Raw genomic sequence first — 48,563 nt, 5'->3', positions numbered from 1 at the left:
GGGTCCGGGGGCAGCGCCCCCGGATTCGCCGCCTCAGAGCCGGTCGCGAAGCGAGAACCACAGCATCGCCAGCACCAGCAGCGGCCAGCGCAGCGCCATCCCGCCCGGGAAGGGATGGGTCGGGACCGATGCCATCACGTCGAAGCGTTCCGCCTGACCCGCGATGGCCTCGGCCGCGAGCTTGCCCCCGAGCGTCGCCATCGCGACGCCGTGGCCGGAATAACCCGAAGCCGAAAGGATGTTCCCGGCGAGCCGTTCGAAATGCGGCATCCGGTTCATGGTGATGCCGAGCGTGCCGCCCCAGGCATGCGTGATCTTTATGTCCTTGAGCTGGGGATAGATCTCCAGCATCGGCTTGCGCACCAGCGCCGCGATATCGGGGAAGCGGTAGCCGTAGCTCTCGGCGCCGCCGAAGAGGAGGCGGTGGTCGTCCGAGAAGCGGAAGTAGTTGATCACGAACTTGGTGTCGGCGACGGCGTGGTTGCCACGGATCAGGCTTTCCTGGCTCTCAGGCGTCATCGGCTCGGTCGCGACGATGAAGTTGTTGATCGGCATGACGCGGGTGGCGACGCGCTTGTTGAGGTCGCCCAGATAGCCGTTGCAGGCAAGGACGACATGGCCCGCGGTGATGGTCGCCTTCTCCGTCGCAACCGTGGCGGGGGCGGTCTCGGTGATCGCCGTGACCTTCGAGCGTTCGAAGATCCGCACGCCTTTCGCCTGCCCCGCACGCGCGAGGCCGAAGGCGTAGCGCAGGGGATGCAGGTGGCCGCCGCCCATGTCGATGTCGCCGCCGTGATAGGCGGGCGAGCCCACCATGTGGCGCATCTCCTCGCGGTCGAGCGGTCGGATCAGGTCGTAGCCATAGTCGCGTGCCATCTTCTCGGCATACTCGCGGGCATGCGGGACGTAGCGCGCCTTGTGGCAGGCATGGATGATGCCCGGCGCGAAGCCGGCATCCGGAGCGTGCTCGTCGGCGAGTGCCTTCGTCAGCGCGACCGATTCCTGCGCGAGGTCCCAAAGCGCACGTGCATGGTCGAGCCCGACCATCTTTTCCAGCGCCTCCTGGTCGAGCCGCTGGCCGGTCCCCACCTGGCCACCGTTGCGGCCCGACGCGCCCCAGCCGACGCGGTGCGCGTCGAGAAGGATCACGTCGAAGCCGCGCCCGGCGAGGTGAAGTGCCGCCGAGAGACCGGTGAACCCCGCGCCGACGACGCAGACGTCGCAGGTCAGATCGCCCGTGGCCTCGGGGTAGGGGCCCGGAGCCTCGGCGCTGTCGGCGTACCAGGACCGGGGATATTCCCCGGCCCTGTCATTAGCGTAAAGGATGTCCATGAGACCCCGCTCAGGCCGCCTTCAGCAGGCCGTCCGCCTTGAGGCCCGCATAGGTCTCGTCGAGCGACTTCGTCGCGCGGGCGATGAAGACGTCGATTTCCGCAGGCTTGATGACGAGGGGCGGCGAGATGATCATGCGGTCGCCGACATGGCGCATCACGAGGTTGTTGGCAAAGCAGTGCTCGCGGCAGCGATAGCCAACGGTGCCGGCTTCGGAGGCGAAGGCCGCCCGGGTTTCCTTGTTCGGCGTCAGCGCGATCGAGCCCATGAGGCCGATGAGCCGCGCCTCGCCCACCAGCGGATGGTCGGCCAGCGCTTCCCATCTCTCGGCGAGATAGGGATGGGCCACGTTGCTGACATGGTCGAGGATGTTCTCCTCCTCCATGATCTCGAGGTTCCTGAGTGCCACGGCGGCGGCAACCGGATGGCCGCAATAGGTGTAGCCGTGGTTGAAATCCTCGCCGGAATTCGCGACCGTGTGGTAGACCTCGTCGCAGATGATCGAGCCGCCGATCGGGGCGTAGCCAGACGACAGGCCCTTGGCGATGGTCATGATATGCGGCTTGATGCCCATGGTCTCGGAGCCGAACCACTTTCCGGTGCGGCCGAAACCGGTGATGACCTCGTCGGCGATCAGGAGGATGCCGTACTTGTCGCAGATGCGCTGGATCTCGGGCCAGTAGGTCGCGGGCGGAATGATCACGCCGCCAGCGCCCTGGATCGGCTCTCCGATGAAGGCGGCGACCCGGTCGACGCCCAGTTCGTTGATCTTGTCTTCAAGTTCGCGGGCGCGCATCAGGCCGAATTCCTCGGGCGTCATGTCGCCGCCCTCGGCGTACCAGTGCGGCTGGCCGATATGGGTGATGTTCGGAATTGGCAGGCCGCCCTGGGCGTGGATGCCGGCCATGCCGCCCAGAGAGCCGCCACCCATGGTCGAGCCGTGGTAGCCGTTATGCCGCGCGATGATGATGTTCTTCTCGGGCTTGCCCTTCACCTCCCAGTAGCGGCGGACGAGGCGGATGTTGGTGTCATTCGCCTCCGAGCCCGACCCGGCGTAGAAGACGTGGTTCAGATCGCCCGGCGCCAGCTCGGCGATCTTCGCCGCGAGCGCGATGGCGGGGACGTGGCTCGTCTGGAAGAAGGTGTTGTAATAGCAGAGTTCTTCCATCTGCCGCGCCGCCACCTCGGCGAGGTCCTTGCGGCCGTAGCCGAGGTTCACGCACCAGAGCCCGGCCATGCCGTCGAGGATCTCGTGGCCGTCGCTGTCGGTCAGATAGACGCCCTTGCCGCGGGTGATGATGCGCGCGCCCTTCTTCGCCAGCGCGGCATCCTCGGTGAAGGGATGCATGTGATGCGCCGCGTCGAGCGCCTGGAGTTCCTTCGTGGGCATGTGATTGGTGATCTTGGTCATCGCGGAACCTGTCGTGTTCGGGCCTGTGGGGCGGGTGTCGCAGTTCGGTCGGCGCCACGTCGGGCGGGCGTCGACCAGTCTGCCAGTCACGCACAGGATATGATCAAAACCGGCGATGTCAATAGAATTTGATCAAATTTTGGAGGAGGGCAGTGAAAGCCGTACCTGCTCGATTCCCTGGGCGATGTCGCCCTCGAGCGCCGCAGCGAGCTGAGTGGCGTCTCCGGCCCGCATTGCGGCCAGTGCCTCGCCGTGGCGGTCGGGCAGGTTGGCGGTGCCGTAGCGGCCGCAGACCACCCGGAGCGACGGACCAAAACGGAGCCAGAGCATTTGCGCGATCGACAGCAGAATCGGCGCGCCGGCGCGTTCATAGAGCGCGAAATGGAATTGGAAGTTACCGCGCAGGTAGCGCTGGACATCGCCCGCAGCGATGGCCTGGTCGATCTCGGCGTCGATCCGCGCCAAGGCTCCGATATCATTTGCCCGCAGATGGTTGGTGGCCATCTGCGCCAGTTTCGGTTCGATCGTCAGCCGGGCGAAGGCGATCTCGTCGAGCTGCGAGACGGTGAGCTCGGGCACCGACACGCGGCGGTTCCCCTGAAGTTCGAGCGCGCCTTCGGCGGTGAGCTTGCGGATCGCCTCGCGCACCGGAGTCATGCCGGCTTCGAGCGTCGCGGTCAGGCCCTGGATCGTCACCGGCTGGCCGGGCGCGAGCTGGCCGAAGAGAATCATGTCGCGCAGCCGGCAGTAGGTGATCTCGTGCGACGGCACCTTTCTGGGTGATTCGCTGGGGTCGACGTACTTTTTCATTCGCTCTCCTCGACGGGGGCTGTGCGATATTTTGTTTCTGCCATAATAGATTGCGCTTCACGAAAATGCCATGTTGATTTGAGTCGAAAAATTTGATCAAAATAGCGCAACAAGAGGCGAAGACCCTGCGGATGGTCCTTGTGGCCGTCCACTCCAACAGACCTTAGGAGGTACTATGAAGCTTACGGGGATGACGATGGCGGCCGCGATCGCGGTGGCCGGCGCGGCGGGGGCCGAGGAGGTCCATGTCTACAACTGGTCGGATTATATCGACGAAGCGCTCCTGGCGAAGTTCAAGGAAGAAACCGGGATCGACCTGATCTACGACGTGTTCGATTCGAACGAGATCCTTGAGACCAAGCTGCTCGCGGGCGGCTCTGGCTACGATGTCGTGGTGCCCTCGGGCACGTTCCTTTCGCGGCAGATCCAGGCCGGCGCCTTCCAGAAGCTCGACAAGTCGAAGCTCTCGAACATTGGCAACGTCTGGGACGCGATCGCCGAGCGGACCGAAAAGTACGATCCGGGCAACGAATACTCGATCAACTACATGTGGGGATCGACCGGGATCGGCATCAACGTCCAGAAGGTCAAGGAAGTGCTCGGCGAGGATGCGCCGGTCAATTCGCTGGCGCTGGTCTTCGATCCCGCGAATGCGGAAAAGCTCGCCTCCTGCGGCATCCACATGCTTGACGCGCCGGTCGAGATCATCCCGGCGGCGCTGAAGTATCTCGGCGAAGACCCGGATGCGCAGGATTTCGAGACGATCTCCAAGGCCGAGCCGGTGTTGACCGCGATCGCGCCCTTCGTGCAGAAGTTCCACTCGTCCGAATACATCAACGCGCTCGCCAACGGCGAGATCTGCGTGGCGTTCGGCTGGTCGGGCGACGTCTTCCAGGCCCAGGCCCGCGCCATCGAGGCCGACAACGGGGTCGAGATCGAGTATCACATCCCGAAGGAAGGCGCGCTGATGTGGTTCGACCAGCTGGCGATCCCGGTCGACGCGCCGAACCCGGACGCGGCGCACAAGTTCATCGACTTCATCCTCGATGCGAACAATGCGGCCGCTGCTTCGAACTATGTCTACTATCCGAATGGCAACAAGGCGTCGCAGGAGTTCCTTGACCCGGAGGTGATCGGCGATCCGGCCATCTACCCGGACGAGGAGACGATGAACAACCTCTACACCACGACGACCTGGGATCCGAAGGTGAACCGCGACGTGACGCGGCTCTGGACCAAGGTCAAGTCGGGCACCTGAGCGCGCCTGTCAATCCTGCCCCGCGCCCTTCCGGCGCGGGGCTTCGTATATCACACGAGGACATAATGGATCAGCAGCCCGCCAACCGCCCGGTCTTCGCACCCTGGAACGATCCGAACGAGAAGCCGTTGATCCGGTTCCAGAACGTGACGAAGAAATTCGGCGAGTTCACCGCGATCGACGATCTGACGCTGGACATCTACCGGCGCGAGTTCTTCGCGCTGCTCGGGCCGTCGGGGTGCGGCAAGACCACGCTGATGCGGATGCTCGCGGGCTTCGAGAAACCGACGATGGGCACGATCCTGCTCGACGGGCAGGACATCGCCCCGATCCCGCCGAACCGGCGCGCGACGAACATGATGTTCCAGAGCTACGCGCTGTTCCCGCACCTGTCGGTCTGGGACAACATCGCCTTCGGGCTGAAGCGGTCCGACATGCCGAAGGACAAGATCGGCGCGCGGGTCGAGGAAATGCTGCGCCTCGTCCGGCTGGAGAAGTTCGCCAAGCGCAAGCCGCACCAGATCTCGGGTGGCCAGCGCCAGCGGGTGGCGCTCGCCCGCTCGCTCGCCAAGGCGCCGAAGCTCCTGCTTCTGGACGAGCCCCTCGGCGCGCTGGACAAGAAGCTGCGCCAGGACACCCAGTTCGAGCTGATGGACATCCAGGAAAAGACTGGAACCACCTTCGTGATCGTGACCCACGACCAGGAAGAGGCGATGACCGTAGCCAGCCGCGTCGCGGTCATGGACCACGGGCGGATGATCCAGGTCGACACGCCGGACCGGATCTACGAGACGCCGAACTCGGTCTATGTCGCCGACTTCATCGGTGACGTGAACCTCATAGAGGGCACCGCTGCGCCGAAGGGTGACGGCAAGGTCGCCATCGCCTGGGCCGAGGGTCAGCCGGAGATCGCGGCCACCCCGGCGGGGCAGGTCGCCAAGGGGGCACGGGTGCATTTCGCGATCCGGCCCGAAAAGGTGGCGATCACCACCGAGAAACCCGAGGGCCGCGCCAATGCGATCGAGGGGGCCGTCCACGACATTGCCTATCTCGGCAACATCTCGACCTACAAGGTCGAGGTTGCGGGCGGGCGGATGATCAAGGCGCAGGTCGCCAACGACCGCCGCATCTCGCGCCGCGACATCAGCTGGGACGACCGGGTGTGGCTGTCCTTCACGGACACCGCCGGTGTCGTGCTGTTGAGCTGAGGGGGGCGTCATGAATATCCGTCGGCTGTTCCTGATCCTCGCGCCCTATGCGTGGCTTCTGGTCTTCTTCCTCATCCCGTTCGCGATCGTTCTGAAGATCGCGCTTTCGGACTACGCGATCTCGATCCCGCCCTATACGCCGGTGCTCGATCTTTCGGCCGGCTGGGAGGGGTTCAAGTCCTTCCTGAGCGCGCTCGATTTCGAGAACTTCACCTTCCTCGCCGAGGACGCGCTTTACTACACCGCGTATCTCTCGAGCCTGAAGATCGCCTTCATCTCGACCTTCCTGACGCTGCTCGTGGGCTATCCGATCGCCTACGGCATGGCGCAGGCGCCCGACGAATGGCGTCCGACGCTGATGATGCTGGTGATCCTGCCGTTCTGGACCTCGTTCCTGATCCGCGTCTATTCCTGGATGTCGATCCTGTCGAACGAGGGCTTCCTCAACCAGTTCCTGATCTGGACCGGGCTGACCGACAGTTCCATCCAAATCCTCAACACCAACACGGCCGTGTATATCGGCATCGTCTATACGTATCTGCCCTTCATGGTGCTGCCGATCTACTCGGCGCTGGAAAAGCTCGACGGATCGCTGATCGAGGCGGCCGAGGATCTCGGCTGCTCGCGGTTCCAGGCCTTCTGGCTCGTGACCTTCCCGCTGTCGCGCCCCGGCGTCATCGCCGGCTGCTTCCTCGTCTTCATTCCGGCGCTCGGCGAGTTCGTCATTCCCTCGCTTCTCGGCGGATCCTCGACACTGATGATCGGCAAGGTCCTTTTCGAGGAATTCTTCAATAACCGCGACTGGCCGGTCGCCTCGGCCGTGGCCGTCGTGCTGCTCCTGATCCTGATCATCCCGATCGTGCTCTTCCAGCGCAACGAGCAGAAGCAGAGGGAGGCTGACCAATGAACCGCCGTTTCTCCTGGTTCAACGCGACCTCGATCACGCTCGGCTTCGCGTTCCTCTACCTGCCGATGATCATTCTCGTGACCTTCTCGTTCAACGAGTCGAAGCTGGTCACGGTCTGGGCTGGCTTCTCCACCAAGTGGTATGGCGAGCTCTTCCGGGATCAGGCCTTCCTGAGCGCGGCCTGGGTCACGCTGAAGGTCGCCGTCATCTCCTCGACGGTGGCGACGATCCTCGGCACGATGGCAGCCTATGTGATCGTCCGGGCCGGGCGGTTTACCGGGCGCACGCTGTTTTCCGGCATGATCTACGCGCCGCTCGTCATGCCCGAGGTCATCACCGGCCTCGCGATGCTTCTGCTCTTCATCACCATCGGGCTCGACCGCGGGGTCTTCACCATCATCCTCGCGCACATCACCTTCACGATGTGCTTCGTGTCGGTCGTCGTTTCCTCGCGCCTTGCGACCTTCGACCGGTCGCTCGAGGAGGCCGCGCTCGATCTCGGCTGCACGCCGTTCGACGCGTTCAAGTCGGTCACCCTGCCGATCATCGCGCCGGCGGTGATCTCCGGCTGGCTTCTGGCCTTCACGCTCTCGCTTGATGACCTCGTCATCTCGCAGTTCGTGGCGGGCCCGTCGGCGACGACGCTGCCGATGAAGATCTTTTCCTCGGTGCGGCTTGGCGTGAATCCGCAGATCAACGCGCTCTCGACGATCCTGATCTCGATCGTGACGGTTGGGGTTATCAGCGCCTCGCTGATCTCCAAGCGGTCGATCGCCCGGCAGCGGGCCGAGGAACAGGCGGCGGTGCGGGCCTGAGCGGCAACTTGGCGATGCGGCGCATCTACGAGGATCACGGCTACGGCAGCGGTCCGGTCGCGCGCTGCTACTGGGACACGACGGTCGCGCGGCCGGCCCCGGGCCCGGCGCTCGCCGGCGTCGAACGGGCCGAGATCGCGGTCATCGGCGGCGGCTACACCGGGTTGTCGGCGGCCCTGCACCTGGCCCGCGACGCAGGGGCCGACGTCGCGGTTCTGGAGGCGGAGGCGATCGGCTGGGGGGCCTCGGGGCGCAACGGCGGCTTCGCCTGCATCGGCGGCACCAAGGCCAGCGACGCGACGCTTCTGCGCCGTTTCGGCGCGCAGGGTCTTGCCGAATGGCATGGCGCGCAGAAGGCGTCGGTGGCGCTCGTCGCAGATATCCTCGACCGGCACGGAATCGCGGCCGACGTCCACTCTCAGGGCGGAGAGGTCGTGCTCGCGCATCGGCCGCGCGATCTGTCCGCGCTGCGGGCCGAGGCGCCGGGGCTGGAGCGGGCCTACGGGGTCCGTCCCGAACTCATCGGGCCGGGCGAACTGGCGGGCGAAGGGCTCTCGGGGCCGGGCTTTCACGGCGCGCTGCGCCTGCCCCTCGGCTTCGCGCTCAACCCGCTGAAATATGTGCTCGGCCTCGCCCGCGCCGCGCGCGAGGCCGGCGCGCGGCTTTACGAAAACGCGCCGGTCACGCGGATCGAGCCCGCGGGGGGCGGTTTCCGGCTTCACACGGCGGGCGGCGTTCTCGAGGCAAAGAAGCTGATCCTCGCCACGAACGGCTATTCGAGCGACGACCTGCCGGGCTGGATGGCCGGGCGCTACCTGCCGACGCAATCGGCGGCGCTGGTAACGCGCGCCCTCACGCCGGAGGAGATTGCAGGGCAGGGCTGGTCGAGCGATCTCATGGCCTATGACACGCGACGGCTCCTGCACTATTTCCGGCTGATGCCGGACCGGCGTTTCCTGTTCGGGATGCGCGGCGGCATCCGTGCCGATGCCGCGGCGCAGGAGGCGATGCACCGCAAGATCCGGGCCGATTTCGAGGCGATGTTCCCCGCCTGGGCCGGTATCGAGACGCCGCATTACTGGTCGGGTTTCGTCTGCCTGAGCTGGCATCTGACCCCCTATGCCGGCCCGATCGGCGACTGGGCGAATGCCTGGGCCGGTTTCGCCTATCACGGCAACGGCGTGTCGATGGGCACTTATACAGGAAGGCTTCTCGCGGGACTCGCGACCGGGACAGGCGCCGCGCCGGCATTGATGGCGAGACCTCCCGCGCGCTTTCCCTTCGGCCGTTTCCGCCGGGCGCTTCTGGCGCCGGCCTATGCCTGGTACGGTCTGCGCGACCGGGTATGACACTGCCCGGACCTTGCGGGCAGCGGCGATTTGGCAGAGGATCGCCGGCGCCCCGCGCCACTCCCTCCGCTTGGCGCCAAGAAGAACCCCAGGGAGCCCTTCCATGCCCGTCAAGAACCGTTTCGCAGAGCTTCTGCCGGAAATCACCGGCTGGAGGCGCGACTTTCACGAACACCCCGAGCTTCTGTTCGACACCCACCGCACCGCCCAGCGGGTCGCCGAGCTTCTCAAGGGGTTTGGCTGCGACGAGGTGGTCGAGGGGATCGGCCGGACCGGCGTCGTCGGCGTGATCAAGGGCCGGACCGACACGCAGGGCAAAGTGATCGGTCTTCGCGCCGACATGGACGCGCTGCCGATCATCGAGGCGACGGGGCTGCCCTATGCCTCCAAGACCAAGGGCAAGATGCATGCCTGCGGCCATGACGGCCATACCGCGATGCTGCTTGGTGCCGCCAAGTACCTTGCCGAGACCCGCAATTTCGACGGCACCGCCATCGTCATCTTCCAGCCCGCCGAAGAGGGCGGCGGCGGCGGCCGCGAGATGTGCGAGGACGGGATGATGGAACGGTTCCGCATCCAGGAGGTCTACGGCATGCACAACTGGCCGGGCCAGCCGGTCGGCTCCTTCGCGATCCGCCCCGGCGCCTTCTTCGCCGCCACCGACCAGTTCGAGATCGTCGTCGAAGGGAAGGGCGGCCATGCCGCCAAGCCGCACGAGACGATCGACACGACCGTGGTGGCGAGCCAGATCGTCATTGCATTCCAGACCATCGCGAGCCGCAACGTCGATCCGGTCAGCCAGATCGTCGTCTCGGTCACGAGCTTCGAGACGGAATCCAAGGCTTTCAACGTGATCCCGCAGAAGGTGACGCTGAAGGGCACCGTGCGGACGCTTGACAAGGCGGTGCGCAAGCTCGCCGAGACCAGGCTCGTCAAGATCGCCGAGGCCACGGCGGATGCCTATGGCGCCAAGGCGCATGTGAACTACATGCGCGGCTATCCGGTGATGGTGAACTCCGAGGAACAGACCGGCTTCGCCGCGCAGGTGGCCTCGAAGATCTCGGGAAGCTGCGGCAAGGCCCCACTGATCATGGGCGGCGAGGATTTCGCCTTCATGCTCGAGGAACGGCCGGGTGCCTACATCCTCGTCGGCAACGGCGATACCGCGATGGTCCACCACCCGCAATACAACTTCAACGACGAGGCGATCCCCGCCGGATGCTCCTGGTGGGCGGGCATCATCGAGGAGCGGATGCCGGCGGCATGACGGCGAAACCGTTCCTCGTCCTGCAACTCCGCCCCGAGACCGAGGCCGCCGACGACGAGTTCGCCGCGTTCCTGCGCAAGGGTGGACTCGCGGAGGAGGAGACGCACCGGATCCGTCTCGATCTCGAGCCCTTGCCCAAGGGGCTCGATCTTTCCGCCTATTCCGGCGTGATCGTTGGCGGCGGCCCAGGCTGCGTCTCCGACGCGCCGGAGGAGAAGTCCGCGGTCGAGGCGCGCATCGAGGCGGCGGTTCTCGGCCTCATGCCCGCGATCACGGCGCGGGACGTTCCATTCCTCGGCTGCTGCTACGGCATCGGCGTGCTCGGCCACCACCTTGGCGGCCGGGTCAGCAAGGAGCGTTACGGCGAGCCGGTCGGGGCCTCCTTGTGCCGGGTCACGCCCGAGGGCGAGGCCGACCCGCTCCTCGCCGGGCTTCCGGAGCGGTTCCTCGCCTTCGTCGGCCACAAGGAGGCGCTGCAGGACCTGCCCGAGGGCGCCGTGCATCTGCTGGCCTCGGACCCGTGCCCCTATCAGATGATCCGTTACGGGCGGAACGTTTACGCCACCCAGTTCCACCCCGAGGCCGACAGCGCCGGGTTCGAGCTTCGGATCCGGATCTACCGCAACAAAGGCTATTTTCCACCCGAGGATGCCGACCGGCTGGTCGAGATGTGCCGGCAAAGCGACGTGCATATGCCCGAGATCATCCTGCGCCGCTTCGTCGAGACCTACCGGCGTGGCGCTGATTCCGCGTAAGCGGCGAACGCGTCTTAGTCGCCCGCCAGCGCCTCAAGGGTGCGCCTGCAGGGCTGGCCTCCGTGGAAGCGGTCGAGAAGGCTTTGCATCAGGACCGCCGTCTCCCCCGTCGCGGCTTCACGAAAGAGCGTGGCGGACGAGCGCAGTTTCAAAGCGTCGATCGGACCGAGGATCGCCTCTGCTGGGCGGTCGTCGTGACGCAGGAGCGCTTCGGCGCAGGCCGTGAGGCGGGACGCGAGCACCGGGTCGTCGAGATAGGCCCGCGCCTCGGCGAGATCGTCGAGGCCGAAATACTGGGCCGTGGGCGACCGGCCGAGACCCCTCAGCTGGGGGAAGATGAACCACATCCAGTGGCTTTGCTTGGCGCCGGCGCGAAGCTCGGCCAGGGCGTTGTCGTAGGCTTCGCCTTGGGCTTCGTGAAAACGGCTCAGATCGGGCATTCCGGTTCCTCCTGCCCGGCCATTCAAGGGACGGGTTCCTGAGAAAGATAGCGAAGGCTCGGGAAGATGGGAACGCCGGGCGCCCAGATCAGGCGCTTACGGCGCGCATCTTCTTCGGCGTCACGTCATAGGCGGCGCGGAAGTTCTTGGTGAAATGCGAGGTCGACTTGTAGCCGCAGGCGACCGCGATCTCGGTGACCGAAAGCTCGGTCTGCAAGAGCAGCGAATGCGCCTTCTCAAGCCGCATCTGCATGTAGAAGTTCATCGGCGTGGTGTTGAGGTAGCGCGCGAAGAGCCGCTCGGTCTGGCGCACCGACATCGCGGCGATGTCGGCGATCTCCTGCGCGGTGAGCGGCGTTTCGAGGTTCTCCTCCATGCAGTTCAGCACCTTGACGAGGCGCGGGTTGCGCATCCCGTAGCGCGACTGGACCGAGACCTTCTGCTGCGATTTCGGGCTGCGCACGCCGTTGCAGACCATCTGGTCGGCGATCCGCGTAGCAAGCTCGGTGCCATGCGCCTCGGCGATCAGGTGCATCATCATGTCGGCCGCCACCGCGCCGCCCGGCGCCGTGGGCCGGCGACCGAGCAGGAAGGCGTTGCGGCTGATCCGGACCTCCGGAAATTCCTCGCCGAAGCCCTCGATCGCGTCCCAGTGGACCGCGCATTCCTCGCCGTCCAGAAGCCCCGCGCGGGCCAGCGCATAGACGCCCATGCAGAGCGATCCGATCTTGACACCATGCGCCGCTTCGCGCCGGAGTTGCGCACTAAGTCGTGCATCGTTCTGGCGCCGCGTATCGGGGCCACCGACGACGATCAGCGTCTCGCCGCGCGCGAGCTGGGCGAAGCCGCCATCGACGAGGACCGTCATGCCGTTCGAACAGTTGGCCGGAGCGCCTGTGAGCGACACCAGCCGCCAGGAATAGGCGTCGCGGCCGAGGATGTCGCGGGCCAGCCGCAAGGGCTCGATCGCGGAGGCGAGGGCGATGTGGGTGAAGCCGTCCAGCAGCAGGAAGACAAAGCTGGATTTTGCCTGGTTCGGCACGGTCGCCGTGGCCGGAACCTTGTGGAGCGCGCGGATTGCAGACTGGTGGGACATGGCGGACCTCCTCGGCAGGAATACGCCCGGTACCGGGCCAGTGTCGCAAAGTGGATGGTATGTTGTCGATTTCGTCGCGTTTTAGTTGGATGAATGCGGCAAGTAGTCATCATCTTTGCGTCATCCTTCCGTGAAAGGCATCAACAGATGTCCTCTGCCGCCCTTCATCCCGCGCCGCGCCTGCGAGTCGGCATCATTCCGACCCGTCGTTTCACTCTCGCCGCGCTGGCGAACTTCATCGACGTGCTGCGCCTCGCGGCCGACGAGGGCGACCGCTCGCGGCCGATTCTGTGCAGCTGGCGGGTGGTCGCGCCGGCGCTGGAGCCGGTCGGCAGCAGCTGCGGGCTCGCGGTGCAGCCCGACGAGAAGCTCGGCGATCCGGCGCGGTTCGACTATATCGCCGTCGTCGGCGGGCTGATCGGCGAGGCGCAGCGGCTTCATCCCGACGTCATTGCCTACCTGCAGCGCGCGGCGGCGGCGAAGGTGCCGCTGATCGGGCTTTGCACCGGGGCGTTCGTGCTGCACCGGGCGGGACTGATGCAGGGCTACCGCTGCTGCGTGAACTGGTTTCACCGCGATGATTTTCTTGAGGAGTTCGAAGGGCTTATTCCGGTGACCGACCAGATCTTCGTCGTCGATCGGGACCGGCTGACCTGCTCGGGCGGGTCAGCGACCGCGCATCTCGCGGCCTTCCTCGTCGACCGCCATATCGGCCGCGCGGCGGCGCGCAAGAGCCTGTCGATCATGATCGTTGACGAGGCGCTTGCCGCCGAGCGACCGCAGCCCGGCCTGCCGATGGAGCTGAACGCCTCCGATCCGCTGGTGAAGCGGGCGCTCCTGTGGATGCAGCAGATGCCCGAGACGCCGCTGCCGGTTTCGCGGCTCGCCGATCAGCTCGGCGTGAGCCGCCGCAAGCTCGAACGCCGTTTCGGCGCGGCGCTCGGGCTGACGCCGGCCGAGGCGGGGCGGCGGATCCGGCTCGCGCAGGTGCGCGCGCTGCTCGAACGGGGCGAGAAATCGGTCACCGAGATCGCCGCCGAAACCGGGTTCTGCGATGTCTCGCACCTGATCCGCGTCTTCCGCGAGGCCGAGGGCGTGACGCCCGACGCCTGGCGGCGCGAACGGATGGGATGACGCAAGCACGCGTTCGCACCTGGAACGCGGCCGGCAAGCGGCGTTGATCCTGCGCAGAGCCGCTGGCGGATCTGCTTCTATGCTAGGCTGCGGATCTCATGCGGAATTTCTCGGGAGGAAATCATGCGAAACCTCGCCAGCGCCATGATCGTGCTATCTCTGACCGCCGCTCCGGGAAGCGCGCAGGAGAACGCGCAGATCTTCGACTTCGGAGGCGACAGCTTCCGGACGGGGGCTACCGTGGTCCTCGACACGGCCGGCACCGACGATCTCTTCATGGCCGGCGAGACGGTGCGCGGCGAGGCCGATATCTCCGGCTCGGCGCATCTGGCCGGGCGAAGGGTGACGATGACGGGCGCGGTCGGCGGAGACGCCTACATGGCCGGGATGGACGTGGTGCTGGACGGCCCGGTCGCGGGCGATGCGACACTGGCCGGTTACGACGTTCGCGTCGGCGATGTCGGCGGCGATCTGAGGATCTCCGGCGCCAAGCTGGCGGTCGGTGGGCCGGTGGCGGGCTACGCGCTGATCGGAGGCGACGAGGTGCGGATCGGCGCGGTCATCACGGGCGATGTCAGCCTCACCGCGCGCAACGTGGAGTTCGCGGACGGGGCGCGGATCGACGGGAAACTCACGCTCTACGAGGAAAAGCCCGGCGCCATGGAGATCCCCGCGAGGGTTGCGTCCGAGGATCGGATCGAGCGCCGCGACATCTCGGAATGGGAGGCGGCGACCCGGTCCGTGACGGGCTGGAGCTGGACGCGCGCGGTGGGGCGGTTCCTGACCGGTGTGGTCATGGTCGCGGCCCTTGCGGCGCTGATCGCGGCGGTCATGCCCGGGACGCTGGCTGAAATGCGGCGCGGCATCCTTGAGCGGCCGCTGCGGAACCTCTGGATCGGGTTCCTCGCGCAGTCGGCGGTGATCGGCTCGGCGGTGATCTTCGCGATGACGCTGATCGGGGCCCTGCTGGTTCCGGCGGTGGTTTTCGTCGCGCTGGCGGGCGGTTTCGCGGGCTACATCCTCGCGGTCTACGCCTTCGGCGTGGCGCTCGTTCAGGCGGTGGGCCGCCCCGAGCCGCAAAGCGTCGGCGAGCGGGCGCTTTGCGGGGGGATCGGCGCGCTCGCGACCGGGATCATTGCGCTCGTTCCGCTTCTGGGCTGGCTCTTCGTGCTGGCGCTCACGCTGACCGGCCTTGGCGCGGTCGTGCAGCGCCTGTTCCGGCCGCGGTTCCTGGCGCCCGCCTGACCGGCTCAGCCGCCGGTATGGCTCATGTGGCGCGAGACCTGGCCCTTCACCTTCTGGCGCGAATAGTCGAAGTCATGGCCCTTGGGCTTGCGCGCGATCGCCGCGCGGATCGCGGTTTCGAGCGGCAGGTCGTCGGAACTCGCGCGCAGGGGCGCGCGGAGGTCGGCGTTGTCCTCCTGCCCGAGGCACATGAACAGCTCTCCGGTGCAGGTCACGCGGACGCGGTTGCAGCTTTCGCAGAAATTGTGCGTCAGCGGCGTGATGAAGCCGATCTTCTGGCCCGTCTCCTCGATCCGCACGTAGCGCGCGGGGCCGCCGGTGCGTTCGGCGAGGTCGGTGAGCGTGAAGCGCTCGGCGAGGCGTGCGCGCAGGTCCTTCAGCGGCCAGTACTGGTCGAGCCGCATCTCCTCGCCCATCTCGCCCATCGGCATCACCTCGATGAAGGTGAGGTCGTGGCCCTCGTTCGCGCACCAGTCGAGGAGCGGGAAAAGCTCGTCCTCGTTGAAACCCTTGAGCGCCACGGTGTTGATCTTGACCCGGAGCCCGGCGGCGGTCGCGGCGCGGATCCCGTCGAGGACCTGCGGCAGGCGGCCCCAGCGCGTGATCGCCTGGAACTTCGCCGGGTCGAGCGTGTCGAGCGAGACATTGACCCGGCGCATCCCGAGCGCGGCGAGATCGGCGGCGAAGCGGCCAAGCTGCGAGCCGTTCGTGGTCAGCGTCAGCTCCTTCAGGGCGCCGGTCTCCAGATGCCGGGAGATCGACTTGAAGAAGGTCATGATGTCGCGGCGCACCAGGGGCTCGCCGCCGGTGATGCGCAGCTTCTCCACCCCAAGGTGGATGAAGGTGGTGCAGAGCCGGTCAAGCTCCTCCAGCGTCAGGAGGTCCTTCTTCGGCAAGAACTGCATGTGCTCGGCCATGCAATAGGTGCAGCGGAAGTCGCAGCGGTCCGTCACCGAGACGCGCAGGTAGGAGATCGGACGGGCGAAGGGGTCTATGAGCGAGGTCATTGGTCGAATCTACTGCCGGGCCGGAGGCGGTACAAGCGCGACTTGACAGGGCGGGATGATGCGCCTCCTCTCGGGGCGTGCAAGTGCGAGGATGGGGCAGGGCCGGGATGGACCGCAGGATGCTCGGCGAAGGCCGGGACTGGCAGGCGCTGAGGCAGGGGTTTCGCTGGCGGGTGCCGGAGCGGTTCTCGATTGCCGAGGCCTGTTGCGACAGCTGGGCGCGGGCGGAGCCGGAGCGGCTTGCGCTGATCGAGCTGGGCGAGGCCGGCGCGGTTCGGCGCTGGTCCTATGGCGAGCTGAAGCGGGCCTCGGACCGGCTCGCCAATGCCTTCGCCGCGCGCGGGTTGAGGCGCGGTGAGCGGGTGGCGGTGCTTTTGCCGCAGGGGCCGGCGGTCCTGATCGCGCATTTCGCGGCGATGAAGCTCGGTGCGGTGGTGCTCCCGCTGTTCACGCTCTTCGGGCCTGATGCGCTGCAGTACCGGTTGGCCGATGCGCGGGCTCGGGTCGTGGTGACGGACCGGGCCAGTCTCGGCCGGCTCGACCCCATTCGCGCGGTACTTCCCGACCTGCGCGAGGTCTATTGCACCGAGCCCTCGGCAGAGCGGGATTTCTGGGCCGAGATCGTGGCGGGATCGGAGCGCCTGACGCCGCTGCCGGTCGCGGCGGAGGATCCCGCGGTGCTGATCTACACGTCGGGCACGACCGGCGCGCCGAAGGGCGTTGTGCATGCCCATCGCTTCCTGCTCGGCCATCTGCCGAATGTCGAGCTGAGCCAGGGCTTCTTCCCCCGGCCCGGCGCGGTCGGCTGGACGCCGGCGGACTGGGCCTGGATCGGCGGGCTCATGGACATGGCGATGCCCTGTCTTTACTACGGCGTGCCGCTCGTCAGCCGGCGGATGCGCAGGTTCGACCCCGACGAGGCCTTCGCGATCATGCGCGACCATGCCGTGACGAACCTCTTCCTGCCGCCGACGGCGCTGAAGCTGATGCGGGGCGCGTCCGTGCCGGAGGGACTCTGCGTGCGGGCGGTGTCGTCGGGCGGCGAGAGCCTTGGCGCCGAGATGCTCGACTGGGGCCGTTCGGCGCTGGGGGCGCCGATCAACGAGATCTATGGCCAGACCGAGTGCAACCTCGTCGTCTGCTCGGCGGACGGCGTGTTTCCGACCAAGCCGGGCGCGATGGGCCGCGCGGCGCCGGGTGCCGAGGTCGCGGTGATCGACGGCGAGGGGCGGGCGGTGCCGGATGGCGAGACCGGCGAGATCGCTGTCCGGCGCGGCCATCCGGTGATGTTCCTCGAATATCTTGGCAAACCCGAGGCGACGGCGGCGAAGTACGCGGGCGACTGGCTCAGGACCGGCGATCTCGGAACCCGCGACGGGGAGGGCTACTTTGCCTTCGTGGCGCGCGACGACGACATCATCTCGTCAGCCGGCTACCGGATCGGGCCGTCGGAGATCGAGAACTGCCTGACCGGGCATCCCGATGTGGTGATGGCGGCCTGCGTGGGCGTGCCCGACCCGGTCCGGGGCGAGGTGGTGAAGGCTTACGTCGTGCTGCGCGACGGGGCGGCCTGGGCCGGGCTTCCTGAGGCGCTGATCGCGAGGGTGCGGGACCGCGTGAGCCCGCATGTCGCGCCCCGCTACGTCGAGCGGCGCGAGGATCTGCCGATGACGGCCACCGGCAAGATCATGCGGCGGGCGCTCCGCGGGGGGTGAGACCCGGGGCGCTGCCCCGGACCCCGGGGTATTTTAACAATGCAGATGATCAGAGATGCTTCCCGGCTTCCTTGCGGGCGAAGGGTTTGAGCCGGTCGCCGTGGGTGGCGAGAAAGGCGCGGGCGCGGTCGGGGTCGTGTTTCGAGAGGTCGCGCAGCCACCAGGCGACGGCCTTCTGGATGAACCATTCCCGGTCATCGGCGTAGGCGGCGGCCCAGCCGAGCACGCGGTCGCGGATCGCGAGGTCCGCTTCGTTCGGATGGTTCTGCTTGGTCCAGGGCAGGGTGATGACAAGTGCGGCCCTGCGGGTCCACATATGCTCGGAGCGGGTCCAGCTCTCGACCTCGTCGATGCGGGAGGGATCGGCGACAAGGCGGCGCGCGCCGGCGTCGCAGGCATGGTCGGCGATCGCCCAGCCGTCGAAATCGGGCACCCAGGAGGCGATGAGGCGCCAGGTATCCGCGTCCGGACGCATCCGCGCCTGCGCGAGCAGTTTCGCGGCCGCGATGCGGGCCTCGAAGATGTCGGTCCGCCAGAGCCGGTCGGCGAGCGCGACGCGGTCCGCGACGGAAAGGGCCTGCCGCCAGGTTTTCGCGAGGTCGTTCAGAACCGGGTTCGGGATGCCGAGAACGTCGCGGGTCTGCTTGTGATAGGCCGCCATCTGCGCCGCCCGGCCGGGTTCGATCCCGGCCCGGAGCTCGGCCAAGGCCTCGTCGAGCGTCATTCCACGGTCACGGACTTGGCGAGGTTCCGCGGCTGGTCGACGTCGGTGCCCTTCGCGACGGCTGCGTGATAGGCCAGAAGCTGGGCGGGCAGGGCGTAGAGGATCGGCGCGAGGAGCGCGGGAAGCTCGGGCAGTGTGAGCGTCTTCCAGGTGCCGTAGCTCGCTTCGTCGGCGCCCTTCGCGTCGGTGATGAGAACCACCTTGCCGTGCCGCGCCATCACCTCTTGCATGTTCGACACGGTCTTGTCGAAGAGCGCGTCGCGCGGGGCGAGGACGATGACCGGCACCGTCTTGTCGATCAAGGCGATCGGGCCGTGCTTGAGTTCGCCCGAGGCATAGCCCTCGGCATGGATGTAGCTGATTTCCTTGAGCTTCAGCGCACCCTCGAGCGCCAGCGGGAACATCGCGCCGCGGCCGAGGAAGAGGACGTCCTGCGCCTCGGCGATGGCGGCGGCGGTCGCGGCGATTGTCGGCTCGCGGGTCAGCGTCTGGTTCATCAGGCCGGGCAGGGAGGCGAGCGCCTTGAGATGCTCGGCCAGCGCCGCGTCGTCGATCCGGCCTCGCTGGCGGCCGGCTTCGAGCGCCAGGAGCAGGAGCACCGCGAGCTGGCAGGTGAAGGCCTTGGTCGAGGCGACCCCGACCTCGACCCCGGCGAGGATCGGCAGCGCGATGTCGCTTTCCCGCGCGATTGACGAGGTCGCGACGTTCACCACCGAGACGATTTTCGCGACCTTGTCGCGGGCGTAGCGGAGGGCGGCGAGCGTGTCGGCGGTCTCGCCCGACTGGCTGACGAAGATGGCGAAGGAATTCTGCGGCAGGGGTGGTTCGCGGTAGCGGAATTCCGAGGCGATATCGACCTCGCAATTCAGTCCTGCCAGGCTTTCGAACCAGTATTTCGCCGTCATGCAGGCATAGGAGGCGGTGCCGCAGGCCACCAGCGTCAGTCGGTCCAGTGTGGTGAAGTCAAGCTCCTCGGGCAGGTTGATCTTTCCGCCCCGGCAATAGTGCTTGATCGCGTCGGCCAGCACGATCGGCTGTTCGGCGATCTCCTTGGCCATGAAGTGCTTGTAGCCCGCCTTTTCGATCCGGGTCGCATCGAGCTGGATCTTCTGCACGTCGCGGTTGGCGCGGCGGCCTGCCGCGTCGAAGATCTCGACGCCCGCACGGGTGACGAAGGCGTAGTCGCCCTCCTCCAGGTAGGTGATGCGGTCGGTCATCGGCGCCAGCGCGATCGCGTCGGAGCCGACGAACATCTCGCCCTGGCCGTGGCCAATTGCCAGCGGCGAACCCTTGCGGGCGGCGATCATCAGGTCGTCCTCGCCATCGAAGAGGAAAAGGAGCGCGAAGGCGCCGTCGAGCTGCTTCAGGGTCTCGCGCGCGGCGTCGCGGGGGGAGAGGCCCTGATCCATGTGGTGGCGGACGAGGAGCGCCACGGTCTCGGTGTCGGTCTCGGTCTCGCAGGCGAGGCCCTTGTCGGCAAGCTCGGCGCGCAGCTCACGGAAGTTCTCGATGATGCCGTTGTGGACCACGGCGACCGGGCCGGAGCGGTGCGGATGGGCGTTGATCACGGTGGCGGCACCGTGGGTCGCCCAGCGGGTATGACCGATCCCGGCCTTGCCCGCGAGCGGTTCGTGCACGAGGAGGTCGGAGAGGTTGACGAGTTTGCCCACGGCCCGGCGACGGTCAAGGCGTCCCCGGTTCACTGTCGCGATTCCGGCCGAATCGTAGCCGCGATATTCCAGGCGTTTCAGGGCTTCGACGAGAATTGGCGCCACTTCATTGTGGCCTAGCACCCCTACAATTCCACACATTATTAAATCTCTTTCTGCCGCTTCGCCTTCGCGGCTTTCATTTTATCAAACAATTTGCGGGCGAGGCCGGATTTCGTGACCTGCCGGCTGCGCGCCACGGCCAGCGCGTCGTCGGGAACGTCCTCGGTGATGACCGAACCCGTCGCGGTCAGGGCGCCCGCGCCGACCTTGACCGGCGCGACCAGCATCGTGTCGGAGCCGATGAAGGCATGCGCGCCGATCTCGGTCCGGTGCTTGGAGACGCCGTCGTAATTGCAGGTCACGGTGCCCGCACCGATATTCGTGTGCTCGCCGACATGGGCGTCGCCCAGATAGCTGAGATGGCCGACCTTCACGCCCTCGTCGAGGATCGCGTTCTTGATCTCGACGAAGTTGCCGACATGGACATCCTCGGCAAGCTCGGCGCCGGGCCGCAGCCGCGCGAAGGGGCCGACACGGGCACCGCGCGAGATGTGGCAGCCTTCGAGATGGCAGAAGGGCAGGATCTCGGCACCCGATTCCACGGTAACGCCGGGGCCGAAGACGACGTTGGGGCCGATCACCGTGTCGCGGCCGACCACGGTGTCGAAGGCGAAAAACACGGTCTCGGGGGCGGTCAGCGTCACGCCGTTGTCCTGCGCCTCGACGCGGGCGCGGGCCTGGAAGGCGGCCTCGGCCTGGGCGAGCTGGGTGCGGGTGTCGACGCCGAGCGTCTCGGCCTCGTCGCAGATCACGATATCGGCGGTGATGCCGCGTTTGCGGGCGGCGGCGACGATGTCGGTCAGGTAGTATTCGCCGGCGGCATTGTCGTTCGAAAGGCCCGCGACGAGCTCGTTCAGAAGCGCGGACTCGACGGCCACGACGCCGCTGTTGCAGAGCCGCACCGCGCGCTCGGCCTCGGTCGCGCCCTTGTACTCGACAATCCGTTCGAGCCGGTCGCCGGCCACGATCAGCCGTCCGTAGCGGCGGGGGTCCGACGCGGTGAAACCGAGCACGGTGATGCCGGCCGGGCTCTTGGCGAGCGCGTCGAGCGTCTCCGGCCGGATCAGCGGCGTGTCGCCATAAAGCACGATGACCTTGCCGGTGAACCCCTTGAGCGCCGGCAGGGCCTGGGCCACGGCGTGGCCGGTGCCGAGCTGCTCGGCCTGGATCACCACCTCGGCGGTATCGTCATGGGCCTTGGCCGCCCTGGTCACCGCTTCGGCCTCGTGGCCGGCGACGATCACGGTGCGCTCGGGCTCAAGGCTCGCGCCCGTGGTCATCGCGTGGACGAGGACCGGCGCGCCGGCGAGCCGGTGCAGGACCTTCGGCAGGTCGGAATTCATCCTGGTGCCCTGTCCGGCGGCGAGAATGATGAGAGCTGTGGCCATGAATGGTGCTTTCCTTCGGGTGCCGTCCGTTTTAACCAAGGCCCCAAGGGTCGCAAGGGGGGCTGGGCATCACAACTCCTTTCTGCGCGTTACAGAGGCGGAATGCAGCCATGCGCACGGTCATCTTCGATCTTGACGGAACGCTCGCGGATACGTCCGCCGATCTGATCGCCGCCGCGAATGCCTGTTTTCGCGGGCTCGGCGCGGGCGATCTTCTCGATCCGGCCGCCGATGCGCTGACCGCGTTCCACGGTGGCCGGGCGATGCTCAGGCTCGGCTTTTCGCGGCTCGGCACCGGGTCAGAGGCGGAAGTCGACACCCAATACCCCAAACTTCTCGCCGCCTACGAGGAGGGGATCGACCGCGCGACCCGGCTCTATCCCGGCGCGGCCGAGGCGGTCGAGGCGCTGCGGTCGGCCGGTTACGCGACCGGCATCTGCACCAACAAGCCCGAGCGGCTGGCAGAGCTCCTGATGACGCGTCTCGGGGTCCGCGGGCTTTTCGGCTCGCTCGTCGGGGCGGACACGCTGCCGGTCCGCAAGCCCGACCCGGCGCCCTATTTCCTCTCGGTCGACCGCGCCGGCGGCGAGGTCGGCCGCTCGCTCCTTATCGGCGACACCGAGACCGACCGGCGCACCGGTACGGCCGCCGGGGTGCCGGTCGCGCTCGTGACCTTCGGCCCGGCCGGACGCGGCGTCGAGGCGCTCGCCCCCGAGGCGCTCGTCGACGATTTCAGCGCGCTGCCGGGGATCGTCCACGCGCTGATCGGCTGAGAGCGGCGGTTTCGCGCGCCCGAACCGCCGATTTCGCGAAACCGAAACCCCGCGCGCCGGATTGACGCCGCGCGCCGGGCGAAGGACAACCCTCGCATGGCCCCGCCGACGAGGATGCGATGAGCGAGCGTTTTACCGGAAGCTTCACCCAACAGGAGCCGATCCCCGAGGCAGGGATCGAGGCGGCGCTGAAGGTCCTGCGCCACGGGCGGCTGCACCGCTACAACACCGCGCCCGACGAGATCGCCGAAACCGCGCTCCTCGAGGAGGAATTCGCGGCCTTCACCGGCGCGAAATACTGCCTCGCGGTGGCCTCGGGTGGCTATGCGATCGGCTGCGCCCTGCGGGCGATCGGCACGGGGCCGGGTGACCGGGTCCTGACCAACGCCTTCACGCTGGCGCCGGTGCCGGGCGCGATTGCCGCCGTCGGCGCGGCGCCGGCCTTCGTCGAGACGACCGAGGACCTCACGATCGATCTCGGTGACCTTGCGGCCAAGCTGGCGGGTGCGAAGGCGCTGGTCCTCAGCCACATGCGCGGCCATATCTGCGACATGGACCGGCTGATGGCGCTTTGCGACGCGGCCGGCGTCCCGGTCATCGAGGATTGCGCCCACACGATGGGGGCGGCCTGGCGGCAGACGCCGTCGGGCCGGCACGGGATCGCCGGCTGCTACTCGACCCAGACCTACAAGCACATGAACTCGGGCGAGGGCGGGCTCCTCGTCTCGGACGATCCCGACCTGATGGCCCGCGCGACCATCCTCTCGGGCAGCTACATGCTCTACACCCGTCACCGCGCCGCGCCCGGACCCGAGGCCTTCGAAAAGGTGAAATACGTCACCCCCAATGTCTCGGGCCGGATGGACAACCTACGCGCGGCAATCCTCAGGCCGCAGCTCGCCGACCTGCCGGCCCAATGCGCCCGCTGGAACGCGCTCTACCGGGTGCTGGAGGCGGGGCTGGCCGACACCCCCGGCCTCCGGCTCATCCCGCGCCCCGCCGAGGAGCATTACGTCGCCTCCTCCTTCCAGTTCCTGCTGCCGGGCTGGTCCGGGGACAGGGTCCGCACCCTCATCGCCCGCGCCGCCGCCCGCGGGGTCGAGCTGAAATGGTTCGGCCATGCCGAGCCGACCGGCTTCACATCGCGCCACGACAGCTGGCGCTACGCGAAAGCCCAGTCGCTGCCGAACACCGACCGCATCCTCGCGGGCCTCATAGACATGCGCCTGCCGCTGACCTTCTCAACGGACGACGCAGCCCTCATCGTACGGATCATCCGCGCCGAGGTCCTTACCGTGCATGGGGGCGCGGCCGGGCCGGTCGAATCCGTTCCGGCGGCGGATTGACCCTGCTCACGCGCGGTTACGGCTCGGTGGTCGCTTCATCCTGAAGTGGACGGTTCCGGGCCGCCGGACGGTCACCGCACGGCACCGGTGCGAATAGCCGTCCGCCACGCGGGGCTTCGCATCAAGGTCCGTGGCTGACCGTGTCATCGCGCGACGAGCAGGTATCCCCGCGAGCGGTCGTCGTTGTCGGAATCGGGCGTGTTCATCGCATCGAACAGCGCCGCGGCATCGACCCATACAGGCGGGTACTTGTAGCGGGTCACGTCGAGTATGAGAAATCTGTCGGTCTCCGCGTCATAGGCTCCGAGCGGCGAAATGTGCCCGCCACGTTCCTGTCCGAGACTGGAGCGGAGATAGTTGACCAGAACGAAGCTCTCAGCGTCCCCGATGCTGTCGATCGCGGTGCGCCGGAACTCTTCGAGCGAGGAGTCGGCGGCATGATGCACGCTCGCCGCCACGGAATGGGCTTCGAACATCCCGCCGAGCTCGTCGAGCGTCAGCCCGGCCCTCTCGATTCGGGCCCGGGGCTTCACGGCCTCCGTGGCAGGCGTGAAGACATTCTCCTGATCGAACATACCGAGCCCGAGCGTCATGTCAGACGCCGGTCGCGGGACGTCGAGCGCATTGAGAACCATCGCGATTGAGGCCGGACCGCAAAAGGCCGGATGCACCTGATTGGTGAAATGGATGGCGAGGTCGAAGTAGTCGGTCCGGGCCTCAGCCTCGATCAGCAACGCCTGGCCGTTGTCGCTGTTCAGGGCGATCAGGCTTTCCGGGAGCGGGAGGGTCTCGGCGCTCGCATGGCCGCAGAGACAAAGGCACAGAAGGCCGAAGAGTGTCTGTCGCATTCGGTCCCCCGATGCTGATCCGAAGGGATTTAGCATGCCATGAAGTTCCATGCGGACCAATGGCAGGAGGGATCCAGCGGTTCGCTCGGCTTTCTTGCCTTCGCTGCGGTTGAACATTCCTGTCTTGCCAACCGCAGAAGTTCAGCGGTTCATCGAGATCTTTGACCCAGGATGCAGAGCGGAGCCGGTTCCCGACGCCGCTGCGCGTTCCTTGCCGCAGCGAACCCATTGACCCGACTCACCCTTTCGATCTATGAATTGAACGTACGTTCATTTACTCGGGGGCGCCGATGTTCACCGCATCCATGAAGTTCCACCTTGGCGAGGAGATCGAGGCGCTCCGCGACATGGTCCACCGCTGGGCGCAAGAGCGCGTCAAGCCGATGGCGGCGGAGATCGACCGCTCGAACGAGTTCCCAGCCGAACTCTGGCGCGAGATGGGCGAGCTTGGCCTTCTCGGCATCACGGTGCCTGAGGAATACGGCGGCGCCGGGATGGGCTATCTCGCCCATTGCGTCGCGGTCGAGGAGATCGCGCGCGCCTCGGCCTCTGTGTCGCTCTCCTACGGCGCGCATTCCAACCTCTGCGTCAACCAGATCAAGCTCAACGGCACCGACGCGCAGAAGCGCAGATACCTGCCGCGCCTGATTTCCGGCGAGCATGTCGGCGCGCTCGCGATGTCGGAGGCCGGGGCCGGCTCCGACGTCGTCTCGATGAAGCTCCGCGCCGAGAAGAAGAACGACCGCTTCGTGCTGAACGGCACCAAGTTCTGGATCACCAACGGGCCGGACGCCGATACGCTCGTCGTCTATGCCAAGACCGATCCAGAGGCCGGTTCGAAGGGCATCACCGCCTTCCTGATCGAGAAGGAGATGAAGGGCTTCTCGACCTCCAAGCATTTCGACAAGCTCGGCATGCGTGGCTCGAACACAGCCGAACTGGTATTCGACGATGTCGAGGTGCCGTTCGAGAACATCCTCGGCGAGGAGGGCAGGGGCGTCCGTGTCCTTATGTCCGGTCTAGACTACGAACGCGTCGTGCTCTCGGCCATCGGCACCGGCATCATGGCGGCTTGCCTCGACGAGATCATGCCCTACCTCGCGCAGCGCAAGCAGTTCGGCCAGCCGATCGGGAACTTCCAGCTGATGCAGGGCAAGATCGCTGACATGTACACGAAGATGAACTCGGCCCGCGCCTATATCTACGAGGTCGCCAAGGCCTGCGACCGCGGCGAGGTCACCCGCCAGGACGCGGCGGCCTGCGTGCTTTATGCCTCGGAAGAGGCGATGGTCGTCGCCCACCAGGCGGTGCAGGCGATGGGCGGCATGGGCTTCATGAACGAGACCCCAGTCGCCCGCATCTTCCGCGACGCCAAGCTGATGGAGATCGGCGCCGGGACCAGCGAGATCCGCCGCATGCTGATCGGGCGCGAGCTGATGGGGTCGATGGGGTGAGCGGGGTGGAGCACCTCGACGAAAAAGGGCGCGTGCTGGCCGTGACGCGCCCCCTTCCTGTATCCGTGCCTCTTGGGTCTTCAGAACTTCATGACATAGGACACGCCGACCACGAGCGGGTCGATCTCGGCCGTGCCGATCGGCGTACCGTTCAGCGATACGTCCGAATCGATGTCGATCCAGCGCAGTTCCGTCCGGATCGCGCCACGGTCGGAGACGGCGAAATCAAGGCCGACCTTGAGCGCCACGCCAAAGGAATCGTCGAGGTTGACGTCGCCGAGCGCGGATTTTTCACTGAAGAACGTGGTCCAGTTGATACCGGCGCCGAAGAAGGGCGTGATGCTGCCCCCGGTCGGCACATGGTAGACCATCGACAGGGTGGGCGGCAGGTGCTTGGTCGTCGCCGTGCCGACACCCTGGATCGTCGCGGTGTGCTTGAACGGCGTCGCTGCCAGAAGCTCGATTCCGATGTTGTCCCACGCGAAGTACTCCGCGGTGATCGTCACCTGGGTGTCATCGTTGACGGTAGTCGGGGTGCCGGCCAGAAGCCCGTTGTCGTCCTTCGGCGAAACGTAGCCGAGACCGAAGCCAAGCGTCCAGTCGCCCGCAGATTGGGCATGTGCCGGCGCCGTGACAGCAAGAGCCAAGATGACTGGCATAAGTGCGTTTTTCATATTCGTTCCCTCTTCTCTCGCGCGCAGGGCAGCCCTATCGGGCCGGTGCGTCCGGGCATTGATTTGGGTCAAGTTCGTGCCGCAGTGCAGCATCCTGTGACGAAAATGCCGCATCAGTGGGGACAGATACGGGAGGCAGTTCGATGAAGCTCGACAGTAAGGTGCTGACCCGCGGAGACGATTTCCGCGCCAACCGCGCCGCGCACGAAGCCGCGCTGGCGCGCATCTCCGAAGCCGCTCATCTGGCCGCCGCCGGGGGCGGTGAGAAATCCCTCGCCCGCCATGTCGCACGCGGCAAGATGCCGCCGCGCGAGCGGGTGGCGAACCTTCTCGATCCAGGCTCGCCCTTCCTCGAAATCGGCGCCACCGCCGCCCACGGCATGTACAAGGGCGACGCCCCCGCCGCCGGTGTCATCGCCGGGATCGGCAGGGTTCATGGGCAGGAGGTCATGGTGGTCGCCAACGACGCCACCGTGAAGGGAGGCACCTACTACCCGATGACGGTGAAGAAGCACCTCCGCGCGCAGGAGATCGCCGAGGAGAACTGCTTGCCCTGCGTCTACCTCGTGGACTCGGGCGGCGCCAACCTTCCGAACCAGGACGAGGTCTTCCCGGACCGCGACCATTTCGGCCGGATCTTCTACAACCAGGCCCGGATGAGCTCCAAGGGCATCCCGCAGATCGCCGTCGTCATGGGCTCCTGCACCGCAGGCGGCGCCTATGTCCCGGCCATGTCCGACCTCTCGATCATCGTGAAGGAGCAGGGGACGATCTTCCTCGCCGGGCCGCCCCTCGTGAAGGCCGCCACGGGCGAAGTCGTCAGCGCCGAGGACCTCGGCGGAGGCGATGTCCATACGCGGCTCTCCGGCGTCGCCGACTACCTCGCGGAGGATGACGCCCATGCGCTGGCGATCGCCCGCCGCGCCATCGGCAACCTCAACCGGGCAAAGCCCGCAACCGTGCAGTGGCAGAGCCCCGAAGCCCCGGCCTACGACCCCGAGGAGATCCTCGGCGTGGTCCCCGCCGACCTGCGGACGCCCTACGACATCCGCGAGGTGATCGCGCGCGTGGTCGACGGCTCGCGCTTCGACGAGTTCAAGCCGCGCTTCGGCGAGACGCTGGTGACGGGCTTCGCCCACGTCGAGGGCTGCCCCGTGGGCATCGTCGCCAACAACGGCGTGCTCTTCTCCGAATCCGCAATCAAGGGCGCGCATTTCGTGGAACTGTGCAGCCAGCGCGGCATCCCGCTGGTGTTCCTCCAGAACATCACCGGCTTCATGGTTGGCCGCAAATACGAGAACGAGGGCATCGCCCGGCACGGCGCCAAGATGGTGACCGCGGTGGCAACGACATCGGTGCCCAAGATCACCATGCTCGTGGGCGGGAGCTTCGGCGCAGGCAACTACGGCATGGCCGGGCGCGCCTATTCGCCGCGCTTCCTCTGGACCTGGCCCAATTCCCGCATCTCGGTGATGGGCGGCGAACAGGCGGCGGGCGTTCTTGCGACCGTCAAGCGTGACGGGATCGAGCGGGCAGGGGGCACATGGAGCCCCGAGGAGGAAGCCGAGTTCAAGCGCCCCACGATCGAGATGTTCGAGGAACAGTCGCACCCGCTCTACGCTTCCGCCCGGCTCTGGGACGACGGCATCATCGACCCGAGAAAGACCCGCGTGGTGCTGGGCCTCAGCCTCTCGGCGGCGCTGAACGCGCCGATCGCGCCGACCCGCTTCGGCGTCTTCCGGATGTGAGCGATGGCGAAAAGGCGCAACAACGTGATCCGCTTCAGTAGGGACTACCGGCGGCCGCCCAGATGGAGCATGGGTCTACCGCCGCACCGGAAGAGCCGGTCCTGGCGGCTCGCGGATCCGCGCTTCTACCTGAACGCCGTGATCGTGGTCGCGTCGGTCGGTCTCATCGTCTTGCCGGGCGTCGCCGACGCGATCCTCGCGGTGGCGCGGCCGGTCGACTCGACGGGCGGCGCCTGCCGCATCTACCGCGTCGTCGACGGCGATACGGTCCGGATGTGGTGCGCGGACGGCGGCGAGACGCCGGCGCGGCTTACCGGCTACGACACGCCCGAACTCTTCTCGCCGTCCTGCCCCTCCGAGCTCGCCGCCGCGATCCGCGCGAAATGGGCGCTGCGCCAGGCGATATGGCGGGCCAAAACGGTGGAACTGGTCCGCGAGGGCAAGGACCGCTGCGGCCGCGCGCTGGTCGCGCTCTTTGTCGATGGCGAACCGGTTCGGCGGCGCATGATCGAGGGCGGCCATGCCCGCCCCTATGGTGGCGGCCGGCGCGCCGGATGGTGCGCGTGATGGCGGCGAAACCGAACACGATCCTCACGCTTCAGGCCGCGAAGGCGCGGTATCCGGGCGCCGAGACCTTCACTTTCGGCGACTGCCGGGCGCTTTGCGACGCGCTCCTCGCGCTCGTCCGTTCAGGCGCCAAGACCGCGACCTGCGGCGCGCTTCGGGACTTCGAGGCCGGCGCCGACCCGATGCCGGTCGTCGGCCGGCGCGACATCGCGCTCGACTGGGACGGCGCGCCGGCCCTCGTGATCGAGACCCGCGCCGTCGAGGTCCGGCGGTTCTGCGATGTCGGCGAGGATTTCGCGCTCGCCGAGGGCGAGAACGACTCGCTCGAGGGCTGGCGCGCCGGTCACCGTGGCTTCTTCGAACGAAATGGCGGCTTCGACCCGCAGATGGAACTCGTCTGCGAGCGCTTCCGGCTGATCGAGGATCTCGGCTCATGATATCCTCCTGCGCTTCTTCATTGACGAAATACCCCACGGGGGTCCGGGGGTGTGAAACCCCCGGCCTTGCCACAAGGATGGACGCATGTTCTCTAAGATCCTGATCGCCAACCGGGGCGAAATCGCGGCCCGCGTCATCGATACCTGCCGCAAGCTCGGCGTTGCGACCGTCGCGGTCTATTCCGATGCCGACGCCGTCGCACGCCATGTCGCGATGGCCGACGAGGCGGTTCATGTCGGCGGCCCACGCCCGGCCGACAGTTACCTGAGGGGCGAGGCGATCATCGCCGCGGCACAAGCGACCGGTGCGCAGGCGATCCATCCTGGCTATGGCTTCCTCTCCGAGAACCCCGGCTTCGTCGATGCGGTCGAGAAGGCGGGGCTCGTATTCATCGGCCCCTCCTCCTCCGCGATCCGGGCGATGGGCCTCAAGGACGCGGCTAAAGCTTTGATGGAAAAGGCGGGTGTGCCCGTCGTGCCGGGGTACCACGGTGAAAACCAGGATCCCGAACACCTCGCAGGGGCGGCCGACGCGATCGGCTATCCGGTTCTGGTCAAGGCGGTCGCCGGCGGCGGCGGCAAGGGAATGCGGCTGGTCGAGCGGGCCGCGGACTTCGCCACAGCTCTGGAAAGCGCGCAAGGCGAGGCAAGGACCGCCTTCGGCAATCCCGCCGTGCTGATCGAGAAATACATCGAGAAGCCGCGCCATATCGAGGTGCAGGTCTTCGGCGACGGCACCCGCGCCGTCCATCTCTTCGAGCGCGACTGCTCGCTCCAGCGCCGCCACCAGAAGGTGATCGAGGAGGCGCCCGCCCCCGGCATGACCGAGGAGATGCGCCAGGCGATGGGCCAGGCGGCGGTGCGCGCGGCGGAAGCGATCGGCTACAAGGGCGCGGGCACGGTCGAGTTCATCGTCGACGGGTCCGAGGGCCTGCGCCCCGACCGCTTCTGGTTCATGGAGATGAACACCCGCCTTCAGGTCGAACACCCGGTGACCGAGGCGGTGACCGGCATCGACCTCGTCGAATGGCAGCTTCGCGTCGCCTCCGGCGAACCGTTGACCTCGCGGCAGGAGGATATCCGCCTTTCGGGCCACGCCTTCGAGGCGCGGCTCTACGCCGAGGACGTGCCGGCGGGGTTCCTTCCGGCGACCGGCACGCTCACGCATCTGCATTTCCCTCAAGGCGCGCGCGCCGATACCGGGGTGCGCCCCGGCGACACGATCAGCCCCTGGTACGACCCGATGATCGCCAAGATCATCGTCCACGGGCCGACCCGCGCCATCGCGCTCTCTAAGCTCACGGCCGCTCTCGAGGATACCGAGGTCGCCGGGTCGGTGACGAACCTGTCGTTTCTCGCGGCACTCGCGCGCCACGAGGGGTTCCGGGCGGGCGATGTCGATACCGGCCTCATCGCCCGCGATCTCGCCGCGCTGACCGCGGCGGCTGCGCCGGGACTTGCTGTGCAGGCACTGGCCGCGCTCGGCGCGTCAGGGCTCGCCGAGGGCGGCGGCGCGATGGCGGGCTTCACGCTCTGGGCGCCGCTGCGCCGGACCGTGGCGCTCGACGGGTTCGAGGCGGTTGTCGAGGCGCTCGGCCCCGGCAGGGCACGGGTGACGATCGAGGGCGAGGCCGCCGATTGCGCGCTCCAATCCGGCGCATGGTGGGTGAATGACCGGCCCTCTGGCGCGCGGATCGTGCTGACGCCCGGCACGGTCAGCATCTTCGGCCCCGGCGCCTGGCATTTCGACCTGACCGATCCCCTCGACCGCCACAGCGCGGATGCGGGCGGCGGGCTCACGCTTTCGCCGATGCCGGGGCTCGTGAAGGCGGTTTTCGTCACCGCCGGGCAGGCGGTCGCGGCCGGTGAGCGGCTCGCGGTCCTTGAAGCGATGAAGATGGAGCATACGCTGACTGCCGCTCGCGACGGCACCGTGGCCGAGGTGCTGGTCGCGGCCGGAACCCAGGTCGAGGCCGGCGCGGCGCTGGTTCGGCTCGAGGAGGATGCGGCGTGATCCGCCTGCACCATTGCCACCAGACGCGCTCCATGCGCTCGCTCTGGCTGCTCAATGAACTCGGGCAGAAGTTCGACGTGGTGCTACATCCGTTCGACAAGTCGCTCAGGTCGCTCGACTATCTCTCGGTCAACCCCGCCGGGCGGGTGCCTGCGCTGGAGATCGAAGGAAGGGTGATCTGGGAGAGCGGGGCGATCACCGAATACCTTTGCGAGCGGTTCCCCGCGGCGGGCCTTGGCCGGATGCCGGGCGATCCCGAACGGGCGGACTGGCTCATCTGGGTGCATTTCGCCGAAACGATAAGCCAGCATACCGCGGCGCTGACCCAGCAGCATATCGCGCTCTACGACGACTCCATGCGCAGCGCGGTCGTGATGCGGATCGAGGCGAAGCGGCTGGATAAGTGCTACGGAGCGCTGGAGCGGCGGCTGCTGGGACGCGTGCACCTTCTCGATCGCGGCTTCTCGGCCGCTGACATCGGCGTTGGGCAGGCGCTCTACATGGCGCGCCACTTCGCCCGGATCGAGGCGTTCCCGACGCTGGCGGCCTGGTACGACCGGGTGACGGCGCGGCCTGCCTTCAAGAAGGCCTTGCCGCCGAAGCGGGCCGAACTGCTCTACAAGCGCGACTTCTACGAGGCATGGGATGGTTGAACGGGTCGAGATCGTCGAGATGGGGCCGCGCGACGGGCTCCAGAACGAAAAGCGGACCATTCCGACGGAGGAGAAGATCGCGCTCGTCGACTGCCTCAGCCGCGCCGGGTTCCGGCGGATCGAGGTGGCGAGCTTCGTGAGCCCGAAATGGGTGCCGCAGATGGCCGACAGCGCCGAGGTGCTGGCGGGGATCCGCCGCGTGAAGGGCGTGTCCTACGCGGCGTTGACGCCGAACATGAAGGGCTACGAGGCGGCCAAGGCCGCGCGGGCCGACGAAGTGGCCATATTCGCCTCGGCCTCGGAGGGCTTCTCGAAGGCCAATCTCAACTGCACGATCGCCGAGAGCCTCGACCGGTTCCGCCCGGTGGCCGAGGCTGCGAAGGCCGACGGGATCTTGGTCCGGGGCTATGTCTCGGTCGTGACCGACTGCCCCTATGACGGCGCCATCGCGCCGGAGGCCGTGGCGCAGGTCGCGGCAGCCTTGCGGGACATGGGCTGCTACGAGCTGAGCCTCGGCGACACGATCGGGCAGGGGCGCCCCGAGACGATCGATGCGATGCTGGCGGCGGTGCTCGAAGAACTGCCGGCGGAGCGGCTCGCCGGGCATTACCACGACACTGCGGGCCGGGCGCTCGTCAATATCGAGGCGTCGCTGGCGCGGGGCCTCAGGGTCTTCGACGCCGCCGTTGGCGGCCTCGGCGGCTGCCCCTACGCGCCCGGTGCTGCGGGCAACGTCGCGACCGAGGCGGTCGAGGCGCGGCTCCGGGCGCTCGGCTACGAGACCGGGCTCGACCGCGACTGCCTTGCGAGGGCTGCGGCGATGGCGCGGGCGATGCGCGGGTGACCGGGAGCTAGAAGGAACGGGAGACGGCAATGTACGAGACGATCAGCCTCAACTGCGACGACCGGGGGGTGGCGCGGCTTACGCTCGACCGGCCCGAGAAGCACAACGCGCTCTCGGCGACGATGATCGCGGAACTGACCGAGGCCGCGGGACGGCTCGGGCGCGACCCCGCGGTGCGGGTGGTCGTGTTGACCGGGGCGGGGGAGACCTTCTGCGCGGGCGGCGATCTCGGCTGGATGCGCGAGCAGATCGCGGCGGACGGCGCGACTCGGGCGCGTGAAGCGACCAGGCTCGCGATGATGCTGAACGCGCTCAACACCTGCCCGAAGCCGGTGATCGGCCGGATCCAGGGCAATGCTTTAGGCGGCGGTGTCGGCATGGCGGCGGTTTGCGACGTGGCGGTGGGCGCGGCGCAGGCGCGGTTCGGCCTGACCGAGACGAAGCTCGGCCTGATTCCGGCGACGATCGGGCCCTATGTGCTGGCCCGCATGGGCGAGGCGATGGCGCGGCGGGTCTTCATGTCGGCGCGGCTTTTCGGCGCCGAAGATGCGGTGACGCTGGGTCTGCTCGCCCGCGCGGTCGATGCCGAAGACCTCGACGGTGCGGTCGAGGCCGAGGTCGCGCCCTATCTCGCCTGTGCGCCGGGTGCGGTTGCCGAGGCCAAGGCGCTGGCCCGCAGGCTCGGGCCGCGGATCGACGAGGAGGTGATCGCAGGGACGATCGAGGCGCTGGTCCGGCGCTGGGAAAGCGCCGAGGCGGCGGAGGGAATCGCGGCCTTCTTCGACAAGCGCGCGCCATCGTGGAAGAGTTGAACGGCGACAAGGGCATCGGCGGTCCGAAGCCCGCCGCCGCCATGGTCAGCTAGCGGTAACTGCCCATCAGGTCCGACATTTTCCGCACCATCCGCGACATATTGGCGGCCTCCTTCGGTTGACCCCGTCGGGGCGGGGGAGTAAACGGGCCGAAGCCATATCACGCGCCGGTGAACCCCGCGCGAGACGAAGGAGCCAACGGTGGACGAGCTGCTGCGAGAATACCTTCCCATCCTCATCTTCCTCGCCATGGCCGTCGGCCTTGGTCTTGTGCTGATCCTAGCGGCCGTGGTGATCGCGGTCCGCAACCCTGATCCGGAGAAGGTTTCGGCCTACGAATGCGGCTTCAATGCCTTCGATGATGCGCGGATGAAGTTCGATGTCCGGTTCTACCTCGTCTCGATCCTGTTCATCATCTTCGACCTGGAAGTGGCCTTCCTCTTCCCCTGGGCGGTGGCGTTCAAGGACGTCTCGATGGTCGGGTTCTGGTCGATGATGGTGTTCCTCGCCGTCCTGACGATCGGCTTCGCTTACGAATGGAAGAAGGGGGCGATGGAATGGGCGTGATGACCGGGGCCAACACCGCCGGCGCCGACCGCGAGGTCGCGACCCAGGCGCTGAACCGCGAACTGCAGGACAAGGGCTTCCTGCTGACCACGACCGAGGACATCATCAACTGGGCGCGCAACGGCTCGCTGCACTGGATGACCTTCGGGCTTGCCTGCTGCGCGGTCGAGATGATGCATTCCTCGATGCCGCGTTACGACCTCGAACGTTTCGGCACCGCGCCGCGCGCCTCCCCGCGCCAGTCGGACCTGATGATCGTCGCCGGCACGCTGACGAACAAGATGGCGCCCGCGCTGCGCAAGGTCTACGACCAGATGCCCGAGCCGCGCTACGTCATCTCGATGGGCTCCTGCGCCAACGGCGGGGGCTACTACCACTACAGCTACTCGGTGGTGCGGGGCTGCGACCGGATCGTTCCGGTGGACATTTACGTCCCGGGCTGCCCGCCCACGGCCGAGGCGCTTCTATACGGCATCCTGCAACTGCAGCGCCGCATCCGCCGCACCGGCACGCTCGTTCGCTGAGGAGAGTTCCATGTCCGAAGACCTTCAGGAACTCAGCCTCCATATCGAACTCAAGCGCCCCGACGAGGTGGTCGCGACCGAGATCGCCTTTGGTGAGCTCAACGTCACGGTGACGGCCGCCGGTCTCGTAAGCTTCATCGAGTTCCTCCGCGCCGATCGCAACTGCCGGTTCTCGACGCTCGTCGACATCACGGCGGTGGACTACCCCGAGCGCGCCCAGCGGTTCGATGTCGTCTACCATTTCCTCTCGATGTACCAGAACACCCGCATCCGCGTGCGTGCCCAGGTCCGCGAGGACGAGATGGTGCCTTCGATCATCGGCATCCACCCCTCCGCCAACTGGTTCGAGCGCGAGGTCTACGACATGTTCGGGATAATCTTCACCGGCCATCCCGACATGCGCCGCATCCTCACCGACTATGGCTTCCGGGGGCATCCTCTCCGCAAGGACTTCCCGACCACGGGCTACACCGAAGTGCGCTATGACGAGGCGCTGAAGCGCGTGGTCTACGAGCCGGTCAAGCTCACGCAGGATTACCGGCAGTTCGATTTCATGAGCCCCTGGGAGGGCGCGGAATACATCCTTCCGGGCGACGAGAAACAGGGGGCGAAATGATGGACGGCTCCAGAGGCTATGACGACGCCCTGACGGGCGAACAGCGGATCCGCAACTTCAACATCAACTTCGGCCCTCAGCACCCTGCGGCGCACGGCGTTTTGCGCCTTGTGCTGGAGCTTGACGGCGAGGTGGTGGAGCGGTGTGACCCGCATATCGGTCTTCTCCACCGCGGCACCGAGAAGCTGATGGAGAGTCGCACCTACCTGCAGAACCTGCCCTATCTCGACCGGCTCGATTACGTCGCGCCGATGAACCAGGAGCATGCCTGGTGCCTCGCGATCGAGAAGCTGACTGGGGTCGAGGTGCCGCGCCGGGGTCAGCTGATCCGGGTGCTCTACTCGGAGATCGGCCGCATTCTGAACCACCTTCTCAACGTCACCACGCAGGCGATGGACGTCGGCGCTTTGACGCCGCCCCTATGGGGCTTCGAGGAGCGCGAGAAGCTCATGGTCTTCTACGAGCGCGCCTGCGGGGCGCGGCTCCACGCCGCCTATTTCCGTCCAGGCGGCGTGCACCAGGACCTGCCCGACGATCTCCTGAACGACATCGAGGAATGGGCGAACCACTTCCCGAAGGTCATCGACGATCTCGACGGGCTCCTGACCGAGAACCGCATCTTCAAGCAGCGTAATGCCGATATCGGCATCGTGACCGAGGAGGATGCGCTGAAATGGGGCTATTCCGGCGTCATGGTGCGCGGCTCGGGCATGGCCTGGGACCTGCGCCGCGCCCAGCCCTACGAATGCTATGACGAGTTCGACTTCAAGGTCCCCGTCGGCAAGAACGGCGACTGCTACGACCGCTATCTCTGCCGCATGGAAGAGATGCGCCAGTCGACCTCGATCATCCATCAGGCTATCGCCAAGCTCCGCGCACCCGAGGGCAAGGGCGACGTGCTTGCCCGCGGCAAGCTCACCCCGCCGAAGCGCGGCGAGATGAAGCGCTCGATGGAGGCGCTGATCCACCACTTCAAGCTCTACACCGAGGGCTTCCACGTGCCCTCGGGCGAGGTCTATGCCGCCGTCGAGGCGCCCAAGGGCGAGTTCGGCGTCTACCTCGTCGCCGACGGCACCAACAAGCCCTACCGCGCGAAGCTGCGCGCGCCGGGCTATCTGCACCTGCAGTCGATCGACTGGATGGCCTCGGGCCATCTCCTGGCGGACGTCGCCGCGATCATCGGCACCATGGACATCGTTTTCGGAGAGGTGGATCGCTGATGTTGCGCCGTCTTCACCCGGTTCAGCCGGACAACTTCGCCTTCACGCCCGCGAACCTCGCCTGGGCGGAGGGTCAGATCTCGAAATACCCCGAGGGCCGGCAGGCCTCGGCGGTCATCCCGCTCCTGTGGCGTGCGCAGGAACAGGAGGGCTGGCTTTCCCGCGCCGCGATCGAGCATGTCGCCGACATGCTGGGGCTGGCGCATATCCGGGCGCTGGAAGTCGCGACCTTCTACTTCATGTTCCAGCTGCAACCCGTTGGCTCTGTTGCCCATATCCAGATCTGCGGCACAACGTCCTGCATGATCTGCGGGGCCGAGGACCTGATCAAGGTCTGCAAGGAGAAGATCGCGCCCCAGGCGCATCAGCTCTCGGCCGACGGCAAGTTCTCCTGGGAAGAGGTCGAGTGCCTCGGTGCCTGCACCAACGCACCGATGGCCCAGATCGGTAAGGACTATTACGAGGACCTGACGGCGGAGAGCTTCGCGAAGCTCCTCGACGACATGGCGGCCGGCAAGGTGCCGGTGCCGGGCCCGCAGAACGGCCGCTACGCTTCCGAGCCGCTCTCGGGGCTGACGAGCCTCACCGAGTACGAGGCCGGCAAGGCGAAATACAACGCCTCGGCAGGGCTCGCGACCGATATCGGCGACACGCTGAAGCGGATCGACGGGACCGAGGTGCCGCTCCTGACGCCGTGGCTCGGCAAGGCAGCGAAGCCCGCCTCAAAGGCCGCCGCCAAGGCCGAAGCGAAACCGGCGCCCGCGAAAGCTTCCGGCGCGGCGAAACGGCCGCAGGCGCTCGACGTGGCGCGCGAGGGCGGGGCGGACGACCTCAAGAAGATCAAGGGTGTCGGCCCGAAGCTCGAGGAGCTTCTTAACAGCCTCGGCTTCTACCATTTCGACCAGATCGCGGCCTGGACGGCCGAGGAACTGGCCTGGGTCGACGAGAACCTCGAGGGCTTCAAGGGTCGGGCGAGCCGCGACGGCTGGGTGGAGCAGGCCAAGCTTCTTGCCGCCGGCGGCGAAACCGAGTTCTCGGCTCGGGTCGAGAAGGGCGACGTCTACTAGGGATCGTGACGGGGATTGGGAGCGATGTCGGAGACTGCACGGGCGGCTTGCCGCCGCACAACATGGGCCGTGGCGGCCGCGGGCGGTGTGCTCGTGGCGCTGGCGCTCGTGTATGTGGCGCAGATTCCCGTGGCCGGTTCCCTCGTCGCGGGGCTCGCTGTCTTCGCCGCGCTCGGCCTGATCTTCGTCTGGTCATTCTGCGGCCGCGCGGAGCAGGTCGCGGCCGTGCCGGTCACGCACGCAAGGCCGGAGCCTGAGAAGGACGCGAAAGAGGACGAGCCCGTTGAGACCCGGCCGGTGGCCAACGATCTGCGGAAGGTCGCACAGGGTGTTTCCGCGGCGAGCACGGGGCTCGATGCGGCGCTCGCCAAGTCGAAGGAGCGGGTGCCGGACGCGTCTCCGGAACGGCTTGCGGCGCCGCGGCGCGGGCGGGCAGACGATCTGCAGCTGATCAAGGGCGTGGGGCCCGCGATCGAACAGCAGCTCAACCAAATCGGGATCTGGCACTTCGACCAGATCGCGTCGTGGAAGGCGCGGGATATCGCCTTCGTCGACAGCCTGATGGTGGGCTTTCACGGCCGCATCACCCGCGACGAGTGGGTGAAGCAGGCAAAGATCCTGGCCCGTGGCGGCCAGACCGAGTTTTCAGAGCGCGCCGCGAGCGCGGCGCGCGGTGAGTGAGTTCGATGGGCGCACCGAACCAGAAGGACCAAGGGCTCGCGCGGGAGGCGCGGGGGGTGGCGGTGGTGATCGCCGCCACGGGTCTTCTGTGGCTCGGCGCGCAATGGCTGGTCGAGCCGGGCGACCGTTACGCCGTTCTGTTCGACCTGGCAGCTTTGGCCGCGTTCTTCTGGGCGCTGGTTGTAACCTGGCGGATCTGGCGGCGTCAAAAGCGCCAGGGGGAATGAGGATTTGACATGCTGAAAGATCAGGACCGGATCTTTACCAACCTCTACGGGATGCATGACCGGACGCTGGCCGGCGCGAAGAAGCGCGGCCACTGGGACGGCACCGCCGGCATCCTGAAGCAGGGCCGCGACTGGATCATCGACCAGATCAAGGCGTCGGGCCTGCGCGGCCGGGGCGGGGCGGGCTTCCCGACCGGCCTCAAGTGGTCCTTCATGCCGAAGCAGTCGGACGGCCGCCCGTCCTATCTCGTCGTCAACGCCGACGAATCCGAGCCCGGCACCTGCAAGGACCGGGAGATCATGCGCCATGATCCCCACACGCTGATCGAGGGCTGCCTGATCGCCTCGTTCGCGATGGGCGCGAATGCCTGCTACATCTACATCCGCGGCGAATACATCCGCGAGCGCGAGGCGCTGCAGGCGGCGATCGACGAGGCCTATGACGCCGGGCTCGTCGGCAAGAACGCCTGCAAGTCGGGCTTCGACTTCGACATCTACGTCCACCACGGTGCCGGTGCGTATATCTGCGGCGAGGAGACGGCACTTCTGGAAAGCCTCGAAGGCAAGAAGGGCATGCCGCGGATGAAGCCGCCGTTCCCGGCCGGCGCGGGGCTTTACGGCTGCCCGACCACGGTGAACAACGTGGAATCGATCGCCGTCGTGCCGACGATCCTGCGCCGCGGCGCGGACTGGTTCACCTCCTTCGGGCGCCCGAACAACACCGGCACCAAGCTGTTCGGCGTCTCCGGGCATGTGAACAATCCCTGCGTCGTCGAAGAGGCGATGTCGATCCCGCTGAAGGAGCTTCTGGAGAAGCACTGCGGCGGGGTCCGGGGCGGCTGGAAGAACATCAAGGCGGTAATCCCGGGCGGCTCTTCGGTGCCGATGCTGAATGCGGCGCAATGCGAAGACGCGATCATGGACTTCGACTGGCTCAGGGAGCAGCGCTCGGGCCTCGGTACCGCCGCCGTGATCGTGATGGACCAGTCGACCGACGTAATCAAGGCGATCTGGCGGCTCTCGAAGTTCTACAAGCACGAATCCTGCGGCCAGTGCACGCCCTGCCGCGAAGGCACCGGCTGGATGATGCGGGTCATGGACCGGCTGGTGAAGGGCGAAGCCGAGGTCGAGGAGATCGACATGCTTCTCGACGTCACGAAACAGGTCGAAGGCCACACGATCTGCGCTCTCGGCGATGCGGCTGCCTGGCCGATCCAGGGTCTCATCCGCCATTTCCGCGGCGAGATCGAGGACCGAATCAAGGCGAAGCGCACCGGCCGCACGGGCGCGATGGCGGCAGAGTAAGCAATGCACACGGCTGGCCACCATATCGCGGAACCGACCAGCGGGCAGCTCCGGCGCCCGCTGAATGATCCGCGCGTGGTGGTGTCCATGGGCGTGTTTGGTTTTCACAGCACCAGTGAGGAGAGCGTCGCATGATGGTTCTCTCCTTCCTCGGTCCGCTGGTTGCCTCGGTCCTCTACGTCGTCGTCTTCCAGAAGGCGGGCTTCCGGGGGCCGATGCTCTCGGTCTGCGCGGCGCCCGTGCTCGGCCTGCTGCTGTCTCACGCGCTGATCGGCACGCTCTATATGGGCGGCGGCATGGCCTTCGCGTACCTGATTCCGACGGCGCTGTCGCTCGCGCCGCTTTTCGTTCTGGCCTTCATGGCCTGGCCGCCGGTGGGCGCACCGGCCGACCGCACTTCCACGGAGAAATAACGATGTCCAACCTCCGCAAGATCATCATCGACGATATCGAGGTCGAGGTGGATCCCTCGATGACGCTGATCCAGGCCTGCGAGGAGGCTGGGGTCGAGATCCCGCGCTTCTGCTACCACGAGCGTCTCTCCATCGCAGGCAACTGCCGGATGTGCCTTGTGGAAGTGGTCGGCGGCCCGCCGAAGCCCGCCGCCTCCTGCGCGATGCAGGTCAAGGACCTGCGGCCGGGGCCGAACGGCGAACCCTCGGTGATCAAGACCAACTCGCCGATGGTCAAGAAGGCCCGCGAGGGAGTGATGGAGTTCCTCCTGATCAACCACCCGCTCGACTGCCCGATCTGCGACCAGGGCGGGGAATGCGATCTGCAAGACCAGGCAATGGCTTACGGCGTGGACTTCTCGCGCTATCGCGAGCCGAAGCGGGCCTCGGAGGATCTCGATCTCGGGCCGCTCGTCGCCACCACGATGACCCGCTGCATCTCCTGCACCCGCTGCGTGCGCTTCACCACCGAGGTCGCGGGCATCACTCAGATGGGCCAGACCGGGCGCGGCGAGGATTCCGAGATCACCTCGTATCTCAACACCACCCTCGATTCGAACCTTCAGGGCAACATCATCGACCTCTGCCCAGTGGGTGCCCTGACCTCGAAGCCCTATGCCTTCACCGCGCGTCCGTGGGAGCTGACCAAGACCGAGACGATCGACGTGATGGACGCGCTTGGCTCGTCGATCCGGGTCGACACCAAGGGCCGCGAAGTGAAGCGCATCCTGCCGCGCAACCATGACGGCGTGAACGAGGAGTGGATCTCCGACAAGACCCGCTTCGTCTGGGACGGCCTGCGTCGCCAGCGGCTCGACACGCCCTATGTCCGCGAGAACGGCAAGCTGCGAAAGGCGTCGTGGGGCGAGGCGCTTGCCGCCGCCGCCGCCGCGATGAAGGGCAGGAAGGTCGTGGGCCTCGTGGGCGATCTCGCCCCGGTCGAGGCGGCGTACTCGCTCAAGTCCATCGTCGAGGGGCTGGGCGGCACGGTCGAATGCCGCACCGACGGCGCGCGTCTGCCCGCCGGCAACCGCGCGGCCTATGTCGGCACCGCGAAGATCGAGGACATCGACGGCGCGAAGTTCATCCAGCTCATCGGGACCGACCCGCGCGTCGAGGCGCCGGTGCTGAACGCCCGTATCCGCAAGGCCTGGATCAACGGCGCCAAGGTCGGCCTCGTCGGCGCGGTCGCGGACCTGACCTATGACTACGCCCATGTCGGCACCGACCGGGCGGCGCTCGTCTCGCTGCTCGACCACAAGTTCGGCGAGGTTCTGGAACAGCCCTCCGTCATCATCGTCGGCCAGGGCGCGATCCGCGAGGCCGATGGCGAGGCGGTGCTCGCCCATGCAATGAAGCTCGCCGAGGCGACCAAGTCGAAGCTCCTCGTCCTGCACACCGCCGCGTCCCGCGTCGGCGCGATGGACGTGGGTGCGGTGACCGAGGGCGGGCTTGCCGCGGCCCTAGAGGGCGCGGAAGTCATCTACAATCTCGGCGCCGACGAGGTGGAGATCGCCAAGGGTGCCACGGTGATCTACCAGGGCAGCCACGGCGACCGCGGCGCGCACCGCGCCGACATCATCCTTCCCGCTGCGGCCTACACGGAAGAGAACGGGCTTTTCGTCAACACCGAGGGACGGCCCCAGCTCGCGATGCGCGCGGGCTTCGGCCCCGGCGAGGCGAAGGAGAACTGGGCGATCCTGCGCGCGCTCTCAGCCGAGCTTGGCGCGGTCCTGCCCTGGGACACGCTCGCGGGGCTCCGCCGCGCACTGGTCGAGGCTCATCCGCATCTGGGCGCGATCGACGAGGTGGCCGAGAACGAATGGCAGCCGCTCGAGCTCCGTGCACCGGGCAAGGCGGAGTTCCTGACCGCGGTCAAGGACTTCTACCTGACAAACCCGATCGCGCGCGCCTCCGAGGTCATGGCCGAGCTCTCGGCGATGGCCAAGGCGCGGGCTGACCGGCCGATGGCGGCGGAGTGATCATGACGCACCCGCTGCCCCAACTGGCGTTTCTGGCCGGCGGTCTTGCCGGCCTGTCCGCCTGCGTGGGGACGGCAGCCGAGGGGCCAGTGTATCTCGGCTCCGAACCGGCGGCGCTCGGCGAGGATCTCTACGGCTTCGCCGTGTCCATGCGGGGAGCGCGGGACAAGGCGGATCTGGAGGCCTATGTCGACTGCGTCGTCGCTGGCTACGCGACGGAAAAGAACGACGGATTCGCGCGCCGGGTGCGCACGAAAGTGAAGGAAGAGGGTGGTGTTTGGAGCGCGGATGCTGTTTACAGCATCACGCCGACGCTGCCCCGGGGGCTGATGACCATCGACGCCAAAGCGAAGGTGGCCGACTGCGCCGAACGCGGCATACCAACGGTCTAGATCGGACGGGCTGAGGAACAAAGAATGGCGGAATTTCTGGCAACACCACTGGGCACGTTCCTGCTGATCGCGGTGCAGGGCTTGGGCATCATCGCCTTCGTCATGCTCTCGCTGCTTTTCCTCGTCTATGGCGACCGGAAGATCTGGGCGGCAGTGCAGATGCGCAAGGGACCGAACGTCGTCGGCGCCTTCGGCCTCTTGCAATCGGTGGCCGACGCGCTGAAGTACGTGGTCAAGGAGATCGTCGTCCCGGCCGGGTCCGACAAGTTCGTCTTCTTCCTCGCCCCGATGCTCTCATTCGTGCTCGCGGTCCTCGCCTGGGCGGTGATCCCGTTCCATCCGGGTTGGGTGCTCGCCGACATCAACGTCGCGATCCTCTTCGTCTTCGCGGTCTCGTCGCTCGAGGTCTATGGCGTGATCATGGGCGGCTGGGCGTCGAACTCGAAATACCCGTTCTTGGGGAGCCTCCGCTCGGCCGCGCAGATGATCTCCTACGAGGTCTCGCTCGGCCTCATCATCATCGGCGTGATCATCTCGACCGGCAGCATGAACTTCTCGGCGATCGTCGCCGCGCAGGACGGCAACCTCGGGCTTTTCAACTGGTACTGGTTGCCGCATCTGCCGATGGTGGTGCTGTTCTTCGTCTCGGCGCTCGCCGAGACCAACCGCCCGCCCTTCGACCTGCCGGAAGCGGAATCGGAACTCGTCGCGGGCTTCATGGTCGAGTATTCCTCGACGCCCTACCTTCTCTTCATGGCCGGCGAATACATCGCAATCTTCCTGATGTGCGCGCTGATCTCGCTTCTCTTCTTCGGCGGCTGGCTCTCGCCCATTCCGTTCCTGCCGGACGGCTGGTGGTGGATGGTCGCCAAGATGTGGGTCTTCTTCTTCATGTTCGCGATGGTGAAGGCGATCGTCCCGCGCTACCGCTACGACCAGCTCATGCGGATCGGCTGGAAGGTGTTCCTGCCGCTGTCGATCGGCTGGGTGGTGATCGTCTCGTTCCTCGCGAAATTCGAAGTGCTGGGCGGCTTCTGGGCCCGCTGGGCGATTGGGGGCTGATATGGCGAATATCGACTACAACCGCGCGGCGAAGTACTTCCTGCTCGCCGATTTCATCAAGGGCTTCGGGCTCGGTCTGAAGTATTTCTTCGCGCCGAAGGCGACGCTGAACTATCCGCACGAGAAGGGGCCGCTCTCGCCCCGCTTCCGCGGCGAACATGCGCTCCGGCGCTATCCGAACGGCGAGGAACGCTGCATCGCCTGCAAGCTCTGCGAGGCGATCTGCCCGGCGCAGGCGATCACGATCGATGCCGAACCGCGCGAGGACGGATCGCGCCGCACCACGCGCTACGATATCGACATGACGAAGTGCATCTATTGCGGCTTCTGCCAGGAGGCCTGCCCGGTCGATGCCATCGTCGAGGGGCCGAACTTCGAGTTCGCCACCGAGACGCGCGAGGAGCTGTTCTACGACAAGGCGAAACTCCTCTCCAACGGAGACCGCTGGGAAGCCGAGATCGCCCGCAACCTCGAACTGGACGCGCCCTACAGATGACCGACGCCTTCGGAAAGCTATTCCAGCAGATGATGGAGCAGGGCCAGGAAATGGCCCGCACCCTCAATCCGGCGCTGGAGAATTTCAAGGGTGCCGATTTCGACAAGCTCTTCCCCACCATGTCGAAGGACATGATGGAAATGTGGTTCGGCAAGACCTTCAACCGCGAGGGGCTCGACGCCCGGACGCGGCTCCTGGTCACCGTGGCGGCGCTCACGGTCCTTGGCGCGCAGGCCGAGCCGCAGATGAAGCTGACGATACGCCACGCGCTTGAGGCCGGGGCGACGAAGCGGGAGATCGCGGAAGTGATCTACCAGATGAGCATGTTCGGCGGCGTGCCCGCCATGAGCCGCGCGCTGGAGATCGCGCAGCGGGTCTTCGACGAGATGGGAGATGACGCATGAGCGTTCTGGTCTTCGCCTTCTACCTCTTCGCCATCACGGCGGTCGCGGCGGGCCTCATGGTTGTGCTGGCGCGCAACCCGGTCCATTCGGTGCTGTGGCTGATCCTCGCCTTCCTGTCCTCGGCGGGACTCTTCGTGCTTCTGGGCGCGGAGTTCGTGGCGATGCTGCTGATCATCGTCTATGTTGGCGCGGTCGCGGTGCTGTTCCTCTTCGTGGTGATGATGCTCGACGTCGACTTCGCCGAGCTGAAGGGCGAGATGGCGCGCTACATGCCGCTGGGGCTTCTCATCGGCGTGGTCATCCTGATGCAGCTCGGAATCGCCTTCGGCGCCTGGGAAACGGCCGAGACGGCCGAGGCCATGCGCGGCGCGGCGACGCCCGAAGGTGTGCAGAACACGGCCGCGCTCGGGATCCTGATCTACGACAAGTATATCCTCCTTTTCCAGCTCGCCGGGGTGATCCTCCTCGTGGCGATGATCGGGGCGATCGTGCTGACGCTGCGGCACCGCAAGGACGTCAAGCGGCAGAACGTGCTTCAGCAGATGTGGCGCGATCCTTCCAAGGCGATGGAACTCAAGGACGTGAAGCCGGGGCAGGGGCTGTGACACAAATTTTCTGCGAAAATTTGCTCGATTTTTCGCCGAAAAATCGTAATCGGACGGGGGCAATGAAATGATCGGTCTCACTCACTACCTCGGCGTTGCCGCCGCTTTGTTCGTGATTGGCATCTTCGGCATCTTCCTCAACCGGAAGAACGTGATCGTCATCCTGATGTCGATCGAGCTGATGCTGCTCGCGGTCAACATCAACTTCGTCGCCTTCTCGTCGTTCCTCCATGACCTCGTGGGCCAGGTCTTTACGATGTTCGTCCTGACCGTCGCCGCCGCAGAGGCCGCGATCGGGCTCGCGATCCTCGTCTGCTTCCACCGCAACCGCGGCACCATCGACGTCGAAGACGTCAACGTGATGAAAGGGTAACGGCAAATGGAAACGATCATCCTCTTTGCCCCCCTTGTTGGCGCGATCATCGGCGGCTTCGGCTGGCGCGTGATCGGCGAGACCGGCGCGATGGTGGTGACGACGGGACTCCTGTTCCTCGCCTGTCTTCTCTCCTGGATCGTGTTCTTCACGTTCGATGGCACGACGAGCCACATCCATGTGCTGGACTTCATCCGTTCGGGCTCGCTCGACACGTCCTGGTCGATCAGGCTCGACCGGTTGACCGCGATCATGCTGATCGTGGTGACGACGGTCTCGGCGCTCGTCCATCTCTATTCCTGGGGCTACATGGCGCATGACGAGAACTGGCGCGAGGGCGAGGTCTACAAGCCGCGCTTCTTCGCCTATCTCTCGTTCTTCACCTTCTCGATGCTCGCGCTCGTGACGTCCGACAACCTCGTCCAGATGTTCTTCGGCTGGGAGGGCGTGGGCGTTGCCTCCTACCTGCTGATCGGCTTCTACTACCGCAAGGCCTCCGCCAACGCCGCCGCGATCAAGGCATTCGTGGTCAACCGTGTGGGTGACTTCGGCTTCGCGCTCGGCATCTTCGGGCTGTTCTACCTCGTCGACAGCATCAACATGGATGATGTCTTCGCCGCCGCGCCCACGCTGGCCGAGACGCAGCTCACCTTCCTCTGGACCGAGTGGAACGCCGCGAACCTCCTCGCCTTCCTCCTCTTCGTCGGTGCCATGGGCAAGTCGGCACAGCTCTTCCTTCACACATGGCTGCCAGACGCGATGGAAGGACCGACCCCGGTCTCCGCGCTCATCCACGCCGCGACCATGGTGACGGCGGGCGTGTTCCTCGTCTGCCGCATGTCGCCCCTCTTTGAATACGCGCCGGAGGCCAAGTCCTTCGTGATGTATGTCGGCGCGGCGACGGCGTTCTTCGCGGCGACCGTTGGTCTCGTCCAGAACGACATCAAGCGCGTCATCGCCTATTCGACCTGTTCGCAGCTCGGCTACATGTTCGTGGCCGCGGGCGCCGGCGTCTACGGTGCGGCGATGTTCCACCTCTTCACGCATGCCTTCTTCAAGGCGATGCTGTTCCTCGGTGCCGGTTCGGTCATCCACGCGATGCATCACGAGCAGGACATGCGGAACTATGGCAACCTTCGCAAGAAGATCCCCTATACCTACTGGGCGATGATGATCGGCACGCTCGCCATCACCGGCGTCGGCATCCCGCTCACCTCGATCGGCTTCGCGGGCTTCCTGTCGAAGGACGCGATCATCGAGAGCGCGTTTGCCTCTGGAAACGGCTTCGCCTTCTGGGCGCTCGTCATCGCCGCGCTCTTCACTTCGTTCTACTCTTGGCGGCTCATCTTCATGACCTTCTACGGCGAGGCGCGCGGCGATCACCATGCCCATGACCACGCCCACGAAAGCCCGATGACCATGGTGGCGCCCCTCGGTGTGCTGGCGCTCGGCGCGATCTTCGCGGGCATGCTCTGGTACAAGCCGTTCTTCGGCGATCACGATCGGATGGTCACGTTCTTCGCGATGCCCGCCCATGCCGAAGCCGGCGCCGAAGCCGGCCATGGCGAGGCGGCGACGGCCGAAGCCTCGGCAACCGAAGGCCATGGCGAGGCGGCGGCTACCGCCGAGGCAACTGCGACCGAGGGCCACGGCGAGGCCGCGGCCACGGCCGAGGCGCCGGCAGAGGGGGGCCACGACGTCGCGGCTGCCGGCCATGCGCCGGAAGGGGCGATCTATATGTCCGAGGCCTCGAACATGGTCCTCGACGAGGCGCACCACTCGCCGGCCTGGGTCAAGGTCTCGCCCTTCTTGGCGATGCTGATCGGGCTCGTCACCGCCTGGGTCTTCTACATCAAGGATCCCTCGATCCCCGGCCGCCTCGCGGCGCAGCAGCCGATCCTCTACCGGTTCCTGCTCAACAAGTGGTACTTCGACGAGATCTTCGACGCGATCTTCGTGAACCCGGCGAAGCGGCTCGGCACGTTCCTGTGGAAGCGCGGTGACGGCAATGTCATCGACGGCACGATCAACGGCGTCGCGATGGGCTTCATCCCGCGCCTCACGCGGATCGTGAACCGGGCGCAGTCGGGCTATCTCTTCCACTACGCCTTCGCGATGGTCATCGGCATCGCACTTCTGATCACCTGGATGACGCTCGCGGGGGGCGCGCACTAATGGAAAACCTGCTTTCCATCATCACTTTCGTGCCCCTGATCGCCGCTGCGATCCTGGCGGTATTCCTCAAGGGCGACGACGCCGCGGCGCGCAAGAACGCCAAATGGGTGGCGCTGCTTGCGACCACGGTGACGTTCCTCGTCTCGCTCTTCCTCATCTCGGGCTTCAACCCGAATGACACCGGCTTCCAGTTCGTGGAAGAGCGGGAATGGATCATGGGGTTCAAGTACAAGGTCGGCGTCGACGGGATCTCGATCCTGTTCGTGCTGCTGACAACGTTCCTGATGCCGATCACGATCCTGTCGTGCTGGGAGGTCGAGACCCGGGTAAAGGAATACATGGTCGCCTTCCTCGTCCTCGAAGGTCTGATGATCGGCGTCTTCGTGGCGCTCGACCTCGTGCTCTTCTATCTCTTCTTCGAGGCTGGCCTCATCCCGATGTTCCTCATCATCGGCATCTGGGGCGGCAAGGACCGGATCTACGCGGCCTTCAAGTTCTTCCTCTACACCTTCCTCGGCTCAGTCTTGATGCTGGTCGCGATGATCGCGATGTATGTCGATGCGGGCACGACCGACATCCCGACGCTGCTGACGCACACGTTCGCCTCCGAGA

General features: G+C 66.6%; 49 protein-coding genes (1 of these 49 only partly in view). 38 read left to right on the top strand and 11 right to left on the bottom strand.

The window, feature by feature from the left end:
• Positions 1-33: 33 nt before the first annotated feature.
• The 3 genes from R5H32_RS02515 to R5H32_RS02505 all read right to left on the bottom strand — a co-directional run bounded on the left by R5H32_RS02515 (position 34) and on the right by R5H32_RS02505 (position 3,553).
• Positions 34-1,332, bottom strand: coding sequence for an FAD-binding oxidoreductase (locus R5H32_RS02515; RefSeq protein WP_318337106.1), 1,299 nt, complete (start codon positions 1,330-1,332; stop codon positions 34-36).
• Positions 1,333-1,342: 10 nt separating this feature from the next.
• Complete coding sequence (locus R5H32_RS02510) at positions 1,343-2,743, bottom strand: aspartate aminotransferase family protein (RefSeq protein WP_318337105.1); 1,401 nt, start codon at positions 2,741-2,743, stop codon at positions 1,343-1,345.
• Positions 2,744-2,875: 132 nt separating this feature from the next.
• Positions 2,876-3,553 (bottom strand): GntR family transcriptional regulator, encoded by a 678-nt coding sequence (locus R5H32_RS02505; RefSeq protein WP_318337104.1) that lies wholly within the window; start codon positions 3,551-3,553, stop codon positions 2,876-2,878.
• A 175-nt stretch (positions 3,554-3,728) separates the two neighbouring features.
• Between R5H32_RS02505 and R5H32_RS02500 the strand changes: the two genes are divergently transcribed.
• The 7 genes from R5H32_RS02500 to R5H32_RS02470 all read left to right on the top strand — a co-directional run bounded on the left by R5H32_RS02500 (position 3,729) and on the right by R5H32_RS02470 (position 11,112).
• Positions 3,729-4,811 carry a polyamine ABC transporter substrate-binding protein gene (locus R5H32_RS02500; RefSeq protein ID WP_318337103.1) on the top strand — a complete coding sequence of 361 codons (1,083 nt, stop codon included), beginning with the start codon at positions 3,729-3,731 and terminating at the stop codon, positions 4,809-4,811.
• Positions 4,812-4,876: 65 nt separating this feature from the next.
• A complete protein-coding gene (locus R5H32_RS02495) occupies positions 4,877-6,019 on the top strand; it encodes an ABC transporter ATP-binding protein (protein ID WP_318337102.1) in 1,143 nt (380 codons plus the stop codon).
• Positions 6,020-6,035: 16 nt separating this feature from the next.
• The gene (locus R5H32_RS02490; protein ID WP_318337334.1) at positions 6,036-6,926 is read left to right on the top strand and encodes an ABC transporter permease subunit; all 891 of its coding nucleotides are present in this window, start codon (positions 6,036-6,038) and stop codon (positions 6,924-6,926) included.
• Positions 6,923-7,741, top strand: a complete 819-nt coding sequence (locus tag R5H32_RS02485; protein ID WP_318337101.1) for an ABC transporter permease subunit — start codon at positions 6,923-6,925, stop codon at positions 7,739-7,741. Before R5H32_RS02490 ends, R5H32_RS02485 begins: the two co-directional genes overlap by 4 nt.
• 14 nt (positions 7,742-7,755) lie before the next feature.
• Complete coding sequence (locus R5H32_RS02480) at positions 7,756-9,090, top strand: FAD-binding oxidoreductase (RefSeq protein WP_318337100.1); 1,335 nt, start codon at positions 7,756-7,758, stop codon at positions 9,088-9,090.
• Positions 9,091-9,193: 103 nt separating this feature from the next.
• Complete coding sequence (locus R5H32_RS02475; protein ID WP_318337099.1) at positions 9,194-10,357, top strand: M20 aminoacylase family protein; 1,164 nt, start codon at positions 9,194-9,196, stop codon at positions 10,355-10,357.
• On the top strand, positions 10,354-11,112 hold the full coding sequence (locus tag R5H32_RS02470; RefSeq protein ID WP_318337098.1) for a glutamine amidotransferase: 759 nt from the start codon (positions 10,354-10,356) through the stop codon (positions 11,110-11,112). Before R5H32_RS02475 ends, R5H32_RS02470 begins: the two co-directional genes overlap by 4 nt.
• 14 nt (positions 11,113-11,126) lie before the next feature.
• On the opposite strand, the gene R5H32_RS02465 is transcribed toward R5H32_RS02470, so the two are convergent.
• Together R5H32_RS02465 and R5H32_RS02460 are read right to left on the bottom strand one after the other, a co-directional pair.
• On the bottom strand, positions 11,127-11,552 hold the full coding sequence (locus tag R5H32_RS02465) for a DUF1810 domain-containing protein (RefSeq protein ID WP_318337097.1): 426 nt from the start codon (positions 11,550-11,552) through the stop codon (positions 11,127-11,129).
• An 88-nt stretch (positions 11,553-11,640) separates the two neighbouring features.
• Positions 11,641-12,648, bottom strand: coding sequence for a GlxA family transcriptional regulator (locus tag R5H32_RS02460; protein ID WP_318337096.1), 1,008 nt, complete (start codon positions 12,646-12,648; stop codon positions 11,641-11,643).
• 147 nt (positions 12,649-12,795) lie between these two features.
• Here R5H32_RS02460 and R5H32_RS02455 point away from each other — a divergent pair, with 147 nt between their 5' ends.
• Positions 12,796-13,782: a GlxA family transcriptional regulator gene (locus R5H32_RS02455; RefSeq protein WP_318337095.1), complete on the top strand. Its 987-nt coding sequence runs from the start codon at positions 12,796-12,798 to the stop codon at positions 13,780-13,782.
• A gap of 123 nt (positions 13,783-13,905) precedes the next feature.
• Entirely contained in the window at positions 13,906-15,027 is a 1,122-nt protein-coding gene (locus tag R5H32_RS02450) for a hypothetical protein (protein WP_318337094.1), read from the top strand.
• A 5-nt stretch (positions 15,028-15,032) separates the two neighbouring features.
• Here R5H32_RS02450 and moaA read toward each other — a convergent pair whose 3' ends face one another.
• Positions 15,033-16,034 carry a GTP 3',8-cyclase MoaA gene (gene moaA, locus R5H32_RS02445; protein ID WP_318337093.1) on the bottom strand — a complete coding sequence of 334 codons (1,002 nt, stop codon included), beginning with the start codon at positions 16,032-16,034 and terminating at the stop codon, positions 15,033-15,035.
• A gap of 107 nt (positions 16,035-16,141) precedes the next feature.
• Between moaA and R5H32_RS02440 the strand changes: the two genes are divergently transcribed.
• Positions 16,142-17,749, top strand: a complete 1,608-nt coding sequence (locus tag R5H32_RS02440) for an AMP-binding protein (protein WP_318337092.1) — start codon at positions 16,142-16,144, stop codon at positions 17,747-17,749.
• A 49-nt stretch (positions 17,750-17,798) separates the two neighbouring features.
• On the opposite strand, the gene R5H32_RS02435 is transcribed toward R5H32_RS02440, so the two are convergent.
• From R5H32_RS02435 to glmU, 3 genes are read right to left on the bottom strand one after another with little or no spacing between them, the layout of a single operon-like run.
• Entirely contained in the window at positions 17,799-18,473 is a 675-nt protein-coding gene (locus R5H32_RS02435) for a DNA alkylation repair protein (protein ID WP_318337091.1), read from the bottom strand.
• On the bottom strand, positions 18,470-20,284 hold the full coding sequence (glmS, locus tag R5H32_RS02430) for a glutamine--fructose-6-phosphate transaminase (isomerizing) (RefSeq protein ID WP_318337090.1): 1,815 nt from the start codon (positions 20,282-20,284) through the stop codon (positions 18,470-18,472). Before glmS ends, R5H32_RS02435 begins: the two co-directional genes overlap by 4 nt.
• Positions 20,285-20,286: 2 nt before the next feature.
• Positions 20,287-21,633, bottom strand: coding sequence for a bifunctional UDP-N-acetylglucosamine diphosphorylase/glucosamine-1-phosphate N-acetyltransferase GlmU (gene glmU, locus R5H32_RS02425; RefSeq protein WP_318337089.1), 1,347 nt, complete (start codon positions 21,631-21,633; stop codon positions 20,287-20,289).
• 110 nt (positions 21,634-21,743) lie between these two features.
• Between glmU and R5H32_RS02420 the strand changes: the two genes are divergently transcribed.
• Positions 21,744-22,406: an HAD-IA family hydrolase gene (locus R5H32_RS02420; protein ID WP_318337088.1), complete on the top strand. Its 663-nt coding sequence runs from the start codon at positions 21,744-21,746 to the stop codon at positions 22,404-22,406.
• A gap of 119 nt (positions 22,407-22,525) precedes the next feature.
• On the top strand, positions 22,526-23,752 hold the full coding sequence (locus R5H32_RS02415) for a DegT/DnrJ/EryC1/StrS family aminotransferase (RefSeq protein ID WP_318337087.1): 1,227 nt from the start codon (positions 22,526-22,528) through the stop codon (positions 23,750-23,752).
• 143 nt (positions 23,753-23,895) lie between these two features.
• Here the strand turns inward: R5H32_RS02415 and R5H32_RS02410 are convergent, their stop codons facing one another.
• Positions 23,896-24,600: a phytochelatin synthase family protein gene (locus R5H32_RS02410; protein WP_318337086.1), complete on the bottom strand. Its 705-nt coding sequence runs from the start codon at positions 24,598-24,600 to the stop codon at positions 23,896-23,898.
• Between the two features lie 290 nt (positions 24,601-24,890).
• On the opposite strand from R5H32_RS02410, the gene R5H32_RS02405 reads away from it, so the two are divergent.
• On the top strand, positions 24,891-26,054 hold the full coding sequence (locus R5H32_RS02405; protein WP_318337085.1) for an isovaleryl-CoA dehydrogenase: 1,164 nt from the start codon (positions 24,891-24,893) through the stop codon (positions 26,052-26,054).
• Between the two features lie 80 nt (positions 26,055-26,134).
• On the opposite strand, the gene R5H32_RS02400 is transcribed toward R5H32_RS02405, so the two are convergent.
• Positions 26,135-26,728: an OmpW/AlkL family protein gene (locus R5H32_RS02400; protein WP_318337084.1), complete on the bottom strand. Its 594-nt coding sequence runs from the start codon at positions 26,726-26,728 to the stop codon at positions 26,135-26,137.
• A 143-nt stretch (positions 26,729-26,871) separates the two neighbouring features.
• On the opposite strand from R5H32_RS02400, the gene R5H32_RS02395 reads away from it, so the two are divergent.
• The 25 genes from R5H32_RS02395 to R5H32_RS02275 all read left to right on the top strand — a co-directional run.
• On the top strand, positions 26,872-28,476 hold the full coding sequence (locus tag R5H32_RS02395; RefSeq protein ID WP_318337083.1) for a carboxyl transferase domain-containing protein: 1,605 nt from the start codon (positions 26,872-26,874) through the stop codon (positions 28,474-28,476).
• Between the two features lie 69 nt (positions 28,477-28,545).
• Positions 28,546-29,043, top strand: coding sequence for a hypothetical protein (locus tag R5H32_RS02390; protein ID WP_318337082.1), 498 nt, complete (start codon positions 28,546-28,548; stop codon positions 29,041-29,043).
• Positions 29,043-29,480, top strand: coding sequence for an ASCH domain-containing protein (locus tag R5H32_RS02385; RefSeq protein WP_318337081.1), 438 nt, complete (start codon positions 29,043-29,045; stop codon positions 29,478-29,480). The genes R5H32_RS02390 and R5H32_RS02385 overlap by 1 nt, the downstream gene beginning before the upstream one ends.
• An 85-nt stretch (positions 29,481-29,565) precedes the next feature.
• Positions 29,566-31,494, top strand: a complete 1,929-nt coding sequence (locus R5H32_RS02380; protein ID WP_318337080.1) for a biotin carboxylase N-terminal domain-containing protein — start codon at positions 29,566-29,568, stop codon at positions 31,492-31,494.
• Complete coding sequence (locus R5H32_RS02375) at positions 31,491-32,147, top strand: glutathione S-transferase family protein (RefSeq protein ID WP_318337079.1); 657 nt, start codon at positions 31,491-31,493, stop codon at positions 32,145-32,147. Before R5H32_RS02380 ends, R5H32_RS02375 begins: the two co-directional genes overlap by 4 nt.
• Positions 32,140-32,991 carry a hydroxymethylglutaryl-CoA lyase gene (locus R5H32_RS02370; RefSeq protein WP_318337078.1) on the top strand — a complete coding sequence of 284 codons (852 nt, stop codon included), beginning with the start codon at positions 32,140-32,142 and terminating at the stop codon, positions 32,989-32,991. Before R5H32_RS02375 ends, R5H32_RS02370 begins: the two co-directional genes overlap by 8 nt.
• A 29-nt stretch (positions 32,992-33,020) precedes the next feature.
• Entirely contained in the window at positions 33,021-33,803 is a 783-nt protein-coding gene (locus tag R5H32_RS02365) for a crotonase/enoyl-CoA hydratase family protein (protein WP_318337077.1), read from the top strand.
• Between the two features lie 201 nt (positions 33,804-34,004).
• Positions 34,005-34,370, top strand: a complete 366-nt coding sequence (locus R5H32_RS02360; protein WP_318337076.1) for an NADH-quinone oxidoreductase subunit A — start codon at positions 34,005-34,007, stop codon at positions 34,368-34,370.
• A complete protein-coding gene (locus tag R5H32_RS02355) occupies positions 34,361-34,894 on the top strand; it encodes an NADH-quinone oxidoreductase subunit B family protein (RefSeq protein WP_318337075.1) in 534 nt (177 codons plus the stop codon). Before R5H32_RS02360 ends, R5H32_RS02355 begins: the two co-directional genes overlap by 10 nt.
• A gap of 10 nt (positions 34,895-34,904) precedes the next feature.
• Entirely contained in the window at positions 34,905-35,510 is a 606-nt protein-coding gene (locus R5H32_RS02350) for an NADH-quinone oxidoreductase subunit C (protein ID WP_318337074.1), read from the top strand.
• Positions 35,510-36,730 carry an NADH-quinone oxidoreductase subunit D gene (locus R5H32_RS02345; RefSeq protein WP_318337073.1) on the top strand — a complete coding sequence of 407 codons (1,221 nt, stop codon included), beginning with the start codon at positions 35,510-35,512 and terminating at the stop codon, positions 36,728-36,730. Before R5H32_RS02350 ends, R5H32_RS02345 begins: the two co-directional genes overlap by 1 nt.
• A complete protein-coding gene (nuoE, locus tag R5H32_RS02340) occupies positions 36,730-37,797 on the top strand; it encodes an NADH-quinone oxidoreductase subunit NuoE (RefSeq protein WP_318337072.1) in 1,068 nt (355 codons plus the stop codon). The genes R5H32_RS02345 and nuoE overlap by 1 nt, the downstream gene beginning before the upstream one ends.
• A 69-nt stretch (positions 37,798-37,866) precedes the next feature.
• A complete protein-coding gene (locus R5H32_RS02335; RefSeq protein ID WP_318337071.1) occupies positions 37,867-38,478 on the top strand; it encodes a hypothetical protein in 612 nt (203 codons plus the stop codon).
• Positions 38,479-38,483: 5 nt separating this feature from the next.
• Positions 38,484-38,705 carry a DUF5337 family protein gene (locus R5H32_RS02330; protein ID WP_318337070.1) on the top strand — a complete coding sequence of 74 codons (222 nt, stop codon included), beginning with the start codon at positions 38,484-38,486 and terminating at the stop codon, positions 38,703-38,705.
• Between the two features lie 9 nt (positions 38,706-38,714).
• On the top strand, positions 38,715-40,010 hold the full coding sequence (gene nuoF, locus R5H32_RS02325) for an NADH-quinone oxidoreductase subunit NuoF (RefSeq protein ID WP_318337069.1): 1,296 nt from the start codon (positions 38,715-38,717) through the stop codon (positions 40,008-40,010).
• 131 nt (positions 40,011-40,141) lie between these two features.
• Complete coding sequence (locus R5H32_RS02320; RefSeq protein ID WP_318337068.1) at positions 40,142-40,423, top strand: hypothetical protein; 282 nt, start codon at positions 40,142-40,144, stop codon at positions 40,421-40,423.
• 2 nt (positions 40,424-40,425) lie between these two features.
• Entirely contained in the window at positions 40,426-42,444 is a 2,019-nt protein-coding gene (gene nuoG / locus R5H32_RS02315; RefSeq protein WP_318337067.1) for an NADH-quinone oxidoreductase subunit NuoG, read from the top strand.
• 2 nt (positions 42,445-42,446) lie between these two features.
• Positions 42,447-42,836 carry a hypothetical protein gene (locus tag R5H32_RS02310; protein WP_318337066.1) on the top strand — a complete coding sequence of 130 codons (390 nt, stop codon included), beginning with the start codon at positions 42,447-42,449 and terminating at the stop codon, positions 42,834-42,836.
• 24 nt (positions 42,837-42,860) lie between these two features.
• Entirely contained in the window at positions 42,861-43,898 is a 1,038-nt protein-coding gene (nuoH, locus tag R5H32_RS02305) for an NADH-quinone oxidoreductase subunit NuoH (protein WP_263333371.1), read from the top strand.
• Position 43,899: 1 nt separating this feature from the next.
• Positions 43,900-44,394, top strand: coding sequence for an NADH-quinone oxidoreductase subunit NuoI (gene nuoI / locus R5H32_RS02300; RefSeq protein ID WP_318337065.1), 495 nt, complete (start codon positions 43,900-43,902; stop codon positions 44,392-44,394).
• Complete coding sequence (locus R5H32_RS02295; protein ID WP_318337064.1) at positions 44,391-44,798, top strand: carboxymuconolactone decarboxylase family protein; 408 nt, start codon at positions 44,391-44,393, stop codon at positions 44,796-44,798. The genes nuoI and R5H32_RS02295 overlap by 4 nt, the downstream gene beginning before the upstream one ends.
• The gene (locus tag R5H32_RS02290) at positions 44,795-45,403 is read left to right on the top strand and encodes an NADH-quinone oxidoreductase subunit J (RefSeq protein WP_318337063.1); all 609 of its coding nucleotides are present in this window, start codon (positions 44,795-44,797) and stop codon (positions 45,401-45,403) included. Before R5H32_RS02295 ends, R5H32_RS02290 begins: the two co-directional genes overlap by 4 nt.
• 67 nt (positions 45,404-45,470) lie before the next feature.
• A complete protein-coding gene (gene nuoK / locus R5H32_RS02285; protein ID WP_318337062.1) occupies positions 45,471-45,776 on the top strand; it encodes an NADH-quinone oxidoreductase subunit NuoK in 306 nt (101 codons plus the stop codon).
• A gap of 6 nt (positions 45,777-45,782) precedes the next feature.
• Positions 45,783-47,951 carry an NADH-quinone oxidoreductase subunit L gene (gene nuoL / locus R5H32_RS02280; protein WP_318337061.1) on the top strand — a complete coding sequence of 723 codons (2,169 nt, stop codon included), beginning with the start codon at positions 45,783-45,785 and terminating at the stop codon, positions 47,949-47,951.
• Positions 47,951-48,563, top strand: partial view of an NADH-quinone oxidoreductase subunit M gene (locus R5H32_RS02275; RefSeq protein ID WP_318337060.1) — the start only. The gene runs 926 nt beyond the window's last position; 613 of the gene's 1,539 nt are visible here — the first part of the coding sequence; it begins with the start codon at positions 47,951-47,953; its stop codon lies beyond the right edge, outside the window. The genes nuoL and R5H32_RS02275 overlap by 1 nt, the downstream gene beginning before the upstream one ends.

It is taken from the genome of Defluviimonas sp. D31 (assembly GCF_033436765.1).
Taxonomy (GTDB): Bacteria; Pseudomonadota; Alphaproteobacteria; order Rhodobacterales; family Rhodobacteraceae; genus Albidovulum.
Note: the sequence above shows the minus strand (reverse complement) of the source record. Positions and strands in the feature narration are given on the sequence as shown.

Coding starts and splice junctions, on each gene's coding strand:
- R5H32_RS02515 (WP_318337106.1), bottom strand. CDS start 1,332: ATGGACATCCTTTACGCTAATGACAGGGCCGGGGAATATCCCCGGTCC.
- R5H32_RS02510 (WP_318337105.1), bottom strand. CDS start 2,743: ATGACCAAGATCACCAATCACATGCCCACGAAGGAACTCCAGGCGCTC.
- R5H32_RS02505 (WP_318337104.1), bottom strand. CDS start 3,553: ATGAAAAAGTACGTCGACCCCAGCGAATCACCCAGAAAGGTGCCGTCG.
- R5H32_RS02500 (WP_318337103.1), top strand. CDS start 3,729: ATGAAGCTTACGGGGATGACGATGGCGGCCGCGATCGCGGTGGCCGGC.
- R5H32_RS02495 (WP_318337102.1), top strand. CDS start 4,877: ATGGATCAGCAGCCCGCCAACCGCCCGGTCTTCGCACCCTGGAACGAT.
- R5H32_RS02485 (WP_318337101.1), top strand. CDS start 6,923: ATGAACCGCCGTTTCTCCTGGTTCAACGCGACCTCGATCACGCTCGGC.
- R5H32_RS02480 (WP_318337100.1), top strand. CDS start 7,756: ATGCGGCGCATCTACGAGGATCACGGCTACGGCAGCGGTCCGGTCGCG.
- R5H32_RS02475 (WP_318337099.1), top strand. CDS start 9,194: ATGCCCGTCAAGAACCGTTTCGCAGAGCTTCTGCCGGAAATCACCGGC.
- R5H32_RS02470 (WP_318337098.1), top strand. CDS start 10,354: ATGACGGCGAAACCGTTCCTCGTCCTGCAACTCCGCCCCGAGACCGAG.
- R5H32_RS02465 (WP_318337097.1), bottom strand. CDS start 11,552: ATGCCCGATCTGAGCCGTTTTCACGAAGCCCAAGGCGAAGCCTACGAC.
- R5H32_RS02460 (WP_318337096.1), bottom strand. CDS start 12,648: ATGTCCCACCAGTCTGCAATCCGCGCGCTCCACAAGGTTCCGGCCACG.
- R5H32_RS02455 (WP_318337095.1), top strand. CDS start 12,796: ATGTCCTCTGCCGCCCTTCATCCCGCGCCGCGCCTGCGAGTCGGCATC.
- R5H32_RS02450 (WP_318337094.1), top strand. CDS start 13,906: ATGCGAAACCTCGCCAGCGCCATGATCGTGCTATCTCTGACCGCCGCT.
- moaA (WP_318337093.1), bottom strand. CDS start 16,034: ATGACCTCGCTCATAGACCCCTTCGCCCGTCCGATCTCCTACCTGCGC.
- R5H32_RS02440 (WP_318337092.1), top strand. CDS start 16,142: ATGGACCGCAGGATGCTCGGCGAAGGCCGGGACTGGCAGGCGCTGAGG.
- R5H32_RS02435 (WP_318337091.1), bottom strand. CDS start 18,473: ATGACGCTCGACGAGGCCTTGGCCGAGCTCCGGGCCGGGATCGAACCC.
- glmS (WP_318337090.1), bottom strand. CDS start 20,284: ATGTGTGGAATTGTAGGGGTGCTAGGCCACAATGAAGTGGCGCCAATT.
- glmU (WP_318337089.1), bottom strand. CDS start 21,633: ATGGCCACAGCTCTCATCATTCTCGCCGCCGGACAGGGCACCAGGATG.
- R5H32_RS02420 (WP_318337088.1), top strand. CDS start 21,744: ATGCGCACGGTCATCTTCGATCTTGACGGAACGCTCGCGGATACGTCC.
- R5H32_RS02415 (WP_318337087.1), top strand. CDS start 22,526: ATGAGCGAGCGTTTTACCGGAAGCTTCACCCAACAGGAGCCGATCCCC.
- R5H32_RS02410 (WP_318337086.1), bottom strand. CDS start 24,600: ATGCGACAGACACTCTTCGGCCTTCTGTGCCTTTGTCTCTGCGGCCAT.
- R5H32_RS02405 (WP_318337085.1), top strand. CDS start 24,891: ATGTTCACCGCATCCATGAAGTTCCACCTTGGCGAGGAGATCGAGGCG.
- R5H32_RS02400 (WP_318337084.1), bottom strand. CDS start 26,728: ATGAAAAACGCACTTATGCCAGTCATCTTGGCTCTTGCTGTCACGGCG.
- R5H32_RS02395 (WP_318337083.1), top strand. CDS start 26,872: ATGAAGCTCGACAGTAAGGTGCTGACCCGCGGAGACGATTTCCGCGCC.
- R5H32_RS02390 (WP_318337082.1), top strand. CDS start 28,546: ATGGGTCTACCGCCGCACCGGAAGAGCCGGTCCTGGCGGCTCGCGGAT.
- R5H32_RS02385 (WP_318337081.1), top strand. CDS start 29,043: ATGGCGGCGAAACCGAACACGATCCTCACGCTTCAGGCCGCGAAGGCG.
- R5H32_RS02380 (WP_318337080.1), top strand. CDS start 29,566: ATGTTCTCTAAGATCCTGATCGCCAACCGGGGCGAAATCGCGGCCCGC.
- R5H32_RS02370 (WP_318337078.1), top strand. CDS start 32,140: ATGGTTGAACGGGTCGAGATCGTCGAGATGGGGCCGCGCGACGGGCTC.
- R5H32_RS02365 (WP_318337077.1), top strand. CDS start 33,021: ATGTACGAGACGATCAGCCTCAACTGCGACGACCGGGGGGTGGCGCGG.
- R5H32_RS02355 (WP_318337075.1), top strand. CDS start 34,361: ATGGGCGTGATGACCGGGGCCAACACCGCCGGCGCCGACCGCGAGGTC.
- R5H32_RS02350 (WP_318337074.1), top strand. CDS start 34,905: ATGTCCGAAGACCTTCAGGAACTCAGCCTCCATATCGAACTCAAGCGC.
- R5H32_RS02345 (WP_318337073.1), top strand. CDS start 35,510: ATGGACGGCTCCAGAGGCTATGACGACGCCCTGACGGGCGAACAGCGG.
- nuoE (WP_318337072.1), top strand. CDS start 36,730: ATGTTGCGCCGTCTTCACCCGGTTCAGCCGGACAACTTCGCCTTCACG.
- R5H32_RS02330 (WP_318337070.1), top strand. CDS start 38,484: ATGGGCGCACCGAACCAGAAGGACCAAGGGCTCGCGCGGGAGGCGCGG.
- nuoF (WP_318337069.1), top strand. CDS start 38,715: ATGCTGAAAGATCAGGACCGGATCTTTACCAACCTCTACGGGATGCAT.
- R5H32_RS02320 (WP_318337068.1), top strand. CDS start 40,142: ATGATGGTTCTCTCCTTCCTCGGTCCGCTGGTTGCCTCGGTCCTCTAC.
- nuoG (WP_318337067.1), top strand. CDS start 40,426: ATGTCCAACCTCCGCAAGATCATCATCGACGATATCGAGGTCGAGGTG.
- R5H32_RS02310 (WP_318337066.1), top strand. CDS start 42,447: ATGACGCACCCGCTGCCCCAACTGGCGTTTCTGGCCGGCGGTCTTGCC.
- nuoH (WP_263333371.1), top strand. CDS start 42,861: ATGGCGGAATTTCTGGCAACACCACTGGGCACGTTCCTGCTGATCGCG.
- nuoI (WP_318337065.1), top strand. CDS start 43,900: ATGGCGAATATCGACTACAACCGCGCGGCGAAGTACTTCCTGCTCGCC.
- R5H32_RS02295 (WP_318337064.1), top strand. CDS start 44,391: ATGACCGACGCCTTCGGAAAGCTATTCCAGCAGATGATGGAGCAGGGC.
- R5H32_RS02290 (WP_318337063.1), top strand. CDS start 44,795: ATGAGCGTTCTGGTCTTCGCCTTCTACCTCTTCGCCATCACGGCGGTC.
- nuoK (WP_318337062.1), top strand. CDS start 45,471: ATGATCGGTCTCACTCACTACCTCGGCGTTGCCGCCGCTTTGTTCGTG.
- nuoL (WP_318337061.1), top strand. CDS start 45,783: ATGGAAACGATCATCCTCTTTGCCCCCCTTGTTGGCGCGATCATCGGC.